Raw genomic sequence first — 53839 nt, 5'->3', positions numbered from 1 at the left:
TATTCCCGCGAGGAGTCGATGCTTCTGGCATCGAACACCATAACAGTAATAAGGTGTTTAGAAAGTTTGGAGCGGGAAACGAGACTCGAACTCGCGACCCCAACCTTGGCAAGGTTGTGCTCTACCAACTGAGCTATTCCCGCAATGGTACTGCTTTTTTTCATCCAGCCGCACGGCGGCCTTCTAAATTTGGAGCGGGAAACGAGACTCGAACTCGCGACCCCAACCTTGGCAAGGTTGTGCTCTACCAACTGAGCTATTCCCGCGTCGCATAGCGGACGGTGTGCGTTTGAAAAACCTCACAATTCCGTCTCGGTACGGGGAGCGCATTATACGGAGATTTTCGCCCCCCGCAAGTCCCTTTCGCGAAAAAATCGTATAAATCGCCTGACTGACGATAAAAACGCCCGGATGCGCAGATTATCGACGCCCGGGCGCATCGCGGCACTATGGCTGGATAAAATGCGTACGGTAATACGTCAGCTCAGCCACCGATTCACGAATATCGTCCAGCGCCTGATGGGTATTCCTCTTCTTGAATCCCTCCAGGATCTCCGGCTTCCAACGACGCGCCAGCTCTTTCAGGGTACTGACATCCAGATAGCGGTAGTGGAAATAGCGCTCCAGCTCCGGCATATAGCGGAACAGGAAGCGACGATCCTGGCCGACGCTGTTGCCACAGATCGGAGAAACGCCGGCGGGTACCCACTGACGCAAAAAGTCGAGGGTCGCCTGTTCGGCGGCCGCATCATCGTACTGACTGGCCTTCACCCGCGCCACCAGCCCGCTGGCGGTATGGGTACGTACATTCCACTCGTCCATCAGCGCCAGCTGGGCGTCATCCTGATGCAGCGCAATCACCGGCCCCTCCGCCAGCACGTTCAGATCGGCATCCGTCACCAGCGTGGCGATCTCGATGATCCGGTCGCGCTGCGGATCCAACCCGGTCATTTCCAGATCGATCCAAATCAAACGCGTTTCACTTGCACTCATAGCTCCCCCGGCAAATAGTATTCAATGGCACAGCGTGTCCGCGCGATCGCGATGACGCTCAATTGCGGGACACAGCCCAGCGTGTATCATAGACACTTTACGCGCTGCGGGCGATCGCCGCAGTGCATCAAAAACAGAGTGAGACGCAGTTGAGTAAGAAAAAACTATCGCACGGCCAGCAGCGACGGGTGCATACCAATCACCAGCGTCGTCTGCAGCAGACGGACAATAGCGCAGAGATGGACGACAGCCTGTTCGGTGACGCCCAGGACGGGATTGTCGTCAGCCGTTTCGGCAAACATGCCGACGTTGAGGCCGCCGATGGCACTCAGCAGCGCTGCAACATCCGCCGTACCCTGCCATCGCTGGTGACCGGCGATCGGGTGGTCTGGCGCGCCGCGCTGCAGGCTGGCAGCAAAGGGATCATCGAGGCCGTTCATCCGCGCAGCTCCGTCCTGACGCGTCCGGACTACTACGATGGAGTGAAACCCATCGCCGCCAATATCGACCAGATCGTCATCGTCTCGGCTATCCTGCCGGAGCTGTCGCTGAACATCATCGATCGCTATCTGGTCGCCTGTGAAACCCTCTGCGTCGAGCCGCTGATCGTGCTGAACAAGGTCGATCTGCTGGATGAAGAGGGGCGCGAGTTTGTCGAACAGGCGATGGAGATCTATCGTCACATTGGCTACCGGGTAGTGCTGGTCTCCAGCCACAACGGCGAAGGCATAGTGCAGCTGCAGGATCGGCTAACCCAGCGCATCAGCATCTTCGCCGGTCAGTCCGGCGTGGGTAAATCCAGCCTGCTCAACGCGTTGCTGCCGACGCTGGAGAGTCAGATCGAGGTCGGCGCCGTCTCCGATAACTCCGGTCTGGGCCAGCACACCACCACCGCGGCCCGGCTGTATCACTTTCCGCACGGCGGTGACGTGATCGACTCGCCCGGCGTCCGTGAATTTGGCCTGTGGCATCTGGACGCAGAGCAGATAACCCAAGGATTCATTGAGTTTCGTGACTACCTGGGCGGCTGCAAGTTCCGCGACTGTAAACACGGCAACGATCCGGGCTGCGCCCTGCGAGAGGCGGTAGAGCGCGGCGATATCGCAGAAACGCGTTTTGACAACTATCATCGTATTCTTGAGGGGATGGCGCAGGTTAAACTGCGCAAGAACTTCGGCAACGGCGATAGCTAACGCCGCTGCCCGGCCCGCGTTGGGCATTATCAATGTATTATCCGGCTATACTGCGTGTAGCCGGTAGATTATTCTGTTGGATAAAGAGGCTAACGTGCTCGATAGCATTAAAATCAGACTGCAATATCTACTGCCGAAACAGGGGCTGACGCGCCTGGCTGGCTGGGCCGCTGATAAACCGGCCGGCTGGCTGACCCAGAGCGCCATCAAGGGCTTTGCCCGCTATTACGGCATCAATATGCAGGAAGCGCTTTACCCCGATCCGGCGCACTACAAGACCTTTAACGACTTCTTCGTCCGCCCACTGCGCGATGGGGTACGCCCCCTCGCCGAGTTTGACGATGGCGTGGTGCTGCCCGCCGACGGAGCCATCAGCCAGCTCGGCCCCATTGACGAGGATCGCATCCTGCAGGCCAAGGGCCACGACTATACGCTGGAGGCGCTGCTGGCTGGACAGTATCCGCTGGCGGAAACCTTCCGCGGTGGTCAGTTCGTCACCACCTACCTGTCGCCGCGCGATTATCACCGGGTGCATATGCCCTGCGATGGCCAGCTGCGCGAAATGATTTATGTCCCGGGCGATCTGTTCTCCGTCAACCCGCTAACCGCCGCCAATGTGCCCAATCTGTTTGCCCGCAACGAGCGACTGATCTGTATCTTTGATACTGCCTTCGGCCCTCTGGCGCAGATCCTGGTCGGCGCCACCATCGTCGGCAGCATCGAAACCGTTTGGGACGGCTGCGTAAACAGCGAGCGTGCCGGAATTATCCGCCGCTGGACCTACCCAGCCGAAGGCGAGCGCGCCGTCGCGCTGAAAAAAGGCCAGGAGATGGGTCGCTTTAAGCTGGGCTCCACGGTGATCAACCTGTTCGCCCCCGGCCGCATCCAGTTTGACTGCGCCCTGAGCGCCGGCTGCATCACCCGGATGGGCCGGGAGCTGGGCCACGCGCCTGCCGCAGCGCAGGAATCCGCAGCCAACGCAGAACCCACATAATCCCCCGGTGCGGCGTATATCGCCGCGCCCGTCCTCAGCAATGGCGAGGGCCGACCATGCGCCACATCCTCCAACGTATTCTGCTGAGCGACCTGCGGCGGCGACTGCTGCCGGGGCTGGCACAGCCGCCGCTGAATAAACGCCAGCTGACGTTGGCTCTCAAGCAGGCCGAGGCGGCCAAAAGCGCGCCGCACAGGACAAAACCGTCGATGCCTTGCAAAGCACCCCGGGGTGGATAGAAGAGGCCAACACCTCCGCCCAACGTACCCAGCAATACCGCAAAACCATCAGTGATTTTCCACGCCTGATCCACGAACTGCGCCAGCAGCTCACAGTAGCGCCTACAGCCCCCAGTGGGCGAAATCTCAACTCCCTGCTGTATGGCTGTGATAGCCCAATTCTGGAACTGGCCAAACTCAAGGGCGCCATCGAAACCCTGACAGAAGCCCGCGAGGCGATCCACCGTTACCTGTTCTGGGCGGCAGATATCGATCCTGTCGGGCTTAGGCTACCGGCTGACCACCCTGCGGGCGCTGGAGCGCCTGCTGTCGCTGGATACCCTGCACCGGCTCAGCCAGGCTGTCATAATGATGCTGACCTATCGCACCACCCTGCGTCTAGTCACGCCGCTACCACAGCGCGTTTCTGGTACGCGTTGACAAGGTCAACCAAGATCACATCTCGCTGACCCTGCATACCCTGCTATGGTCGACTCTGGTCGCGTTACCGGCGCTGTGGGCCTTGATGATCAGCGCCGCCCTCCCATAACAGCGGGCTATTCATTGTCCACCTCGCTCGGCTGGGGCGAACGTCAGGTACGTCGCGCCATGCGCTATTACCGCACGTCTATCTGGCTTATCGCTCCGCTGCTGATGGCCGTGGTGATCTTCAACAATCTGGCCAATCGCAGCTTTACCTCTACCCTTGGGTGCGCCTGCTTCATCATGATGTGCCCGACCCTGCTGTTGCTGGCCACCAGCCTGCGCCGCGCCGGTACTCCGCTATATCTCAATCGCGCTGACTCCGGTGAAAATCAGCTTAACCACCTGCTGTGGGGAGGGCTGCTGTACGCTCTGCTGACGGAGTATGCCGGGCATAAAAAACCCGCGCCGGGCGCGGGTCTGGGAGGTAATCGTTAAGGTCAGGCGCGATCGACGGAGAAGGCGATCACCTCGCTGAGACGCTCGGCTGACAGCGCCAACATGATCAGACGATCGACGCCCAGTGCGACCCCGGAGCTGTCCGGCATTCCGTGCTCCAGCGCCGCCAGCAGATGCTCGTCGATCGGCTGCTGCGGCAGTCCCGCCGCCGCCCGCTTGCGATTATCCTGTTCAAAGCGCTGGCGCTGCTCCGCTGCATCAGTCAGCTCATGGAAACCGTTGGCCAGCTCTACGCCGCGGTAGTACACCTCAAAGCGCTCCGCGACGCGGTGGTCCTCAGTACTGATCTGCGCCAGCGATGCCTGACTGGCCGGAAAATGGTAGACAAATACCGGACGTTCTTTACCGATATGGGGCTCAACGCCAAAGGCAAATAACAGCTGCAGCAGCGTATCGCGATCCTCCTCATTATCAGCAACATTACTTAAATCCAGTTTTGCCGCCACTTCACGCAGCTGAGTTTTATCGGCAGAGAGCGGATCAACGTCCAGATGACGAATAAAAGCCTGCTGATAAGAGAGCGTTTCGGCACTTTCGCATTCAAGCACCTGTTGCAACAAATCGTCCACTTCATTCATCAGACGATACATATCATAATGCGGGCGATACCATTCCAGCATGGTAAATTCCGGATTGTGATAGCGCCCAGACTCTTCATTGCGGAAACTGCGACACAGCTGATAGATGGGGCCGCTGCCGGCGGCCAGCAGCCGCTTCATATGATACTCCGGGCTGGTCATCAGATATAGCATCATCCCCTGTGCTACCCCGGGACCGACAAAGTGGGTCTGAAAGGGAACCAGGTGAACATCCGTTACCGTGGCCTGGCTCATCGACGGGGTGTCGACCTCCAGCACGCCGCGGTCTGAGAAAAACCGCCGGATGGTGGACAGGATGCTGGCACGTTTCAACAAATTAGCCACAGGTGCACTGGGCTGCCAGCTTGCCATATCGCTCATGATGATAACTCCGAAATAAAACAGGGTGGGCAGTCTACCCGCTTCTCTCCGCAGATGACAGTTTTCCTCACCGGGCCTCACCGGGCTCCCGCTATCCCGTATCACCGCGCAAAGCGTACCTTAAACGGCACTGGATACTGACGAGCTACCTAATAGATGAATCTGAAAACTATTTACACTATTCTAAAAAGCAAACAAAACATATTAAAAATAGAATATAACGGCAGAAACATCCTTAAGATCACATTTTACTATTTTTTCCCGCTCTAAAAAGGATAAAACACCCAACCACGTCAATTTTCTACCACTTCAACATGAGTATAATTTTTGGGATTCAAACTTATAAAGCATAACCATTCCCATGCGTAATAAAGACAGCAGTTACATTTATGCTACCTTTCTTTAATACGCATTCTGGAATGGTTATTCGTTTTTAAACGTTACTTTACCATTGAACACCCGGAGGAATGCAGTGCAAACCTTTAACGCAGACCTTGCCATCGTCGGGGCTGGGGGTGCTGGCTTACGAGCAGCGATTGCCGCCGCCGAGGCCAACCCTCAACTGAAGATTGCCTTAATCTCAAAAGTGTACCCGATGCGCAGCCACACCGTGGCGGCGGAAGGCGGTTCCGCGGCCGTCACTCAGGCTCATGACTCTTTCGATTTCCACTTCCACGATACCGTTGCCGGTGGTGACTGGCTGTGTGAGCAAGACGTCGTCGATCACTTCGTACATAACTGTCCGCGCGAAATGACCCAACTGGAGCTGTGGGGTTGCCCGTGGAGCCGTAAACCTGACGGTTCGGTCAACGTACGTCGTTTCGGTGGCATGAAGATTGAGCGTACCTGGTTTGCCGCAGACAAGACCGGCTTCCACATGTTGCACACCCTATTCCAGACCTCACTGAAGTATCCGCAGATCCAGCGTTTCGATGAGCACTTCGTGCTGGATATCCTGGTGGATGACGGTCAGGCCCGCGGCGTCGTCGCCATCAATATGATGGAAGGCACCATGGTGCAGATCCGCGCCAACGCCGTTATCCTGGCAACCGGCGGCGCAGGCCGTGTATACCGTTACAATACCAACGGCGGCATCGTCACCGGCGACGGGATGGGCATGGCCTTCAAACACGGTATTCCGCTGCGTGACATGGAGTTCGTTCAATATCACCCGACCGGTCTGCCGGGCTCAGGCATCCTGATGACTGAAGGCTGCCGCGGCGAAGGCGGGATTCTGGTCAACAAGGACGGCTACCGTTACCTGCAGGATTATGGCCTCGGGCCGGAAACGCCGCTGGGCGAGCCGAAGAACAAATACATGGAGCTGGGGCCGCGTGACAAAGTGTCCCAGGCTTTCTGGCACGAATGGCGCGCAGGCCGCACTATTTCCACACCGCGCGGCGACGTCGTGTATCTGGACCTGCGTCATCTCGGCGCCAAGAAGCTGCACGAGCGCCTGCCGTTCATCTGTGAACTGGCCAAGGCCTACGTCGGTGTCGATCCGGTCAATGAGCCGATCCCGGTACGACCGACCGCACACTACACCATGGGCGGTATCGAAACCGATCAGAACTGTGAAACCCGCATTAAGGGTCTGTTTGCCGTCGGCGAATGCTCCTCTGTCGGCCTGCACGGCGCCAACCGCCTGGGCTCCAACTCCCTGGCTGAACTGGTGGTCTTTGGCCGCGTCGCTGGCGAAAGCGCCCTGCAGCATCTGCAGAATGTCACCCCGACGAACGGCACGGCGCTGGACGCGCAGGTGAAAGACATCGAGGGCAACCTCAAAGCGCTGGTTAACCAGGAAGGCAACGAAAACTGGGCGACCCTGCGCGATGAAATGGGCACCTCCATGGAAGAGGGCTGCGGTATCTACCGTACCACCGATCTGATGCAGAAGACGGTCGACAAACTGGCTGAGCTGAAAGAGCGCTTCAAGCACGTCAAGATCACCGATACCTCCAGCGTATTCAACACCGAGCTGCTGTATGCCATCGAGCTGGAGCACGGTCTGAACGTTGCCGAGTGTATGGCACATTCCGCCATTAACCGTCGTGAATCCCGCGGTGCTCACCAGCGCCTGGATGAAGGCTGCACCGAGCGTGATGACGTAAACTTCCTGAAGCATACGCTGACCTACTTCAATGAAAGCGGCGCACCGCGCATTGAGTACAGCGATGTGAAGATCACCAAGCTGCCGCCGGCCAAACGTGTATACGGTGCCGAAGCAGAAGCTCAGGAAGCCAAGAAGAAAGAGGAAAAAGCGAATGGCTGAGATGAAAAACCTGAAAATGGAAGTCATGCGCTACAACCCGGAACAGGATGCCGAGCCGCGCTTTGTGACTTACGAGGTTCCGTATGATGACGCAACCTCCCTGCTGGATGCCCTGCTGTATGTGAAGGACAATCTGGCGCCGGACCTCTCCTTCCGCTGGTCCTGCCGCATGGCTATCTGCGGCTCCTGCGGGATGATGGTCGATAACGTACCGAAACTGGCCTGTAAGACCTTCCTGCGCGACTACCCGAACGGGATGCGCGTTGAGGCGCTGGCCAACTTCCCGGTTGAGCGCGATCTGGTGGTCGATATGACCCACTTTATCGAGAGCCTGGAAGCGATCAAACCGTACGTCATCGGCAACGATCGCAAACCGGAAGAGGGTACCAATAAGCAGACCCCGGCGGAGATGGAGAAATACCATCAGTTCTCCGGCTGCATCAACTGTGGCCTGTGCTATGCCGCCTGCCCGCAGTTTGGTCTGAATCCGGAGTTCATCGGCCCGGCCGCGATCACCCTGGCTCACCGCTACAACCTGGACAACCGCGACCACGGTAAGAAAGAGCGTATGCCGGTACTGAACACCCAAAACGGTGTTTGGAGCTGTACCTTCGTCGGTTATTGCTCTGAAGTCTGCCCGAAACACGTGGATCCGGCTGCGGCCATCCAGCAGGGCAAGGTAGAAAGTGCCAAAGATTTCATGATCGCAATGCTGAAACCGCAATAAGGGAGACTCGATTGCAATGACGACTTCAACCAAACGCAAACCCTATGTGCGGGGTATGTCATCCAACTGGTGGCACAAGCTGGGTTTCTATAAGTTCTACATGCTGCGCGAAAGTTCAGCGCTGGAAAACGTCTGGTTCAGCATTGTGCTGATCTATGGCGTATTCTCGCTGAAAGACGGTGCCGCAGGCTGGGAAAGCTTTGTTGCGTTCCTGCAAAACCCGCTGGTACTGGTCCTCAATATCATCTCCCTGCTGCTGGCCGTGCTGCATACCAAGACCTGGTTTGAGCTGGCGCCAAAAGCGGCCAACATCGTGGTAAACGATGAGAAGATGGGCCCGGCACCGATTATCAAGGCGCTGTGGGTTGTCACTATCGTCGTTACCGTGGTGGTTCTGGGCCTGGCCCTGCTGTAACCGAGGAGAAAGCATGATGAACAATAAAGTTTACAAACGTTCTGACGAGCCGGTTTTTTGGGGTCTGTTTGGCGCAGGCGGTATGTGGGGAGCTATCTTCGCGCCGGCCGTGATCCTGATCGTTGGCATTCTGCTGCCGCTGGGGATGTTCCCGGATGCGCTGACCTTTGAGCGCGCCCTGAGCTTCAGCCAGAGCATCATCGGCCGTATCTTCTGGCTGCTGATGATCATTCTGCCGCTGTGGTGTGGTCTGCACCGTCTGCACCACATGATGCACGATCTGAAGATCCACGTGCCGGCAAGCAGCTGGGTATTCTATGGTCTGGCGGCCATTCTGAGCGTTGTGGCGCTGATCGGGATCTTTACCCTGTAATCCGCCCGGGATGAAAAAGCCTCCCCCTTCGGGAGGCTTTTTTTATGGGACTCGCATCAAGGCAGCGATGCTAGGCGTTGCTAAACTTAAGTCCCAGTATCCCGCAGATAATAAGCCCCAGGCTCAGCAGACGCAGGGGGCTGGCCGACTCACCCTGCAGCACAATTCCCATGATGGCGGCGCCGACGGCACCGATGCCGGTCCAGACAGCATAGGCGGTACCGGCAGGCAAGGTTTTCATCGCATGGGCCAGCAGCAGTACGCTAGCGACCATCGCCAGCAGCGTAACGACACTGGGCCACAGGCGAGTAAATCCGTGGGAATACTTTAAACTGATGGCCCAGACCACTTCGAGCAGGCCGGCTATCAGCAATACTATCCAAGGCATGATGGTGTCCAGCGACAGGCAGGGGCGTCCCTGAAAAAAGCAGCATGTACGGGTCGTCCCGCACAAGGGGAACCATAGGTGGTATCCCGGTAGTCTCTCTACCATCCCCCTCCCGGCAGAGGATGGGAACGGCATGCGCCGCGGCGAGCAAAAAAAACCGCGCCTGGCGCGGTTCTCTTCGACCAAGGGGTTACTTCACGCGGGAGACATATTCGCCGGAGCGGGTATCCACCTTGATGACTTCGCCAATCTGAACGAACAGCGGAACCTTAACCACAGCGCCGGTGGTCAGGGTTGCCGGCTTACCGCCGGTACCGGCGGTATCCCCTTTCAGGCCCGGATCGGTCTCAACAATTTCCAGCTCAACGAAGTTCGGCGGAGTAACCGCGATAGGCTGGCCATTCCACAGGGTAACCACACACTCAGCCTGATCCAGCAGCCACTTGGCGTTGTCACCAACGGCTTTGGCATCGGCAGCCAGCTGCTCAAAGGTATCATTGTTCATGAAGTGCCAGAACTCACCGTCGTTGTACAGGTAAGTCAGGTTCACATCCATCACATCGGCGCCTTCGGCGCTATCGGTAGACTTGAAGGTCTTTTCGATCAGCTTGCCGGTCAGAAGACGGCGCAGCTTAACGCGGGCAAAGGCCTGACCCTTACCCGGTTTGACGAATTCACTGGATTCAACGGCGTAAGGTTCGCCGTCCATCATGATTTTAAGACCGGAGCGGAAATCGTTGCTAGAATACGTTGCCATAAAGGCCCTCTGAATAATTTACTTTACTTGGTAGCTTAGCCAAAAAAATGGCACATATTATAACCCAAAAAGGGCAGCCGAGAGAAGATTGGCTGCAACAACTTGCCGACGTTGTCACCGACCCCGCCGACTTACTGGCCCAGCTGGGCCTTTCTGACCATCCACAGTGGCTGGCAGGCTGCGAGGCCCGTCGCCTGTTTCCTCTGCGGGTACCACACGCCTTCATCAGCCGGATCCGCCGTGGCGATCCTAACGATCCCCTGCTGCGCCAGGTGATGAGTGACGCCGCCGAGTTTATTGAAACGCCCGGTTTCTCCACCGATCCGCTGGCAGAGCAGCACAGCGTCGTTCCCGGTCTGCTGCACAAATACCAAAACCGCGCGCTGCTGTTGGTCAAGGGCAGCTGCGCCGTCAACTGCCGCTACTGCTTCCGCCGCCACTTTCCCTATCAAGAAAATCAGGGAACCCGCGCCAACTGGCAACGGGCGGTGGCGTATCTGTGCGAACACCCAGAGCTGGATGAGATCATTTTCTCCGGCGGCGATCCTCTGATGGCCAAAGATCACGAGCTGGACTGGCTGTTCACCCAGCTGGAGCAGCTGCCGCACCTCCGGCGGCTGCGTATCCATAGCCGCCTGCCGGTGGTGATCCCGGCGCGCGTGACCGATGCGCTGTGCCAACGCATGGCGGACTCCCGTCTGCAGATGATACTGGTCACCCATATTAACCACGCCAACGAAATTGATGAAGCACTGAGCGAGGCCATGGAGCGACTGAAGCAGGCCGGCGTGACTCTGCTGAATCAGAGCGTGCTGCTGCGTGGCATCAACGATAACGCCGATACGCTGGCGGCCCTGAGCAACGCGCTGTTTGAGGCCGGTATTCTCCCCTACTATCTGCATGTTCTGGATAAGGTGCAGGGTGGTGCCCACTTTATGGTGCCGGATGATGAGGCACGTCGCCTGATGAACGGGCTGCTGTCCCGGGTCTCCGGTTATCTGGTACCGCGTCTAACCCGCGAAATCGGCGGTGAACCGAGCAAAACCCCGCTGGATCTGCATCTGCGCCAGCAGTAGCTCCCACCAAACGCTGTATCGGCCTGTGCCCTCAGCGGACAGGCCGCCTCCCCTGAGCTACGTAAGCGACAATAAATATCACACTTCATAAACAAAATGGTTCCAATCACCATAAACTTTAACCATTTGTTAAACTGAAGCGATCCAGTCATATGCTTTAACCGACCATTTACGTTATAAATACACCGCGATAATTCATCATACCAATAATATTAATCTGCGTTCGTTAGGGAAATTTATGCCTGCATACTTACCATTTTTTCTGGGTATCCTGCCGATTGCTGTCATGATCATCCTAATCCTGAAACTGAAAACCCCGATCCATCTCGCCGTACTGATCACACTGGCGCTGACACTGACGGTCACCGGCCTGTATTGGCATACACCGCTACAAACCCTAGGATCAGCGCTGATCTACGGTGCCTTAAAAGGGCTGTGGCCGATCGTCATCGTGATCCTTGGCGCTATCTACAGCTATAACCTGATGCTGAAGACCGGCAGCATGGACATCCTGCGCGACGTACTGGCCGCCGTCAGCGATGATAAGCGTATTCAGGTTCTGCTGATCGCCTGGTGCTTCGGTGGCTTCCTGGAGGCGGCCGCCGGCTACGGTACCGCGGTGGCGATTCCCATCGGGATCCTGATCGCGCTGGGCTTTAACCCGCTCAAGGCCGCCATCGCCTCACTGGTTGCCAATACCGTACCGACCGCCTTTGGCGCCGTCGGCATCCCGGTCTCTATTCTGGCTGAGCAGGTCAATCTGCCGGTCACCGCGCTGAGCGGAACCATCATCTCCCAGCTGGCCCTGTTTAATATTCTGCTGCCGTTTGTCATCGTCACCATCATCGGCGGCGGCGTCAAAGCCCTGCGCGACGTCTTCACGCTGACCCTGCTGTGCGGCATCTCGACCCTGATCCCACAGTATCTGGTCGCCATCAAGCTGGGCGCCGAGCTGCCCGCCTTTGCCGGTAGCCTGGTCAGCCTGATCGTCGTCACCCTGATGGCCAAGGCGCGGCGCGGCGAGACCGCCGCCGAATACCGTATTGACGGCACCCATCTCAAGGGCAACGTCCGCTATTCCGCCCCGCAGCTGCTGCGCGCCTGCGCAATCTATCTGCTGATCTTTATTTTCATTCTGCTGTGCTCACCGCTGTTTCCGGCGATCCGCTCGACCGTTGCCCAGGTCGCCAGCGTTCTGCCCTTCCCGCTGGCCAACGGCCAGGTGCTGAAGCTGAAGATCGACTGGATAGCGACGCCTGGCGTTCTGATCATCATCGCCACCCTGATCGGCGGAGTGATTCAGGGCGCGGCCCTGCGCCAGATGCTGCAGGTTTTCGTCGCCACGGTAAAGCAGCTGAAAAACTCCATCATCGCCATCAGCGCCATCGTTGCCATGGCGACGGTCATGGACGTCAGCGGGCTGATCGCCACCTTGGCACAGACGCTGGTTAACGTCACCGGTGGCGGCTATCTGTTCATTGCCCCGATCATCGGTGCGTTGGGAACCTTTGTCACCGGCAGCGACACCAACTCCAACGTGCTGTTTGGCAAGCTGCAGACCATGGCGGCGGAAAAGCTGCACGTCGATCCGCTGTGGCTGGCGGCCGCCAATACCTCCGGGGCCACCGGCGGCAAGATGATTTCGCCACAGAGCATCGCCATTGCCGTCTCAGCCACCCGCATGGATGGCCAGGGCAGCGCCATCATGTCTGGAACCCTGAAGTACTGCTGCGCCTATATCGTTATTCTGGGGTTGAAGGTCGGTCTGGTCTATTACCTATTTATTCCTTAATTGATTGAATTAAATAATATTTTACTTTCTGCAATGGAGATTTTTTGTCGTGAACGTCAACTTTTTCGTCACCTGTCTTGGAGACGCCCTGAAGTCGCGCATGGCGCGCGATAGCGTACTGCTGCTGGAGCAGCTGGGCTGTACGGTCCACTTTCCGGAAAAGCAAGGCTGCTGCAGCCAGCCTGCCATCAACGGCGGCTACGTTGAGGATGCCATTCCGGGCATGAAGACCCTGATCCGCGCGCTGGAGGAAAACGACGACCCGATCATCTCGCCGGCGGGCTCCTGCACCTATGCGGTCAAGAGCTATCCCAGCTACCTGAGCGACGAGCCCGGGTGGGCGCTACGCGCCGAGCGCGTCGCCAACCGGATGGTCGACCTCACCTCCTTTATCGTCAACTCCCTCGGCGTTCAGGACGTGGGCGCCCACCTGCCAGGGCGGGCGGTCTACCACCCCTCCTGCAGCCTGCTGCGCAAAATGAAGGTCCGCGATGAGCCCCTGACGCTGCTGAGCCATGTCCGGGGGCTGGAGCTGCTGCCGTTCCCCGCCGCCGAGACCTGCTGCGGCTTTGGCGGCACCTTCTCCATAAAAATGGCCGAGATCTCCGGAGAGATGGTGAAAGAGAAGGTCAGTCATATGATGGAGGCCCAGCCGGAGTATCTGATCGGTGCCGATATCAGCTGCCTGATCAACATTGGCGGCCGCCTGCAGCGCGAAGGGCTACCGGTCAAGGTGATGCACATCGCCGAAGTGCTGATGAGCCGTTAAGGGGGATGCCATGTCATTGAAAACCAGCGATGTAAAATTTAAGGATCGCATTCGGCTCCAGCTGGATGATGCAGTCATGCGCAAGGCGGTAGCCAATGCCCAGGAGCGCATCAGCGCCAACCGGCAAAAAATGGTGGATGAGCTGGGGCACTGGGATGAGTGGCGCGAGCGTGCCGAACAGATCCGCGATCACGTGCTAGATAACCTGGACGCCTACCTGTACCAGCTGGCGGAGAAGGTGACGGAGAACGGCGGAAAGGTCTACTTTGCCAAGACCAAAGAGGACGCAACCCGCTATATTCTACAGGTTGCCCAGGGCAAAAACGCCAAAAAGGTGGTGAAAGCCAAGTCGATGGTCACCGAAGAGATCGGCATGAACCACGCTCTGCAGCAAGCGGGAATCCAGGTGGTGGAGACCGATCTGGGCGAATACATTCTGCAGCTGGATCAAGATCCGCCCTCCCACGTGGTGGTACCCGCGATCCACAAGGATCGCACCCAGATCCGCCGGGTGCTTCATGAGACCCTGGGCTATGATGGTCCGGAGACGCCGGAGGCGATGACCCTGTTTATCCGCCAGAAGATCCGCCAGGACTTCCTCAGCGCCGATATCGGCGTCACTGGCTGTAACTTTGCCGTCGCCGAAACCGGCTCGGTCTGTCTAGTCACCAACGAAGGTAACGCCAGGATGTGCACAACCCTGCCGCCGACCCATATCGCCGTGATGGGGATGGAGCGCATTGCCCCCACCTTCGAAGAGGTGGATGTGCTGATCACCATGCTGGCGCGCAGTGCGGTCGGCGCCAGGCTGACCGGCTACAACACTTGGCTGACCGGCCCGCGTGAGGCGGACAACCTTGACGGTCCGCAGGAGTTCCACCTGGTGATCGTCGATAATGGCCGCTCCAGCATTCTCGGCTCACCGTTCCGGGCAGTACTGCGCTGTATCCGCTGTGGCGCCTGCATGAACACCTGCCCGGCCTATCGTCACATTGGCGGCCACGGCTACGGCTCCATCTATCCGGGCCCGATTGGGGCGGTGATCTCGCCGCTGCTGGGCGGCTATGCGAATTTTAAGGATCTTCCCTACGCCTGTTCGCTGTGTACTGCCTGCGACAGCGTCTGTCCGGTCAATATCCCGCTCTCCAAGCTGATCCTGCGCCATCGTCGGGCAATGGTCGAAGCCGGCCTGCCGCCGAAGGCGGAGCAGCGCGCGACCCGGCTATTTGCCTATGCCAACAGCCACCCGACGCTGTGGAAGGTCGGCATGATCGCCGGTGCCAGGGTCGCCAGCTGGTTAATTAAAGGCGGCAAGGCTCCTATCAACGCAGGAGCGCTGGCGGAGTGGACCGCAGCGCGCGATCTGCCGCAGGCCGATGGCGAGAGCTTCCGCAGTTGGTTTAAACAGCACAAGGAGCAGGGGAATAAATAATGAACAATCGCGATGAATTTCTGGCCACAATCGCCCGCCAGCTGGGGCGCGAAGTTCGCCATATCCCACAGCCTCGCCCCCAGCCCATCAATGACTATGCCCAAACCCGCCTGACCGGGCTCAGCGTACAGCAGCGCTGCGACGCCTTTATCGACGTCGCCAGCAATGTGATGCTGGCGCACTGTGAGCGCTGCAGCGAAGCCGATGCGGCCCAAGCGGCGCTGCATCTATGTCAGCGCTATGGCCAGACGCCGACCATCGTCAGCGGGGATGGCCGTCTGGCGCAGTTGGGGATCACCGAAACACTGGTGAGGGAGTGCCCGGCGACGGTATGGGATCCGGCGCTCGGCGCAGAGAATCTGCGCATGGCAGAGCAGGCCAAGGTTGGCGTAGTCTACGCCGAATATGGACTGGCCGAATCCGGCGGCGTGGTGCTGTTCTCCTCGGCGTTGCACGGGCGCGCTCTGAGCCTGCTGCCGGAGTCCTCCATCTTTGTGCTGCGTAAGAGCACCATTCTACCGCGGGTGGCACAGCTGGCCAGCCTGCTGCACCAGCGCGCGCAGCGGGGAGGGCGGATGCCATCCTGCATCAACCTGATCGGGGGGCCCAGTTCGACCGCGGATATCGAGCTGATTAAGGTCATCGGGGTGCACGGACCGGTAAACGCCGCCTATCTGATCGTTGAGGACTGCTAAACGTCGGCCTCTGCGCCTGCACTAAAAAAGCCGCAGCCCTCAGGCCGCGGCTTTTTTGAACCGATGCTTCCTGTCCCAACCGCTCAGTTCGGGCATTTATAAACCTGTCCGCTCATCTTGCTGTCCAACGGAGCAAAGCTGGACCAGAAGCTTTCACTCGGGCTGACAGCGCCATAGACCACGTTACCACCCATTGCGGCAGCCTTATTGCGCAGATCGTTAGCGGCAGCGCGCATAGAGCTGGTTTCACCGCCCTGACCTGACAGCCAGTTGCTCTGGGTCCCCACCGCTTCGCCCAGCAGTTGACATTCGGTGCCCGGCTTCGCATCGGTAAACTTCACCTGCTGGCCGGAGGAAGACAGCTGAGTCATGGTACTGCACCCTGCCAGCAGCATGATGGCTGCCAGCCCCAGTAACCCTTTAATTCGCATCTTATTCCCCATTTGATGTGTAAATGTTATCCGAATCATACCAGAATCCGTTGGTAACACTGAATAAATGTACCGAACAGGCACGCAACGGCTCGCGGGCCCCCGGCCAACCCCGGTATATCACCGCATACTAGTGTATCCGAAACCCGTGATGCCACAATGATATGACAAATCTTCGCACGCCATCATATGCCGGGCATAAAAAACCCCCGCAAAGCGGGGGTTTAGTAGAGCGCAGATGCTGGCAGATTACATCATGCCACCCATACCGCCCATACCGCCCATACCGGCAGCACCCAGGTCAGCTTTCTCTTCCTTCGGCAGATCGGTCACCATGCACTCGGTGGTGATCATCAGACCTGCAACGGAGGAGGCGTACTGCAGCGCAGAACGGGTTACCTTGGTCGGATCCAGGATACCCATCTCGATCATGTCACCGTACTGCTCGGTCGCCGCGTTATAGCCGTAGTTACCTTCACCGGCCTTCACATTGTTGGTAACCACTGACGGCTCTTCACCGGCATTGGCCACGATCTGACGCAGCGGTGATTCCATCGCACGCAGCGCAACCTTGATACCGACGTTCTGCTCTTCGTTGATGCCTTTCAGGTCAACCAGCTTGGCCGCCACGCGAACCAGCGCCACGCCACCACCGGCAACCACACCTTCTTCCACCGCAGCACGGGTTGCGTGCAGGGCGTCTTCTACGCGTGCTTTCTTCTCTTTCATTTCAACTTCAGTTGCCGCGCCCACTTTGATAACGGCTACGCCGCCAGCCAGTTTAGCCACGCGCTCCTGCAGCTTTTCACGATCGTAGTCAGAGGTCGCTTCTTCGATCTGCTGACGGATTTGAGCCACGCGGCCCTGAATGGCGGACTCTTCGCCCACACCATCGATGATGATGGTAGTGTCTTTGTTGATAACCACGCGTTTAGCCTGACCCAGATCTTCCAGGGTCGCTTTTTCCAGCTCCATACCGATCTCTTCAGAGATAACGGTACCGGCGGTCAGGGTAGCGATATCCTGCAGCATCGCCTTACGGCGATCGCCGAAGCCCGGCGCTTTCACCGCCGCCACTTTCACGATACCACGCATATTGTTGACCACCAGGGTCGCCAGCGCTTCGCCTTCAACGTCTTCGGCGATGATCAGCAGCGGCTTACCGGCTTTGGCAACGGCTTCCAGCACCGGCAGCATTTCGCGGATGTTGGAGATCTTCTTGTCAGCCAGCAGAATGAACGGGCTTTCCAGCTCAACGGCGCCGGTTTCCGGCTTGTTGATGAAGTACGGGGACAGATAGCCGCGATCGAACTGCATACCTTCAACCACGTCCAGCTCGTCCTGCAGGCCGGTGCCTTCCTCAACGGTGATAACGCCTTCTTTACCGACTTTTTCCATTGCTTCAGCGATCAGCTGGCCCACGGTGTCGTCTGCGTTGGCGGAGATGGTACCCACCTGTGCAATCGCTTTAGAATCGGAGCACGGCACAGACAGCGCCTTCAGCTCTTCAACGGCAGCGCTCACGGCTTTATCGATACCGCGCTTCAGATCCATCGGGTTCATCCCGGCAGCAACGGCTTTCAGGCCTTCGTTAACGATAGCCTGCGCCAGAACGGTTGCCGTAGTGGTACCGTCACCGGCGGCGTCATTCGCCTTGGAGGCGACTTCTTTCACCATCTGTGCGCCCATGTTCTCGAACTTATCTTCCAGTTCAATCTCACGCGCAACGGATACACCGTCTTTGGTGATAGCCGGAGACCCGAAGGATTTATCCAGGACCACGTTACGACCTTTCGGGCCCAGAGTCACTTTCACTGCGTCTGCCAGAACGTTCACGCCGCGCAGCATTTTTACGCGGGCGTCATTACCAAATTTTACGTCTTTAGCTGCCATTATTTTTGTCCCTTAAATTCGTTCAATTGGATAGTACGGGCGCTATACGGATGCGGCGATTACGCCTCAACGATGGCCAGAATGTCGCTTTCGGACATGATCAACACTTCTTCATTGTCGATCTTCTCGGCTTTCACGCCATAACCATCGTTGAAAATCACGGTGTCACCGACTTTCACGTCCAGCGGTTTCACGTCGCCATTCTCCAGAATGCGACCATGACCCACGGCGACAACTTCACCACGCGTGGATTTGCCCGCTGCGGAACCGGTCAGAACAATGCCGCCAGCAGACTTGGACTCAACTTCTTTACGCTTGACGATCACACGGTCATGCAATGGACGAATTTTCATTGATAGCTCTCCTTTGAGAAAGTCCATATCGTTTAGGGTTGAAAGCCAGACGTGGGCAATAACGCCACGCTCCGGACTCATGTTTTGCTAGATTGGGGCGTCGTTTCCCTCCTTCAAGGGGGGCACGACAAAAAAATTCGCTTTTTTTTAACCTGCAACAGCCGAAGATGCAACCCAGAAATGACAGCGGCCCACCGGAAAGGCGGGCCGAAGGGATTCATTTATTATCCAGACGCTGACGATCGTCATCCTTGCGCTCAAACTCACCGTCAAAGGTATGACCGCCGCCGCCAGGCCCACCACCGAAGCCACCGCCGTCGCCCGGGCCACTGCTGCGGTAAATACGGAAGTAAGGAAGCAGTTTCAGCGCCAGGCGCTTCTGTACCAACGGCAGCATCAGCAACAGACCGAGGAGATCCGTACAGAACCCCGGCAGCAGCAGCAGCAGACCCGCCATCACCAGCGATACGCTTTTAATCATCTCTGCGGCAGGACTCTCCCCCATCGCCAGCTTCTGCTGCATCTGCATCAACGTCTTCATTCCCTGATTACGCACCAGCGATGCGCCGAGACAGGAGGTCAAGATCACCAGCAGCAGCGTCAACGCAACGCCTAAAACGGCAGCGACTTTGATAAAAATCGATATTTCAATATAGACATAAAAAAATATCAGGATAAAGGGCAACCAGCGCAAATGGTGTCTCCTAATTAAACGACTGTTTCAGTATTCACATGAATGTAAATAAAAACCAAGTACTTTAAAAATAAAATTATATTGGAGTCAAAAAAAACGTCCATATAATTCGTGTGGTGTTATTTTAATCGCTGCTTTTTCGCTACCCATTGTTAGTTATTTACATTATCTGTGAGTATTATCACAGATATGATAATCAAAGGGATAAGATACTCCATATAGTGATCTAGGTTCATACTTTTCCCTCCCGGCAGCATATGATCGTGCCCATAAAAGAGAGAACGGTGAATTCTCTCTGTTGTTCCTTAAAGAAAATTAATTTGTTAGCTAATTTACTATTCGGCATCAATGAAAGAAGGTTCCCATGTCAAATAACATCCGTATTGAAGAAGATCTATTAGGCACCCGTGAAGTTCCCGCAGACGCTTATTATGGCGTTCACACCCTGCGTGCGATGGAAAACTTCTACATCAGCAACAACAAAATCAGCGATATTCCTGAATTTGTTCGCGGCATGGTGATGGTTAAAAAAGCAGCAGCACTGGCTAACCGTGAACTGCAGACTATCCCGCGTAAAATTGCTGATACCATCATCCTGGCCTGTGACGAAGTCCTGAACAACGGCAAATGCATGGACCAGTTCCCGGTAGATGTTTTCCAGGGCGGCGCCGGTACCTCTGTTAACATGAACACCAACGAAGTGCTGGCCAACATTGGTCTGGAGCTGCTGGGTCACAAGAAAGGTGAATATCAGTACCTGAACCCGAACGACCACCTGAACAAATGCCAGTCTACCAACGACGCTTACCCGACCGGTTTCCGTATCGCCGTTTACGCTTCTATCATGAAGCTGATCGAAGCGGTCAAAAACCTACGCGAAGGCGTTGACCGTAAAGCTGATGAATTCAAAAACATCCTGAAGATGGGTCGTACCCAGCTGCAGGACGCCGTACCGATGACTCTGGGCCAGGAGTTCCACGCATTCAGCGTACTGCTGAACGAAGAAGTGAAAAACCTGCAACGCACCGCTGAACTGCTGCTGGAAATCAACCTGGGCGCTACCGCTATCGGTACCGGTCTGAATACACCGGAAGGCTATCAGAAACTGGCCGTGCAGAAGCTGGCTGAAGTCAGCGGTCTGCCATGCGTACCGGCTGAAGACCTGATTGAAGCCACCTCTGACTGTGGTTCTTACGTCATGGTTCACAGCGCGCTGAAACGTACCGCGGTCAAACTGTCCAAAATCTGTAATGATCTGCGTTTGCTCTCCTCTGGTCCGCGCGCTGGCCTGAACGAAATCAACCTGCCGGAGCTGCAGGCGGGTTCCTCCATCATGCCGGCTAAAGTTAACCCGGTTGTACCGGAGGTTGTTAACCAGCTGTGCTTTAAAGTCATCGGTAACGACACCTGCGTCACCATGGCGGCTGAAGCCGGTCAGTTGCAGCTGAACGTCATGGAGCCGGTTATCGGCCAGGCCATGTTCGAATCCATCTCTCTGCTGACCAACGGTTGCTACAACCTGCGTGAGAAATGCATCGACGGCATCACTGCCAACAAAGAAATCTGCGAAAAATTCGTCTTCAACTCTATCGGTATCGTTACCTACCTGAACCCGTTCATCGGTCACCACAACGGTGATATCGTGGGTAAAATCTGTGCTGAAACCGGTAAGAGCGTACGCGAGGTTGTGCTGGAACGCGGTCTGCTGACTGAAGCGCAGCTGGACGATATTTTCTCTGTTGAAAACCTGATGCACCCGGCTTACAAAGCTAAACGCTATACCGATGAAAGCGAAAAATAATTAACGCATCGGATTGTTATAGGCACGTCTGGTCCCATGGTCAGCCGTGCCTTTTTCTTGACAGAACCAATAGTAAAACAAGAATTATTATCATTATATTTTAAGGAGAAACACTATGCTAGTTCTAGAACTGGTAATTGTTCTGCTGGCGATTTTCTTGGGTGCCAGACTGGGCGGGATCGGGATCGGCTTCGCCGGTGGTCTCGGGGTATTGGTGCTGGCCGCCATCGGCGTTGCACCAGGTAAGATTCCGTTCGACGTAATCTCTATCATCATGGCCGTTATTGCCGCTATCTCTGCGATGCAGGTTGCCGGCGGTATGGACTACTTGGTTCACCAGACTGAAAAAGTTCTGCGTAAGAACCCGAAATACATCACCATTCTGGCGCCGGTCGTCACCTACCTCCTGACCATCTTCGCCGGTACCGGCAACATTTCCCTCTCTGCGTTGCCGGTTATTGCCGAAGTCGCCAAAGAGCAGGGTATCAAACCATGCCGTCCGCTCTCCACCGCCGTGGTATCCGCGCAGATCGCTATTACCGCATCACCGATCTCTGCTGCCGTGGTTTATATGTCTTCCGTCATGGAGGGCCACGGTATCAGCTACCTGCATCTGCTGATGGTTGTACTGCCATCCACCTTCCTGGCAGTTTTGGTGATGTCTCTGATCGTCTCCTGGTGCTTTGACTCCAAACTGTCCAACGATCCGGTATACCGCAAGCGTCTGGAAGAGGGTCTGATCACGCTGCGCGGCGACAAGCAGATTGAAATCAAAAAAGGGGCCCAGACCTCTGTATGGCTGTTCCTGCTGGGCGTTATCGCCGTGGTGGCCTACGCCATCATCAACAGCCCGAGCCTGGGCCTGGTTGCCAAACCGCTGATGAACACCACCAACGCCATCCTGATCATCATGCTGAGCGTGGCCACCCTGACCACAATCATCTGTCGTGTCGATACCGATAACGTGCTGAATTCCAGCACGTTCAAAGCCGGTATGAGCGCCTGTATCTGTATCCTGGGCGTGGCCTGGCTGGGCGATACCTTCGTCTCTTCCAACATCGACTGGATCAAAGAAACCGCCGGTACCGTTATCCAGAACCATCCGTGGCTGCTGGCAGTCATCTTCTTCTTTGCCTCTGCCCTGTTGTACTCTCAGGCTGCAACCGCCAAGGCGCTGATGCCGATGGCCCTGGCCCTGAACGTCTCTCCGCTGACCGCCGTTGCCTCCTTTGCCGCGGTGTCTGGCCTGTTCATCCTGCCAACCTACCCGACGCTGGTTGCCGCAGTACAGATGGATGACACCGGTACAACCCGCATCGGTAAACTGGTCTTTAACCACCCGTTCTTCATCCCGGGTACCCTGGGTGTGGCTCTGTCAGTTTGCTTCGGCTTCCTGCTGGGCAGCGTTATGCTGTAATCCCGCACACATCACGTTAACGGGGCGCGCTGCGCCCCGTTGTCATTTTTGCGCCCGTTTGCGCCTGACAAGCCCGCCCCCCTCACGGTATAGTGTCGAAATCATCATCAACACTGGCAATGCCGCAAGGTCCACTATGTCCCAAACCGTGACTCCCTTTACCGCCGCTGCGGCGGTTCCAGCTGACCACAGCGATGCTGTCGTTATTCTGTGCACCGCGCCAGACGAGGCCTGCGCTCAGGAGCTTGCCGCTGCTCTGCTCGGCGAAAGGCTGGCAGCCTGTGTGACCCTTATTCCCGGCGCCACCTCCCTCTACTGCTGGGAAGGGAAGATTGAGCAGGAGTATGAGGTGCAGATGATCATCAAAAGCGAACGGCGCCATCAGCAGGCGCTGCTCGCCTATCTAAAACATCAGCATCCTTATCAGACGCCAGAGCTACTGGTCATTCCGGTGCAGGCAGGAGATCAAGACTACCTATCATGGCTCAACGCATCTTTGCGCTGATTGCGCTGTTTATTACTACCCTGCTGCCCGCCCAGGCCTCCCTGTTCGGCGGGCAGCCTCGCTTTGTACCGGTCAATCAGGCCTTTGCCTTTGACTTTCAGCAACGGGGGGAGAGTCTGACGCTGCGCTGGCAGATCCAGCCTGGCTATTACCTCTATCGTCAACAGATCCGGATTACGCCCCATCAGGCTCAGTTAGGTCATTGGCAGCTGCCGCCGGGGATCCCTCATCACGACGAGTTTCAGGGGGAAACCGCCATCTTCCGCGATGGACTGAGCCTGACACTGCCTCTGCTCAGCGCCGCGGCGGGGGGCGAGGTCAGCGTCACCTACCAGGGCTGCGCCGCCGCGGGCTTCTGCTATCCGCCGGAGACGCGGCGCATTCCCCTCAAGGCGATCACCGCGGCCGTCGGGGTCTTACCGCCGCCCGGCACGGCGGCTATGGCGACAGCGAACACAGAGCACGCGCCAACGCTGCCCTTTCCTGCCCTGTGGGCACTGCTGATCGGTATCGGCATTGCCTTTACCCCCTGTGTCCTGCCGATGTACCCACTGATATCGGCCCTGATTCTGGGCCAGAAGCAACGTCACGGCTGGGGACATACCGCCCTGCTGGCGTTGGTCTATGTACAGGGGATGGCCATTACCTACACCGTGCTGGGCATGGTGGTGGCCGCTGCCGGGCTGCGCTTCCAGGCCGCTTTTCAGCACCCCTACGTACTGATCGGCCTCTCGCTGCTGTTTATCCTGCTGGCGCTCTCCATGTTCGGGGCGTTCACCCTGCAGCTGCCCGCTTCGCTGCAAACCCGGCTGACGCTATGGAGCAACCGCCAGCGCAGCGGTTCGCTGCTGGGCGTCTTCGTAATGGGCGCCCTCGCAGGCCTGATCTGCTCTCCCTGCACCACCGCACCCCTCAGCGCCATTCTGCTGTATATCGCTCAGAACGGTAACCTGTGGGTCGGAGGAGGGACACTCTATCTCTACGCGCTGGGGATGGGGATCCCGCTGATCGCGGTCACGCTGTTTGGTAACCGGCTGCTACCGCGCAGCGGACCGTGGATGCAGCATGTAAAAGAGGGATTTGGCTTTGTGATCCTGGCGCTGCCGGTATTTCTGCTGGAGCGTATACTGGGCGACGCCTGGGGCGCACGGCTGTGGAGTCTTCTTGGCATCACCTTCTTCCTGTGGGGATTCAGCCTCTCCCTGCACGCACGCCGCCGCGGTACCCGCCTTTGGCAGATCCTGCTGCTGGGTGCCGCGCTGATCTGCGCCCGCCCACTACAGGATTGGATCTTCGACGAAACGCCACGCGCCAGCATCGGCGTCAGTGCCCCCCTGGCGTTCCAGCCTATCGACTCCCCACAGCAGCTAACTCAGGCGCTGGCGCAGGCCAAGGCCCGCAGGCAGCCTGTGATGCTGGACTTCTATGCCGACTGGTGCACTGCCTGCAAAGAATTTGAGAAATACACCTTCAGCAATGATGCTGTGCGTAGCCAGCTGGCGGGCACCCTGCTATTACAGGCAAACGTGACCGCCAATACAGAGCAGCACGCCCAGCTACTGCAGCAGCTTAACGTACTGGGGCTGCCATCGATCCTGTTTTTCACTCCCGATGGACAGCCGTTAGACGACGCTCGCGTCACCGGTTTTATGGACGCCAAACGTTTTCTGGCGCACCTGCAACAGCTGCCATATGCACAGTGACGGGCAAGCCCTTTATCATGAGGAGAATAGAATGCAACGGGAGCAGATCCTGACACAGGCGCTGCAGCGCCTGGAGCGACATGGCCTGGCCGGCGCCACGCTGCCCGCCCTGATCGACAGCGAAATGCTGTCCCTCGATCAGGCACGCCGCTACTGGCCAGACAGCGAGGCCCTGCTGTACGACTGCCTGCGTTTTCACAGCCAGCAGATCGATACCTGGCGCCGACAGCTCCTGCTGAATGATACCCTGAGCCACGATGACAAAATTCTGGCCCGCTATTCGGTGCTGGCCGAACATGTCGAGCAGGGGCGCTTTCCCGGCTGCCTGTTTATTTCGGCCTGTATCCAGTACCCTGTTACCGACCACCCGATCCATCAGCTGGCGTCCCGACAAAAGCAGGCTTCGTTTGATTTTACACTGCAGCTGCTGCAGGAGAGTGAGATTGACGATGCCTCACTGGTTGCACATCAGATGGAGCTGGTACAGGAAGGATGTCTGAACCGACTGCTGGTCAGCCGCCGCCGTGAAGATGTCGATATCGCACTGCATCTGGCGCAAGATATCCTGCATATCGCCCACTGCCGACGGCACGACGCCTTGAGCTAACGCACGTAAAAAGGCCACCCCCAAGGGTGGCCATACACAACACACTACGAAAACGGCGGACGATTATTTGCCTCCGGCCAGCGTTACACTGTCGGTAATAATCCCCTCTTCAGCGCCCTTCAGTGCCAGGTTAGCCTCATAGTACTTGCCAGCTTTCAGCAGGCTCTGTGCATGAGCGACAGCCTGACGGGTCTGCTTCAGCGGCATCAGATACTGCGTTTCGGTAATACCCACGCCAGCTAAGCGCAGCTCTTCCAGCGCGCCCTTACGATCGCCCTTGCTCAGTTTTTCATTGGCCCTGGCAATGGCTTTCTGTTTTTCCGGGGTTGCAACGAAATCTTCGGACAACGCAATGGATGCGTTAATAATCACATAATTATCGCCGGCCAACGGCGCTTTTTTATCGGATTTGATAAACGCCTTCCAGTCGGTGCTGTCATCGGCCAACAGACCGGCGGCCTGATCGGTCAGTTTGGTCGCCACCTCCGGAGAGCCCCGGAACAGGGCAACACGGGCGAATTGCATGTCACGCATTGCCGTAAAGCCCTGCTGGGCAACTTTGGCAACATCCTGCACCTGTTGGGCAGACATCCCCGCAGCAGCAGTCGTGGCAGCCGATGCTGCCGGCGCTGCATCGGCAGCCCAGGTAAAGGTAGAAAACATCGCCAGAGAAAGCGCTGTTGCTGTCAGAATACGTTTCATAATCTTGGCCCGTTTATCCCATACTGGTTAAATCGTTAACTCACTCGTTACAGCGGAGGCACCATATACTTTCCTCCCGCAGACCCATTTAGTTATAAACGTCGACCAAGTCATGTCAATTGCACATCATCCTCCGTCGTTCGACGGCAAAAAAAGTGCACACTCCCAAGCCGGTACTGTGTACAGCGCAGACCAAAAATTTAATCTTTATTACACAGCAAAATAACACCATGTTTTAAAACATATTATTTGTTTCCACCGTTGACAGAATAGCGTACTTAGCCACCTAAACAGCACCAACACAGCGCTCAGCATCATCGGTAATACCACCATTAGCCTGAAAAACAACGCATCGAGACACCCCAGAGACAAAAGCTGACAAAACGCCGACGAGAAAAATATGCAATACCACGTAGAGAAGCTCCCGATAAGGCTCTGACAATGATACTCAGCGAACGACGCCACAACTATCGACTACCGCTGCCACACAGCACTCCAGAGCACAGGGAAACGCTGATTTTATCTCCAGATGAACCGCCTGACCGATAAAATCGTTGACGCGCCGGACGCAATACGGTTTAATGCGCCCCGTTGCCCGGATAGCTCAGTCGGTAGAGCAGGGGATTGAAAATCCCCGTGTCCTTGGTTCGATTCCGAGTCCGGGCACCACTAATCTGCATCAAAGCACGCTGGTTAAGAGATGAGAACCTTAACGGGCGGTAAATGCAGGGGCCGGTCATGCGGAATGTCCTCCGGTGTTTCCAAGAGCGTTTGCACTGGTTGATATATCCAGAACTTGTCCCTCAAGATAGGGAGCTTGTCCTATCAAGCTCCCTTTTCTCGATCACCGTTAATCATCCCAGTCAACTACGCTTGTGTCAACAGGTGTAAATTTCTTTCGCCTGTAACATCTGTGTGAAGTGACAGCTCAGCTTCGAGTGTTTTTCCCACGATATCCATCTTCAGCTCCACATACTCCATAGTTGTACTGACGCTCCGGTGCCCCAAAAGGTCCTTTACCAGCTGAAGATTTCGTTCAGGTGATTTCATCAGTTCCGTCGCCAGCGTATGACGAAAGCGATGCGGTGAAACCGCAAAGCCACATTCTTTCGACAGTCGCCGAAAAAATGATCGGATCTTCTGATAGACCTTAGCTGCATCCCATGCCATATGACGCTTAAGGTGAATTCTGTTCACATCAAACAGATAATCTTCATTCCCCGCTCCCAGCTCTGTTGATTTTTCTGTCAGGTGATGCAGGCGGGGCTTTAACGCACTTACAATGGGAACCCGCCACTCACGGTGTGTCTTACTGCCCTCAAGGCAGAGATCCAGATACCCCTCACTGAGATTGATGTCGCCCAGCCGGATATGCAGCAGCTGATTTAACCGCATCCCTGTATATCTGAACGAATCCAGAACCGTCAGCCAGTACCACGCCGGCCAGAGTGCATTACGCCCACCCCTGATGCCGTGCCCTGCCCGCTCAGCCTCTTCGAACTGCTGCATGACCAGGTAAACGCGAATCAGCTGTGATCGCGTAAGCGTTTTTTTCTTCCTGGTATCTCGCTGAACATTGCTTTTATTGAACGGATTTTTCCCCGGGGGAAGGATTTCATACTCCATCCCGTAATTATACAGCGCCCGCAGATGCGCGATTTTGTTATTCCACGTCTGTGCCGATTGTTGTTTATCCTGAAGCAGATAACGCCGCCACTCCAGCACCTGACGGTGCGTAATTTGCGCTGGAAGGGTATCGCAAGAATAACGCCTGAACCCTCTGACAACCTTGCTGTAGCTCCATTCAGTCGCGGGTCTTAGCCGGTGAGCAAAAAAATATTCTTCAAGCAGTTCATCCCAGGTTATTTCATTACGCATCTTATTCTTCTCCCAAAAAACCAGAACAGATCCCTGTAGAGATCCCTGTGTGTATATTCCCTATGGAAAGAAAAGGAGTTTGCTGTCCTCCTGAGGTCTCACGCCTTTCAGGCGGACAGCCTTGATAAGATAACCATTAACCCTGCTGAACCGCCCCTGTTTGTTTTCTGAGCAGTACAGTTTCGCCCGGATAAAACGTTCCCCTCTGCGAACACGGTGGAGCTGGAGTTTCTCAAACGAGGTCTGAATCTCCTCCCTGTGGCTGTCACTTCCGGTATCTTTCAGAAAAAGAAAGAAAATATCCGGCACCAGAAGGTAAATAAAGCCGGCAACGGAATGCACCCGTGAATCATGCTGGTTGACGGTGATCCTGCCGGATGCCACGCCGTCAGACAGCCAGGCGAGAAACACCTCACCCGACCGTCGGGCATCAGCACCGACATTAATCGGGTGGCTCTGCTCTTCATGCGTGCCAGGCAACCGACCACCGGAATCGGTATCGCGATGCCGGAAGGACTCTTCCGTCTCAGCAGACTCTTCAGGAGCGTCTTTCCCGATGACCACCACAGTTTCATCCGGCGCTACCGTGGCTAGCGTATTCACACTGGCGTCATCTGCAACCTCCGAGACTTCTGCATCCGCCACTGCGGAAAAAAGACTGAGCAGCATATCGGCATCCCCCAGGCCCGGGCTGGCGTTATCCGGTTCTTCCGGCGACTCCACTGTACTTACCCCGTTCTGCGGTGGCTGTCTGTCCCCACCACCAGTATCGTTGAGTGGCGTCATCAGCTCCGAAGCGGCCAGCTCTACCGCAGAAGAGGATAAGTTATCGTCCGTCTGAACAACCAACGCCCCCTCCTGTGACGTTACCGAATCTGGCGGCGCAATTACCACAGAAGATCCACCTGTCTCTTTCCGGAGTACTGGCGAATCAACCTTCTCTGCCGCCTGGTCGAGCAACGTCCTGATGAGGGGCATATCAGGAGAACCATTGCGAAATGCACAGGCAAGACTGAACAATGCTGCCGGGGTACCTGAAAGCCAGTTTATCGCTTCAGTGGGGAGCAACTGACCGGCGGCCAGCGCCGCCAGAGCAGAAGCATCATGCGCGTTCGGAGGAGAATGACGAAACCGGAAGCGATAAGGCGCATCCGGCACAGATATGCCCGGCTGCCAGTTAACGCCGCCGGTGGTTTCGCCTTCAATACTGGCCAGTAACGGCAGGTGATAACACAACGCAGCCCAGAAAATAACGGCCTGCCAGATAACGCCCTGGGCGGCCTGCTCTTCTGGTGCCGCACCAGGCGGAAACATATATCCCCGAGCAAGCCTGACAGCATAAGCGGTAAAGCGCAGGCTTAAATCACCAAATCCCCCTGCATACGCCCATCGGCCGTCAGGTGCCGCCGGTACATTTTGAGTCCGTTCAAGCAGGAGGAGCACTGGGGCCAGATAAAATCGCTGGTATACCTCTGCTGATAGTGCGTTATTTTCCCGAATTTTCTGCAGGGCATCCTGACGTAATGCAGTGATGACCAACTCTTCAGCCTTAGCCGGAGAGAAATACCCCGTCGGCACCGAAACGGGGAGTTTGTTGGATGGCTCTGTGACAGCTGGCGTACGGGATAATAACGTTTTGATTTTATTTAACATGGAAAAATCACTTCTCCCTCATCGTTCTCCGCATCACCCGTTACAGGTTGCTCGCAATCTTTCTGCTTCAAGAACAGCATCAGCTCGTTCAACACCAGGGTTTTGCGGGCACGGGTCACGGCCACATACAGCAGATTGGTTTCGTCCTGTCGCTCTTCTGCGGAGAGCAGCGGATCGGAGATGTCACAAAAATCCTCATTCAGTACGACGACATCCCATTCCAACCCCTTACTGCGATGTGCAGTAGAAACGGTGACCTGCGCATCCTTTTCATGCGTCACAACCTGACGGCGCATGATGGCCAGCTTTTGTGGCAGAGGGAAATACTCATCCAGCAACCGGATGGCCTGATTCATCTCCACATCCTGCGTCGCCTTTGCAATAGCGCAATATTCATCAAAATCTTGGTAATCCTGACCAAGGCGAGGTGATTGCATCCGTTCAGGCATATCGGCAGAGAACCAGTACAGGTCCTCCAATTCTTCCGTTTTGTACCCTTCAATACCGCCCACCCAGAAGACCTTTTTCTCCTGTAGGCTGGCAGAGAGCGCGGCACCAATCACACCAGATACTGTCCGGCTGAGAACGGAGCAATGAGGAACGTCAGCAGGCAGATGCGTAACCACTTCATCATCCTCACCACTGTCGGTGACTTTAATCTCCTCCCCGGACATGGCCAGCAGCATATTCGCCATTTGTGCAACCGCCGGGCCAAACCGAAAACTGGTCGTCAGCCACAACCGATCGGCCTGTTCCAGCCGGGGAGAACTGAGCGCATTATCCGCACCACGGAAGCGATAAATCTGCTGGTAACGATCCCCAACCAGCACGATCCGGCAGGGCTGACTGAGGACAAAGGCACTGGTGACCGGATTGGCGTCCTGAGCCTCATCAAAAAGAAGGGTGTCCCACTTACGGGCAAGATTCGGACCGGAAAGCTGAAAGAGCTTCAGGTAGACGTCATGCGTGATCGGAAAGTCAGATTCAGTACGACTCACCTCATACCAGAGAGCCTGTACAGCCCCCAGAATTTTGTCCGCAGAGAGGCCATGACGCTCATCTTCTGTCGGCAGATGGATAATGCCAGGTTCCGACTCAGCACTACCTAGAAACGCATTCAGCCCCGTCAGCGCCAGACGCGCCAGCGGCCAGTGCCGGGTATTCAGCTTCCGGGCCACATCGGTAATACGCAGATTTGCCGTCAGCCGGTGCCTGAAATGTCGGCCGAAATGCGACCAGGCCAGTTGATGGGAGGTTTTACACTCAACGTTGAAAGGGAATTTTTGTTCGGCTTCGTCGCGGATGGCTCTGTTGTAGGCAAGGTACAGCATTTTACTCTCAGGGTTCGCCTGCGCAAACTGTACCAGCGTGGTGGTTTTACCGGTGCCGGCAAACGCGTTGACCACGAGCTGATTGCCCCGCCATTCGATGATGGCGTTTTGTTCCGGTGTGGTTTTCCAGGTCATAGGGTTCTCCGGGAGAGACAGTTGAAACTCTCACACTGTCACCCGGGGGAGCTTGCGGCGATAAAAAACCAGATACCCACTTTCAGAAATAAAAAACGCTCCCGGGCAGGAGCATGATGACCCAATCATGCAGCATGATTTCGTCGCTGATAAGAATAGCGTTGCATCGACCCGTTGTTGACACTCACAGCCAATAGCGGGCATCTACTGGGTCTAAAAGTTCTCATGCCGAGGCCAAATTTTGTCGACCACTACATTCTTATGCTAATTTCTTATGCTAATACATCTGTCGTTAAGTATTCCGATCACATTTGATAAACATCTACTTTAACCTGACCTCTTCCCTTTGTTATGTTACAGTCGAACGTCTTATTTAGGGGTAAGTCAGTGTCTCTCGCATTCGGCGAGGACTATGGGGGCGTACCCCACTGATGAACTCTACGATAATATGAAATTTCTCACAGTTGGTCTTATAGGCCATTATTATGCTGCGCTCATGCCGAAGTCTAACATCATGCATGGCACTACACTGTTTCCAACCTCCCTTGCCTTATACGCCTCTGTTTGCTCAAAACCGGAGGCAATTCAATGAAAATACATATCGCAGCAACGCAAGGGTTACACCAAAACGAGCACGATGCCATTATTGCCATGGAGAAAGCCCTGCCCGCACATTGGGTTGGATATGCGGGTATCTTGCTGGTTGACAAAAATCGCAAAAGTCTAGAATTTGATGTATTGATCTTCGCCGAAGATCGCATCTTGATGGTAGAACTTAAGAACTTCCATGGTCAGATTCATATGGAAGACGATCAGTGGATCCAGACCACGCCAGGTGGGCGTAAAATCAAGCACGGATCTCCAATTGACCGCAAGCGCGAGCACGCTCAACGAATCAAATCCATGTTTGATGAAGAATTGCGCGCGCTGTGGGGGAATACTTTCTACGAAATCCAAGCGTTGGTGGTTCTCACTGGCGAAGCCAAGGTCACACAGCAATCGCCAAAAGACAAAGGTTTTGTGCTAGCGCTTGATGAATTTTTGACCATTGCAAATCTAGATACCTACTTTGACAAGATGCCCGAGACCAGGGCTGAAGGGTATTTTCGCCGCCATCCTGAAAAGCGCCCTTGCGCGCCCGGACAAATTGCCATCTTTGAGAAATGGAAGCGTGGAGGGAGTTATGTCCAGATCCGCCAGAGGCTCGAAGCAGGCTATGTGCTCAGTGAGAAGATCCCACGTCTAAAAGGCCCCAAGGGCTTCTACAATGAATTCGACGGTGAACATGAGCGTGATTTGGAAGATAAAAGCCAGATACGCATGTGGGACTTCTCTAAGATGGCCCATGTCGGCACAGATATGTCTGTGCGCGTCTTTTTTGGCCTACGCGAGGACCGTACGCAGCGGCATATACGTCGAACCGATAGTCAACTGGGCAAAGACTATCTGCTGGAGCCCAAGCATAACCTTCAGGAAGATACCCTTACCATTGACATGGCTGAAGTCTACCAACTTCCTCGACTAGCTGAGCGTTTGGACGAATTCCTAGTATCCTCACCATTATCGATTGAAAAACGCACCTTATTATTAAGAGCTTTGCTAACTCCACTGGCCGGTATGCATGCCATGGGGGTATACCACCGCGATTTGAGTTCTAAACGCTTGTGGTGGGACCGGGAACGAAATGCCATCATAATAAGTGGACTGACCAGTGCGAAGTTTCCGGATTTGGGACACAAAAGCATCAGCGATATGCGTCAGGATATGGATACTACCGGTATCTTACTGCCAGAAGATGCCTTTGGTGAGACCGAGGTGCTGGGGCAAGCGGTCGATGTGTTCCAACTGGGGGTACTATGCTACCAAATTGCCTATGGAGAGCAACTGACCTTACCCCGAGATGAGCCGCCCCAATGGAAGCAGCCCCTAAATGACCCATTCGAGGGTAAACTTGATGGATTTATCCAGCAGAGCCTAGAGCTCGATGCGTCAAAACGCCACACCGATGCGGGTGCAATGCTGGAGACGCTTACGCGAACCCTCAATTTTCAAAACCTCGACTCTAACGAAGATAAGGCCCGGGTACTCGACGCTTTAGCTGCATTCAACACTGATGCTATGCCAATAACGGAATATCCTCAGGTGGAAACGCCGAGTACGGATCCCCAGCGCCAACGCATGACTTTCCGCTCCAAAACAATTGATGGGCAACCCTGTACTGTTCGTATCTATTTAAATGCACGGCCCAACAAGGACAATCATGGTCAGTCCCAGCGGCTGCTGCACTTCCTTGAGCGCTGTGCAATCGCCTCCAATAATGTTTTGTCGCTCCCGCCATTAATTGAATTCGGCTGCGGCATGATGGGAACCCATGTTGTTCAGTCTTATGCCCTAGGGGAAAGCTTAGAACAATGGATGACGCGGCCCAACCGTAGTTATGAGGAGCGATACCAGTTGGCTGATGCGCTGATCCGTGCAGTTCATAACCTACATGATTTGGATCTTAGCCATGGTGATCTGAAGCCTGAAAACTTGTTGGTGCAAGCGGAAGGCGGCAAGCTGAGCATTCTGCTCCTAGATATGTTTGACTTGGATCTAGACGGTCTCGCTCCAGCCAATTCTGAGTACGCCCCAACGACTGATGTCAGCGCCACTGCACGTGATCGCTATGCTGTATACATGATTGTAGATGAGATATTTGCGGCCTGCATTCACCATGGTGCCAATAAGATTCGTGGGGAGATTCGTAATGCGTTAGGGGATAAAAACGCAGTGCCTCGTAGCCTCGACATGTTACGGCGCACGATGATACATGCAAACGAACCCGAGTTGGTCGAGGCTACGCCACTGGTGATCGAAAGTTTGTATTTCCCCAACGAGCAGGGCGAATTATTCGAGATGGACTCTGGCATCTACCATCTGACAGCCAGTTATACCCCTAAGAGTAATGTTCTAAAATTATTCTTCTTGGGTGTCTCACATAAATTGACGCTTAATCTCAAAGTTGATGGGCAGAGTCTCACCGTGCACCGTATGTTCTATGACCGACTGGGTACGGGAGAAATAGTGTATGACACCCGTAACAACCGCAAGAATGGTAACCGTGCCATGTCGGTGGGACAGCCTTTTATAATTAAAAAAGGGCCATTTGTCGCGGAAAATACTGAATTATTGGGCTTTATCAGAACATTACATGTGGTACAGCATGCTCTGGACATCAAACCAGAGTCAGAAGAACACCCGACGGTAGTTGCCGGTGACCAAGAGGGATACCTAAAGCGTCTCTGGCTGCGCCTAGTAGAAGTAGAGCGCGAAACCCTGCCAACCGTCAAAGTGATAGCGAGCCCTAAGGAGCTCGATGGTATCGTTCATGTCCAAATTAATGAGAACATTGACTCTTTAGAGTTTGCCGAAGATGACGTGATTAACGTAACAATGGATGATCATGAAACTCACTTCGGCCAACTGGATGTTGCTAAGTCTGGAAACGGTGTGCTGGTGTTCTCAGATGACAACCGCGGTAATAACTTCCGCCTGCAAAACATTAGAGAAGACACAATCCTGACTCTTTCTAATTCGGGAAGTGACGTTAGCTGGGAGCGGCGAGACCGGGCATTATCACGTATTGTTGCTAGCGATGCAGTGATGGGGGATCTAACTGATCGCTTCATGAATGGCCCTCGAGGTTTCCAGCCGCCTGCATTGCCGATACCTACCGACGAACAAATCAACCGCTATGGACTGGATGAGTCTAAACGCGCCGCATTCCTGTATTTACTGCAGAATCCACTCAGCGTATTGATGGGGCCTCCGGGTACGGGAAAAACTACACTACTTAGCGCGGCTCTAGACTATCTGCTAAATGATGCGAACGTAAGGCGTGTACTGGTTGTGAGTCAATCGCATACTGCGGTCGATGAAGTGGCCAACCGTGTGCGCGAGTTAAGCTTTAAGCGCCAAGAACAATCCCCAGATTTCAAGCTGCCAAGCATTGTGCGCTTGGGTGAGCGCCGCCGGGTCAGTGAAGGTATGCTGGATGTCCATACTAATGCCCTACAGGCTCAAGCTCGAACCGCGTTTCACCGCGATCTTGAAGTCCGGCTGCTGGCACTGTCTGCACGCCTGAAACTTCCTGAGGCATTTGTGCTGGAATCTGCCGCGCTGTATCGAGCCTGCGGTCGTGAATTGTTCGAGTTCACCCCTGCCCGAAATGAAGTCAGGGAGGCTCAACAAGATGGTGTCGATGTGGATAACCTGCCAAATGACAAACGAATGATTCGCCTGACAACTGAACGTCGCCTAGATAATCTCAAGAACGCTTTAATTGGCCGGTTGTCAGCTTTTACCGATATGCCCAACCAAGTGTTGCTTCACAATAAGCCGCTACTCGCGGTACTCAATATGATTGCAGAGCGACACCAGATTAACAATCCGCAGCGTATTGAACGGATGGCTGAGGTGATTAAGGTGGCCCACCACTGGTATCAGAGATTAGCCACAGACGAGACCGGCTACGCCGCCTTTGCAGCTCGCACCCGTCAACTAGTTGTTGGCACATTGGTTGGCATCGGGCATGGCGGATACCAATTGGACAAAAATGCATTTGACTTGGTGGTAATTGATGAGGCTGCGCGCGCTACGTTCTCCGAGCTGGCCATAGCAATGCAGAGTGCGAAACGAGTGTTGTTAGTAGGGGACTACAAGCAATTGGCACCCAGCTACGATGTGAGTCATGTACGTCAGGTCGCGCGCGATCTAGGTCTTAACGAGGCCGATGTGAAACGAACAGACTTTGAGCGCGCTTACGCCTTGAATGATGGTCACATGCTATCGAAGCAATATCGAATGGCACCAGCGATTGGTGACATCATTAGTCACTGTTTCTATGACGGCACTCTTGCGACTGGGCGGCCTCCAGCTCCCGAGTGGATGTCCTCCCTCCCCACCCCGTGGGATCGCACCGTGTCATGGATCGATACCTCTGATAGTAAGGTCCTAGAAACGAATATCAGCAAAGGGATTGCCAATGAAGTTGAAGTTAACCTGTTGTGTAGCCTGCTGCGACAATTGGTCGACGATGAACAGGCGATGTTGCAGTTGCGTCAGTGGAATGACGCAGATACTACTCCAGCTATCGGGATTATTACTGGCTATCGCAAGCAGGTGGAGCTCTTGCAGAAGCGGCTGGAATCTGAATCCTGGGCCGCCCCGATTCGCTCAATGATGAAGGTTGATACCATTGACTCCTATCAAGGATCTGAAAATCGCATCATCTTATTGAGTTTAGTGCGACATAACGCTGAGCAAAAGGGCGGATTTATGACCGATAATGCCCGGGTCAATGTTGCCCTCTCTCGGGCGAAAGAACGCTTGTTGATCATCGGTGCTGGGAGTATGTGGCAGCAGGCGGATGCCTGTCAGCCACTGGCCCGTGTATTCGACTATATCCATCAGCAGCTCCCATGCCAAGATAGCGAATATCAGATCATTCGGTCGGCTGACCTGACTCACAACGCTTGCACCGAGCTGCAGGAGAATGACTATGTGTAACAAGACCCTTACCTTGAAAAAAAAATCGCTGCAAACCGTGGAACTGCCGACTGATTATGACCGCTTGCTGCAAAGTATTACCCTGCTGGCACCAGTACAGAAGGTTAGTCTAGACATTGACGTGACACATAAAGCCGCGCTACCAGCGGTTATTGAGTCGGCTCTCCTACTGGTGGCGCAACTCGAGACAGTGTCTCCTTTAGAGCTAGGGGGCTTTTTCGGACTGGCCGACCATGAACGTCAGGTTCTAGTTGATGAAATGATCGACACTGGCCTCGTGAGATACAATGATGAGGGCGATATCGCGACCACGATCCGTTTGACTATGCAACGTAGAGAAGGCGCAGCGGATGAGGGCATTGCGATTGAAGATGTGGAAAATCACCGTGGCTTTACTTTCATCGACCTTTGTACTGGGCACATTCAGCCCAAGTGTAATGCAGACCTACAGAAAGGGCTGCCCGAGTTGGCACGTAAGATCAATAGCAGTGATTTCACTGATTTGATCGCCGATCAATTTCGTCGCTTTCAGGTTTGCTTACCCGATACCAAGAGCATGCGCGCACTGCGTAGCTCCAAAGCCCGACTTTACCGGGTGAATCGGGCCTCTGTCGGCCAATCGGGGTTGAAACAGCAAATATCACTCGATGTTCATGCCCATTCCGATCCTCTGAACGGGATACGTCTCGAGGCACGGTTGATGGACTATAGCTCAGAACATACGCGCTTGATGGAAAGCTCAGGACTCAAAACAGAGGCTATTAACTGGCTGCACGAGCGCAAGCTAGAGGCCGCCACTACCACACTTGAAGACTATTGTGACCTGGCAAAAGACACGGTGATCCGTCGATATATAGGACGCGGTGGTAAACTGGACCTAGGGCGTTTACTTCATGATCGACAACGCAGAAAAACCGGCTATGGTGACAGTGCCACTCAACGTATGATTATTGGGCCAGTCTATGCTGCCTCCAACCGTGACACCTTGATCAAGTGGGCTAAATGGTTGCCACTTAACCAGCGGACGCATCAAGGGGTCTGGCTGGGAGCTACCAACGAGTTATTTGGCGCTAGCTTAGGTTTTGGGTCGTTCATCAAGCAAATGAATACTGAGCTCGGCAGTGGAGAGCGAAACAGTCGCCTCAATTTGGCATTTCAGTGCGATGAGGAGTATCGAGCACAGCGCTTAATTACCAATTTGTTTAACAGCCGTACCGACGGCAGCCTACGTATTTTCCAAAAAGGCCGTTCTGAGTCGCACTTGGAAATGCTGGTGTTTCCTGGCGAGCAAGGCATGGCCGTGGTCCAATACCATGCAGCCCTTGATCCGTCACTCGGCTACGCCGGCCTCACGTTGCCAATCGGCTACTTCACGACGGACCCAGAGCGGGTAGCTCTGTTGTGGGCGCAGGTGCAACAGAGAATCCAGTCGCCGCTTCGGTCAGCCAACCAGCCCGAGGTAGTACTAGACGATCTTGATCAGCTACTGGGTTGTACTTCTGCTGAACTGACACAACTACTGGTCGACAATTCCGAGGAAAAACTGAAAAAACTGGTGGAAAAATTCAATCAACACTAGCGCCTCTCGCTCTGGTGGTTCACGGGCGTCGGGCATCAGGGTGACAACCGATGGATGGTCTTTCCAATATAATAACCTTTGAAAGGCCACTTTTGCTCTTTGAGCAATGAAGTTAGCTCCACTTGGCAATGGTGCCTTCTCGCTCTTAGCCGACTATTCTCTGCCGCACATCCACCAACTATGCTGAACAAAAAAACGCTCCCAGACGGGAGCGCTATGGTGTAATTATGCGACTTTTTTTCGCCGTGAATGCAGACGAAGCGACCAACTACCGAGATAATGGCCCGGCGTCAGCAGTACCCGCCGCCGTTCGTCACATAATGCGTTGCCAATGACGACCTCACCGGCCACGCCGCAGAGTGATAACTGGATGTAGGCCATGCCAGCGGCCAGTGGATCAATATCCGTCGCGGAAACCCACAGATAGAGGTGCGACGCGTAGCCTGCCTGATTAAGAGCATCGGCAAAAGCTAGCACCATGCAACCCGCACCGCAGGCGGGCTCATGGAGAGTGATGAAAGGTTTTTCATCAAACATTGCCTTCACATCCCCCAGTTGCAGTTGCGCCATCATTCTGGCCACATCCCAGGGGGTGAAGAACTGGCCGCGATACTTATCGCCCAGTTCCAGCTGCATAAACACGTTACCCAGAAAATTACATAACCCATTCTGCAGCCCGTTAACCACGTGGGCCAGCAATTGTGCCATACGGATAACATCCGGCTTTTCATAACCACCAATTATTCGCAGATATTTACCTTCCCGCTTTTCGCTAAAACAGAGACGGTTCTCCAGTGCAATAACGCTGCAGCTGACAAAATCTTCGAATACCTTATGGCGGTGATGATATCGTGCGGTCTGATTAAACAGTGAGATAAATGCTTTTTCATGGTCAATAAAACCGGCCATACGCATTCTCCATAAAAAAGAAGAACACGTATCCCGGGCAGGAGAACAGTGTTCCCCTGAGGGTAAAAAAAGCTGCAGCCGGTGAAGGCTGCAGCGCGGTTAAATGGTCAGAAACCGATTATCCACGGACTTCGCTGTAACCAGCCATCTCTGGTCCAGGATGCGGTTGTTCACTACTGACCAGATAAAGTGCCGGAGCGGGCGGTAGCGTTTCCACCGGCACCCCCTGATGGCCATCCACATGCGCCCCAAGGTCATAACAGTCATAACCACTGAGACCGCTGACCGGTTCGCTGTACGTGTGCCGCACTTCGCACTCAAAGAGAGCGGAAATACCGGCCACCACCTCACCTGACGGTGGATACCAGGGTGAATCCAGCCGCAGCGTGAGCCCGTTAGCGGCATGACGATGCAGGTTTACATTATGCCCGGCTGGCCACTCCATACCGTAAATATGGCTGTAGAAGCTGACCGTTGTGGATATTCCCGCCAGCAGCCCACCGGAGCCGTTAAGCTCTGTGGCCAACCGCGTCGGGATAACCATCAGCATATCGCAGGGCTGTGACCGTTCCGGGTATTCCCGCAGACGCTCCCAGCAAGCTGCTGCATCAGGCTCGTCGTTCATGCCGGCCAGACCGAACCAGTCCGCATACTGCCTTTTCATCAGCGTCGCCATGATGTCCCGAGACGCCAGGGGGATATTTTCCCACTTCAGCGCCCCCAGGCCGGACTGGTGATACAGCCGGTCAATCCGGCGTATTGTCTCCGTATCCAGCGCCACGTCTTTCTGCAGCAGCTCCAGCCACTGCTCAAACGCAAGGTTAGCGGCCGTCGACTGCCCGATACCATGACGAACCAGTCCCTGAAAGGGGATGTACGAGACTGTTCGCACCGGTTTCAGTATCCCCGCACACCCTGCCAGGAACAGCTGTATACTCTGCAGTATTGCGTGGCGATAACGCGGCGTGTCTGCACCGTTTATCCACTGCAACAACACATCGATACAGACAGATTTACCGGTAATTTCAAAACGGTTCTGGCACCATTCAGACATAAGTTGATACTCCTATTTTTCAGTAAAAAAGAGGGCATCGTCCCGTGAGGAACAATGCCCTCACGGGAGAGTGACGGTTGTATTACTGCCGTCACCCGGTAGATTAATTACGCCGTTTCAGCCTGACGGTTCAGTGGTGCGAGCAAATATTCCGACGCTTCCCGGGCCTGCCGGCAGGCACTGAACAGCGCCTTTTTGTCGGATTTCAGTTTTGACAGCCATCCGTCAACATAACTTTCATGCTGCAAATCACCGGTTATCCCGAGATGTGCGCACAGAAAGGCACTGCCAATTTCGGCTATCAACTCCTCGAAGGCATACACCGGGTCGCCAAATTTCTTTGACGCCCGAGTTATCCCTTCACGGTTCAGTCGCTTCGCATGGCCACTGGCATGCACCAGCTCGTGAAGCACCGTTGACCAGTAGTCACCCTCAGCATCAAACTGCGATGTCAGGGGCAGCACTATCTGGTCTGTGGCGACACGGTAATACGCCCGGTTCTGCGGCCGGGGTGAAAACTGCACGCCGGTGGCATTCACCACCGACAGGACCTGCTGCAGTTGTACCGGACTGACATCAGCGAAATCCTCCTGCGGTCGGGTGACGGTGGCAGTGCCACGCACCTGGTCAGGAAGATCAGCACACTGTTCGGCATTGAACAGCGGAAACTGGCGCAACATCGGCACCGTTTCCATCTGCGGCTTACCGTCAGCATCAAACAACTTGTTGCCATTGCTGTCTTCAGCCTGCTTTGTCCAGTCGCGGTATATCACCGCAAGTGTGGCGGTTTCGCCCTTGCGGACCTGGCCACCGGCCTCCTGTGCCTGGTTGTATGTCAGCCAGCGGTCGCTGGTAAAACCACGCTCTTCAGCCGCCAGCCACAGCAGCAAAACATTCACGCCGCTGTAGCCCCGGCCAGTAAATGCGTTGGCCGGCATCAGGGTGTTTATCCCCTGCTGCGCATTTCGCCACGGCCGTCGCCAGGGGGGTATACCGTTTTCCAGGGCGATAATTATCCGATCAGTGACCAGACGGTAAATATCGCCGCTGCCAGTAAGCGTCGCGGCCATTCCTGCCTGGCGACGTTTACCTGAGGAAGCAGTTTTGCGTGCTGTCGGCTTTTTACAGACCTTGGCGGTGGTTTTACGATTATCAGTTTTCATGGAGCACTCCTTAAAACAGGCGTGCCCCTCCCCTGCGGGCGTGAGGCACGCCGCAGGCGGGTGGAATTTAAATCAGGCGCTCAGCAGCAGCGCCCCGTCAGGTGAAACACATTCTGTCCGGCGTTGCAGATGATGGGCAGCCACCAAAAACCGGTGATGATCCGCAGGCCTTGCATGACGGCACACGACGGGATGAACATCCTGAAGCAGCCGTAGTGCAGTCATACGCCAGTACTTCAGCTCGCTGCAACTGCTGCAGGCACCTAAATGCCCGGTGCCCGTTACATGCAGCCAAGAATGATATCCACCGGATGAATTTCCGGATCGTCAGAAAGCGGCTCCAGGGGTTCATACAATCTGAACTCCAGAGCGGCATATTCTCCCTAGGGTGGTTGTTGCGGTCTGATATCAGTAAATATCAGTGTGAGCGTATGCGAAGTGATGAACAATCGTTATGACTGAAAGCGATAACGGAAGTGAGCAAGATGCTCGGCCTGCCGGCACGCAAGCCGGTAAGCTTTGCGCCATCCGGCATTTTCAGGAACCGGTACAGCTAAACGGGAATATACATATTCACCGCTGTGCCAGCCTCTGCGTAATGTGAGCCACACCCGCAGGCCCTTCTCTGTCGACGCAACATGAGCGCGAACGGCAAAATTACCGGATGCGTTGGTAAACCAGTTACTGTCATAGGATAACGCTCTCCCCCGAATGATTCGCTGAATGATCGTTGTTAAACGATAACACCAGTGAATAATATGGGAAAAAGATAAGTCAGATACTTCGGACATCGTGTTTCTCCTGTAAAAAGCGGGAAACACCGGCCCAATCGGGAAGATATTTCCCGTCGGGGAGTCAGAAACGGCATTATTCTGACTGTCTGGTAAGTTTAAGAAACCTTCATCGTCGCGTCATAGTGCGCTTGTATTGACGATATCTGCTTCCAAAGGTGCGCAGATGTACCACATCGATATGCTCTCCCTTTCAGGCTGAGGGAGATTTCTTTGCAGTCACCCGAAGGCGTTTCTCACAGACTGCTGAAACATTGGTGGTCACCCGAAGGTAACAGATTAGCCTGTACATTTTCAGACCACTAAAGTTGGGTGTCAAGACGATTTATCAACTATTTAAACAATAAAAAAGCCGCAGCCCTGAGTGAGCTGCGGCAGTTACGTTTGAGTATGCTGACACACTGTCATTTGTTAATAATCAGGTTACCTTTCTTATTAAACAGATCCCCAATCCAGTTATCAACCATTCCGTTTACATTCTCCTCACTCCTGGCATTATACTCCTGAGACATAAGCTGATGAGTCAACCTTGTGGTAATTGGGATGATAACTTCCCCTTTATTGAGGTGAACCGTTTTTTCTGAGGGTGGGACTCTGATTACTCCCGTCATCTCGAAAATATCACCTTTTTGCGTAAAAGTATCGTGTTCGTTATCTTCAAAATACACGTTATCAAAATACCTTGCCAACATCGCACAGGTATCAGATTCACTTAACGGTGTTTCACAATTAAAAGCAATGACAATTTCACTGCATTGATTGCCCTCCAGAATAATTTCATAAACAGGTTTAACCGAAGTGGCTTTCATTAATATATCGTAGCGCATAAGGACCTCTGTATGTAAGTTTAACCATTATCATCAGGCAATTCTTTGAAATAGACTTGTCTGACATATTTACCTCTCCCGTCACCATGTCCCAGGTCCATGGAAACCTGCGCGAAAATTTCTCTTTCGGTATAACCCTGTCGCTCATAAAAGGATTTTGCTTCCTGAGAGAAATGATACCGCATACTGTGAGGAGCTTTTTTCCCGGTCAGACCGATCTGACGAACCTGGTAGCGATAAGTATCTATCGCTTTTCTTATATCAGGTCGGTCAACAAGTTTTCCATTCTGTTTTTCCATTACTTTTTCGGCATAGTTAATTGCTGCTCTGACCGAATCGCGGTCAAGAATAACGGTATCCCGGGGGCGTCCGCCTTTTGTTCCGAATACAACACGTACGGAGTTTTGCCCTGATTCCAGTGCACGTTTCCAGCTCGGAACAGATTTACACGCCTCAACAGCTTCTTTTGTTCTTAATCCCAGAGCATAGGAAAGTTGCATTGCAGCTGCCACGCCAGGGTTCTTTTTTTCCACAGCCTGGAACGCCTTATAAAACTCATCCGGTGCTAAAGGCAACTTTGTTCCATCACGACTTGCGGGTTCAAGACCAAGAGCTTTATTACTTAATAACGGATTGTCCGGATCAGCAAGTTTGTAGCGACCACCCCGGAATAAAATCCCTCGTATAGCAGAGCGTTCATTTTGAATAGTTCTGACAGAGACACCCTGCTCTTTTCTGCTTTGCAAGTAGCCCACAAAATGACGCGTCTTAATACTGTCGGCATGGCGTAATTGGATCCCGTTTTCCCGTAGATAATTCAAAAAGTATTTTGCGATCCTCATTCTATCGGCTGTGCTGGCGTATCCGCCAGACGCCTCACGAGCCTGCGTGATGAAATCGCGTCTGAATTGCTCAACCTTCGATCGTGCCGTTTTCCTGTTCAAAGATTACCTCCACCTGAATGACAGATATAGCTGTTCTTCTGTTCATACGGGTGAATTGCCTGCAACTCACCCGTATGAACGGGCAATGCGACCAAATTGTTAGTTTTGCGTCATTACAGACGTTCCCTGCGTGTCGGTTCGTTCGCCATCCTGGCTCGTTTGATATTGTGTAGCAGGGTAATGCCATGTTGAGTTTTTACAGGTGATCAACCAGTACTCGGTACTGGCGAATTAAACACCCCATCAGCGTTTTGCTGACGCCTCAATATCAGAACGATTTTCCTCCATTTATCATAAAGTTAATGGATATCAATTTGAGTCATTAACAATGGTTGAGATGAGTTTCCGGCACGTTCGTCCGTGAAAACGGACGTGACGGGAATGCCGGGATTGCGTCTTCATTGCGTACGTCACGAGGTAATACAACTTGTAAACCCGCGTCGTACGTGGTGTTGACGTAGTACGCCTGGCGGCGTCACTTGGTGTTCGCTTCGCTTGCACACAAGTGACGCCGCGCAGTTTCGTGCTCATAATGCAACGCCGTAAGCGGCCAAATGTACCAAATGGCCTTATCCGGTCGATGCAAAAATCGTACGAAACTCAGGACGTATCACTGGAGAAACGAAATGTTGATGCGACTTCCACAGACGACGTCCGTCTGACTGGAAGTGGCCAGCCCGTTATACAACACCCGAACTGGTGTGCTGCTGAGCAAAGAGAAAGAAACCCTCATCGCCGCGTCATAGTGCGCTTGTATTGACGATATCTGCTTCCAAAGGTGTGCAGATGTACCGCATTCAATATGCTCTCCCTTTCAGGCTGCGGGAGAATTCTTTTGCAGTCACCCGAAGGCGTTCCTCACAGACTGCGCGGAACATTGGTGGTCGCTTTCGCGACAGTAGCCACCCGAAGGCGCTCCTCACAGGCTACAGGAGCATTGGTGGTCGTCATTGACGACATCTACAACACTTAAAGCCTAGCAATAGAGGCGGGCTTTCGTCAATATTTTCATGTCAGGATGTTTTACTTTATTTTGATCTTCATATCAGCATTCATTTTTTTAATTTCCTGATGATACCCTTCCCACTTAACATCCGGAAAAACATTAGGCTCGCCCCTCAGCCATTTTTTAAAAAGCAAAGGCCTATCCAGAGCCATATATAAAGACTTACTCACCTCATGACTATCGATAAATAGGTCATTGTTATGTGCCGCAAGAGCCATATAAGCAGAAAGAATCCCAGTTGAATAAAACACAGCACCATCCTGAAGTGGTGAACCATTACTTTCAATGCAATCTTTTTCATCATTAGTAAAGAAACGCCTGCACGCCTCCGGACGATATTTATAGATAATACACTGCCCAGAAGTTTTTCCGAGAAAAACACACTCCATTCTATAGCTATCATCGATGTATTCCTCAACCTTATCAGCTCGAATTTTCAATCTTTTTTTAATAAAAAACAACTTTGAGTCACTAAAATCCTTTGTTAAATTTTCAGCTATAAAAAATACGTCAGGTGTGAGTAATGACACATGTAATGAACAGCAACGCGAGCATCCTTTTTGGCATATCGATTTTAAACTTTTTCCGTTTTTTATTCTATCCACCACCCCCTCAGAACATTTATGCCAACTTTCTACCACTAAGATAACTTGCCTCTTGCTTTTAACTTTAAATGAGTTATAACATGATGAATAAAACCTATCATGAAAAGATTTCATTTTCTTCCCCTTTTAAAAATAAATATAAGCAGCCACTCTATTATTATTCATGATGTCAACCTCCAGTTATAAGCTCGAAAATAAAATAAGAAGGATTCTATCCTTCTTATTTTACATATATTATCGAACCTTGCCCTCTGCAACGTCTTTCACCTGTGCAAATAAATTACCTAAATAGGCTTCTGTTAAATGCTGAGGGTTTGAAGAAAAGAACTGAATATAAACATGGCTTCCGGCACCATTCTTTTCAACCTCCAATGTAATATGATCCTTTCCCTCTCCCCAGTTTCGCCCCATTTTATAATAGCTCCCTACCGATGCCGACCATTCTGGCCTCTGTTCCTCAATCGCAGCAGCAGTCAAACGGGCAGAAGTACTTTCTCTATTTTTAATACTATTTAACTCATCTGTCGTCATAAATTTATAATAACGACGCAAACGAGCAGCAGCAGTATCGACATCAACTGGAACAGATAAATCTTTTGACGTGGAATCCTGATCGGCTTCAACTTTAGGTGCTAACTTAGGCATACCTGATTCATTCTGTGATGACTGTTTTCCTGCTATTGATACCCCAAAATCACTAATTTTCTTATTGACGGAAGATAACTCATCCATAGAACAAGCTGTTACCAACATAGATACAATACAAACAACTAATACTTTCTTCCTGAACATCTTTTCCTCCATAATAATTTTTTACAACCCAATTAAACCGAGAAAATCCCCCCTATTACCAACGCAGCTGAAGTTGCACATTTCTTCAACAATCCTTATGATACAATGATGATTCGAACAAAAAAACAGCGCTTGGTCAAACTGGAGAAAACTGGGATATGAATATTTTCGTGAAAAAGCTGTTAAACGCGGTGCTGCCTGACCCTAAGCCGAACAATCACACTGACGATGGCTCTTTACTGACATGCTTCAACGATGAAGCAGAAACGCTTTTCAATGATGATCCTCTTGTTGAAAGAACCTACGAGGGGTTAAACGCTATTGATGATGGTGCCCCTTATGGGGAGTCGTATGGAACATGGTCTGATAGCGACTGAACGTTGGAAAGCCGCTATCAGACTCATGATACTCGCCTAATTAACTTATTTACCTTTCATCATGCCACCCGCGAAAGATGAAACAGCTTGCTCTGCAACTTTTCCTCCTTTTTCACTTGATTGCGTAGCTTTGTCCGTTCCGGTTTTCATACTGTTGCTAATAGCCCCTCCCAAATGAACACCCGCCCAACTCAATGCCCCTATCCACACAGCCGGCAACATGAGAAACATCGTCCCCATAACCAGATTCATAATCAGATCATCCGATGTATTCTGGAATCCCATCATATTAAAGCGTGAGTGGGTATCAGAACTGTATAGCGCCGTCAGCAACCAACTGTCGAGCCAGCGGGCCAGTTCCCACCAGAACGTCAAGAAGTTCACAGCAAAAATGACAAGCGTCAGGGTGATCACCGTTTTGAATTCATAAGCCGCAAAGGTCAGGATTAATGGCACCATAATATAAATGGCCATCAGTATAACGGCCTGCACCATCGGCAATGCCTGACGCATCGCGTCCAGAGCCGGGAACGCGCCCAGTGAGGCCACCGAAGCGCCTGCCGTTCCGGCAACACGGGAAATCGCATTCATTGCCGTCATACCCGCATTACCACCATAGCCGTTATATACTTCACCTCCATGCGATACCGTCAGGTTCGCCGGGCTGACAAGCCGGCGGATCACCTCTTCCTGATAATCAGTCTGGCTGCTGCCAATCATCTTCATCGCCGCAGATAACCGCAGCCAGTAGCTGTCATCAACCTGCTTCATCACCCTGGCCTTCAGGCCAGTATCTGCTGCCGACCACCACTCAGAACAGTAAGGGTATCCCCCATTACCGGTATTCGGCCGACCACTGTCACGGGCGTCACTCCAGGAGAACATCCCGCGCGGCAATTTCGACTGCAGGGTGGTATAGTCTCCTTTAAGAAAGGTACTGCTACCTATCCAACTGAGGTCTGACAAAGTCGCCTTATCTGTTGTCTGCCCCTGGTCACGCCGTTTCCACTGGTAAAGCGCCAGCGAATAGCAGTCGTTGGTAAAATCCTGCAACTCATCAGCCAGAGCACGATTCTCAATGAACGTCCGTTGAACCTCAAACCGCAGTTGCCTGAGATCTGGCCGACAAGGAATACTGGCCACAGCTGCCTGTGTCACGCCTTTGGAGAGCTTATGGACCAGCACCCACCAAACTGGTGCTGCGGCGCTTTCTCCATCCATGCTAGATATAATGCCGCTGTAGCCAGTTTCATTCGGCGCTTTTGGGGTCCAGGTCCCGCATGTTTTCCCCCGGCTTTTATCAAACTCCAGTGTACTCAGACTTACCTGAATCAGCGGCACGCAACAGGCAATCATCACAAAGAACGCACCATAAAGCGCATTCTCGATACGGGGCAGTGACAGCATGCCCTTGTTACCTTCATCCTCGCCTTCTTCACGAACCTTCAGCCAGATACTCGCGACCTTAAAGGCCAGTGGCAGCGCAAAGAGTCCGGTACTGACAAGGACATCCCAGAGACCATTATTGACCAGCCAACCCAGCAGGGTCAGGAAATACTCCAGATAGCTGTTCGTTGTCATAGTGAATCAGCCTCCCACGCCGGAAAAAATGGAGTACTCACAGACCAGAAAGAATAATGTGCTGGCGCCGGCGATACGCAACAGTGACCGACGATATTCCGGACGAAAGCCCGGCGCATGCCAGATTTTCCACAGCCCCCATCCGACAGCACTGTAAATAACCAACCGCCATACCAACCAACCGTAACGCGTTGCATGCATCCATCGTTTCAGGGATGCCACGCTCTCCGGATGACGCATACCTGTATCGGCCAGCCAAAGTCCTACTGCCATCATCAGCGCTAGAATCAGTAGATAAAGCAGCCCAGCTTTTAAACCTTTTCCCGTTTTACACAGCAGGTCGCGGTGACTGTTTTTCATAATCACAATCTCCTTACTCTGCATCAGGGGTATCGAGCTTCTGGAACCGGCTGTCGGCATTGTCCGTCTGCTGAATCATTGGGTTTGTACCGACACGTTCGTTGTCCCGTTCAATGATGGTCAGTACCGAGTTCCTCGCCAGCTCACGCTTCAGGTCCATTTCATTCTTCAATGCCATAATTTCGCGATCGAGAGCATCGATCCGGTGAACACCATCTTCCAGCGCGAGCGGTTGATCCTGGGCATTTGGCTCACTCATACCTGTTGTCAGCATCCGACGCATCAATAGTGCAGTTTCGACCGCATCAGACATGGCAAGCTCACTGGCAAGACGAACGGTCAGCGCAGTATTATCCGGATCTCGTTGCAGAGCCCTAATGACATTGGCCGTTACCGGCAACCCACCCGTTTTCAGTTTCGCCAGTTCAGTAGCTGTGGGTTTTACGGTACCATTGACCAGTTTCACCAGTTGCTCCGTATTGTTCTTTGTGGCTTCTTCCAGCATCGGCGCAAATCCGGTGCCAGCGACGGACAGGCCGGGCTGATCGTCGGTATCGCCACTGGTACACTGCAACGCATTGCTACAGGTGCGCATTGAGCGATCACCAAGAACTCTCACCACAGCTTGTGCAGCTTCTTCAGCATTACTGAACTTACTGCAGGCACCACCGTTACAACTGGCACCACTCACAGTTTCTGAACTTAGTACGTTAAGACTATTCATCATGTTGTAACCTGCAGATACTAAATCATATGTCGGCCGGATCGCTTTCTGCCCTTTTCCTCCTCTAATCTGACCACCAATCCATTTTTTCCCGGAGGTTCCGTCAGCATCCTGATATTTTTGATCCGCACGTATTGCGTCTGTTTCTCCATTGTTGACCAGCGATTTATACTCTTCCGCCATAGCTGCCTGGGTCCACTTGCTGGTATCACTGAAATCCATCATTTTCTTCGCCATGTTCTGACAGTTCAGTTGCGCCTTGTCGAAGGACACATTTGCCTGCAGCACCCCATTGGTCAGCATGTCATACAGGCCCGGATTGGCCCGCTGAATAAGCATCGCCGGCAGGCTGGCGACCGCACCGGTAGCCCCCTGGATAACGTCGCCCATAAGATTCTTAAATCCGTCTGTCACCCCATTCAGCTGATTGCCAACAGTGGTTTTAAGGTCGAAGTTGCCGCACATCAGGTCACTGCTCCACCCAATATCCATTCCCAGTTTTTTCATATTGCTGCGCGTCGCCGGCTGCGATATCACCGACCCACCGCCCAAGGTATAAAACAACTTGTCGGAGACAGCGCCATCCACAGATTTACCATAGCCAAAAGCACTATCATTCACTTGAGGAAGAGAAATCTCAGCCTGAGCCGACAATGCGGCGCCCAATGTCCCTACAAGCAATAATGTGGTGCTGGCTGTTAACTTAATTGCATCTATTGTCATGGCTTACCTCGTCAAAAATCAGTACTGCCCAAGAATTTCTGTCCCATGCGCTTGCAACAACTGTAGGGTTGCCACAACGCAAAAGCCGCGTTGTTATCACTGGCCGCGCTGTGACTCCCGTCCGGAAATACCGCGCAACTTCGTGTCATACTTGGAGCCAGGCGTTGCCATTTATGATTTTTGGAACCGGTATTTTCCGTGACTTCTCCCGGCGGCCAGTATCCATCGCGGCGGGGCCCTTTCAGCTCGTGATAAACATGTGGTTGCCCTGTGCGAGTAATGATGTCTGCAACACGTTGCGCTACTACCGCCGATGCTTTGTCATCATCGCTCTGGCTAACAAACCCGGAGCGTGGATAAACATTGCCCCACATGTTGCCAGATGCCTGACTGCCAATTTCTCGTCGGCCAATGACCAGCGCTTCGGGATACAACGATTCCGGTACGCCCGTTCGCCAGGCAATGGAATCCAACGTACTGAGGAAATACGGCATCAGAGGTGTAGCTGCGCTATCACAGGAATACCCTGGGATACGGCCCCCGATAAGCGATGTGGCCGGATGACCAATAGCATCCGCATATTTGAAACGAATATTGGATTTACGCTGCCCCGGATTCTTCATGTCTGCCGGATTGGCGCCACCGGCCGTCACTCCAGACAACGCGCCAGTAACAGCATTCTCTAACCCGCCCGCTGTCTGACTGACAGCAGCCATCTCTGTCCAAGGATTTCCTCCAGGCGCGACATAAGTCGAAACCACCGTCTGAGGAATAAAGTGAGTCACTTTCACAGAGGTACGTACCGTACAACCATACCAGGAACAGAACAGCCAGTAGCAGATACCGCTTACCCGCCAGCTGATGCAATCCTGCGTCACCGCACTAGCCACGATTTGCGCGGTATTCAGTGCAGCGAGCGCGGTAGGTATTGACGCAGTACCCAAAACGGTGGCGACAGCGGCAGAGCAAAGCGTTCTCCTGAACCAAGAGGGAGGCTGATTCACTGATCACCTCCAGCTTGCAGCCGCAGTGCCTGCGCTACATCGGTTGTGCCATAGACCACATCCCTATCGTCAAAAACGACAGCGGGCACTTTGCGGATCCCAAGCTCCCAGGCATGTACCACCTGGCGATATGCTGCAACCAACTGTTGCTGTTTTTGCTGCCACTGAGGGGATGACATCGCCAGCCTTACCTGTGCAGCAGCTTGCTCTGGGTCTGTCGAAAGCTGACCAAACATTTTCGCCTGCAGACGTTCAGGTGCATCCAGCAACACAGCTACAACACCCGGAGAAAGATTTTCAGGTAAGTGCTGGCTGTCGGTATAGACCACCGTGCCGGCCAGAACGGACACCGGCAACAATGCCGGCAGAAGGATAAAATCACGTAATTTCATTAGAGAGGCTCCGTCAGACTGAATCGTCTGACAGCGTGCCTACTGATATTCAGAAAATCTGCGAAAAACTAAAAATCCAGAAATAAAGTTTTTTGTGTAGAATATTGTTGTCAGTACTACTTTTATCGCTCAGTCGTTCCGATGTTCTACAGCCATTACCTTTTGCTTAGGAGGCACTTTGCTCCAGATTAATGATCTGACAGACCTACAAACTCTGACAGAATCCGTTGAACTTGAATGTAAGCTCGCTCAAGGGAAAGATGGCCGGGGAAAATTGCCCGATGATTTTTGGCCTACATATAGTGCCATGGCCAACTGTCGGGGGGGATGCGTCATACTTGGAATCAAGGAAAAGAAAGGAAAATTTTCTGTTGCTGGGATTCAGGATATCAGCGTTGTCAGAAAGCAACTCTTCGACATCCTCAGCAACAAAAACAAAATAAACATCAACCTTCTGACTGACAAGCACATTTCTGAGTCTATAATTGAAGGGAAAAACATTCTAGTCATTAATATTCCACCCGCCCGCCGCGAACAAAAACCTATTTATCTTAATAATCAACCCATGACAGAAAGTTGGTTACGGGCGCATGATGGCGATCATCGCTGTACCGAAGAACAGGTTCGGCGAATGATGGCTGAGCAAGTGGAAGAGAGTAGGGATAATCGGATCCTACAAAATTTTGATATGAATGATATCTCTCAGGAGAGCCTTCAAGCATATCGGCAACTACTATCCACATCAAGCCCGACACACCCTGCTCTTGAATTAGATAACTTCAACTTTCTGAGAAGCATCGGTGGCTGGCGTAAAGATCGACAAACAGGAAACGAAGGGATGACACTCGCGGGAATACTGATGTTTGGTACCTGGGAGTCCATCCAAGACGCAGCGCCTAATTACTTCGTCGATTATCAGGAGAGACCAGAAGCCAAAACTGAACGCCGATGGATTGACCGACTTTGTCCTGATGGAACCTGGTCAGGGAATGTATTTGATTTTTACCGCAGAACATACCGTAAACTGATCGCAGATTTAAAAATCCCGTTTGAACTGAAAGATGGTATCCGCCAGGATGACACTCAGATCCACACAGCATTGAGGGAAGCGCTAGTCAATACGTTAGTTCATGCTGATTATACAGGCCGCTTATCTATAATGGTGGTCAAACGCCCCGATCTGTTTGGCTTCCGGAATCCTGGAATGATGCGTATCCCTCCAGAACAGGCTATAAGAGGTTACGAAAGTGACTGTCGTAATCGCCTTATACATCAAATGTTTTTGATGATTGGTGCGGGCGAGCGTTCAGGTTCAGGCATACCAAAAATATTTAGTGGTTGGAGATGGGCAAACTGGCGAGTTCCGAGATTATATGAAAAAGCAGAACCAGAGCAAACTCTGCTTGAGTTGTCTATTGGCAATCTGGTTTCAGAAAAAACGGCAGCACTGCTATATCGTATATTTGGAGAACAAGTAAATAAACTGAATGAACTAGAGCGCGGTATTGTGATTACAACAGCCGTAGAAGGGTGGATAGATCATGAACGAGCCTGTCAGTTAACAACTCAGCACTCCCGTGAAGTGACCCTAACGCTTCCAAGGCTAGTCTGCAACGGATTTCTTATAGCCCATGGCGAAAAAAGGAACAAATCATACACACTGCCAGGACATGACCTACCTTCACCAGAAGAGCTTTTTACGTTAAATCCGTTATCATCCCTGACGTCAAAAACGGCCGAATTCATCACGGATAAAGGTGAAATGATCACGGATAACGATAGCTTGATCACGGATAACAATGATGTAACAACATCTGACAGCCATAAACGGGATCATGTCGGACGCTTTATCACAGATAAGCTTCCAGCAGCTTACATTGACGACTTTAATTTTCTGAGCTCATCGCTACAGAGACAGCTTATTGACACAGCATCACCAGCCAGAGAGAAACGGCGATTACCCAATGATATTATGGATAAAATCATCCTTTCTCTGTGCCAAGGGCATTTTATGCCTTTAAGTGTTATCGCAATGTTAACCAAGAGAACACCGCAAAACATACGCGAAAAACAGCTCATACCACTGGTAAAACAAGGAAAGCTCAGGCTTGCTTTTCCCCATGTAAGACGACATAAAAAACAAGGTTATATGACAGTTCAGACACCAACGACATAGTGTAATATCACGATAGTGCCGATCACCAGATCTGAGGTGATACGCTCACCTCATCAACACGACAAAAGAGGTCGCTGCGGGATTCGATTTGCGCAGCGGTCTTTTCAACATAACGAGTCGTACACTATGCGAAGTCAGGCCTGTAGGTAGAACAAAGGGGCCAGCGGCCCGTGGTAGCAGACCC

General features: G+C 53.4%; 48 protein-coding genes and 3 tRNA genes. 24 read left to right on the top strand and 27 right to left on the bottom strand.

Translation table 11 applies throughout. The annotated features are described in order from the left end of the window. Positions 1 to 67: 67 nt before the first annotated feature. From EIEH_RS03335 to orn, 3 genes are all read right to left on the bottom strand, one after another. Positions 68 to 143, bottom strand: a tRNA-Gly gene (locus EIEH_RS03335). A 47-nt stretch (positions 144 to 190) separates the two neighbouring features. Then, positions 191 to 266, bottom strand: a tRNA-Gly gene (locus EIEH_RS03330). A 181-nt stretch (positions 267 to 447) separates the two neighbouring features. Beyond that, entirely contained in the window at positions 448 to 993 is a 546-nt protein-coding gene (gene orn / locus EIEH_RS03325) for an oligoribonuclease (protein ID WP_015869846.1), read from the bottom strand. 149 nt (positions 994 to 1142) lie between these two features. Between orn and rsgA the strand changes: the two genes are divergently transcribed. The 5 genes from rsgA to EIEH_RS19585 all read left to right on the top strand — a co-directional run bounded on the left by rsgA (position 1143) and on the right by EIEH_RS19585 (position 4319). Continuing rightward, on the top strand, positions 1143 to 2186 hold the full coding sequence (rsgA, locus tag EIEH_RS03320) for a small ribosomal subunit biogenesis GTPase RsgA (RefSeq protein ID WP_015869845.1): 1044 nt from the start codon (positions 1143 to 1145) through the stop codon (positions 2184 to 2186). Between the two features lie 94 nt (positions 2187 to 2280). Then, the gene (gene asd, locus EIEH_RS03315) at positions 2281 to 3180 is read left to right on the top strand and encodes an archaetidylserine decarboxylase (RefSeq protein ID WP_015869844.1); all 900 of its coding nucleotides are present in this window, start codon (positions 2281 to 2283) and stop codon (positions 3178 to 3180) included. A gap of 56 nt (positions 3181 to 3236) precedes the next feature. Next, on the top strand, positions 3237 to 3419 hold the full coding sequence (locus EIEH_RS19595) for a hypothetical protein (protein ID WP_015869843.1): 183 nt from the start codon (positions 3237 to 3239) through the stop codon (positions 3417 to 3419). After that, positions 3395 to 3868: a hypothetical protein gene (locus EIEH_RS19590; protein ID WP_071525682.1), complete on the top strand. Its 474-nt coding sequence runs from the start codon at positions 3395 to 3397 to the stop codon at positions 3866 to 3868. The genes EIEH_RS19595 and EIEH_RS19590 overlap by 25 nt, the downstream gene beginning before the upstream one ends. Positions 3869 to 3962: 94 nt before the next feature. Next, positions 3963 to 4319 carry a hypothetical protein gene (locus EIEH_RS19585; protein WP_035608647.1) on the top strand — a complete coding sequence of 119 codons (357 nt, stop codon included), beginning with the start codon at positions 3963 to 3965 and terminating at the stop codon, positions 4317 to 4319. Between the two features lie 2 nt (positions 4320 to 4321). Here EIEH_RS19585 and epmA read toward each other — a convergent pair whose 3' ends face one another. Beyond that, positions 4322 to 5299, bottom strand: coding sequence for an elongation factor P--(R)-beta-lysine ligase (gene epmA, locus EIEH_RS03300; protein ID WP_015869841.1), 978 nt, complete (start codon positions 5297 to 5299; stop codon positions 4322 to 4324). A 472-nt stretch (positions 5300 to 5771) separates the two neighbouring features. Here epmA and frdA point away from each other — a divergent pair, with 472 nt between their 5' ends. Genes frdA through frdD form a run of 4 tightly spaced genes read left to right on the top strand, consistent with a single transcriptional unit; the run spans position 5772 to position 9086 of the window. Beyond that, positions 5772 to 7571, top strand: a complete 1800-nt coding sequence (gene frdA / locus EIEH_RS03295) for a fumarate reductase (quinol) flavoprotein subunit (protein ID WP_015869839.1) — start codon at positions 5772 to 5774, stop codon at positions 7569 to 7571. Then, on the top strand, positions 7564 to 8298 hold the full coding sequence (locus EIEH_RS03290) for a succinate dehydrogenase/fumarate reductase iron-sulfur subunit (protein WP_015869838.1): 735 nt from the start codon (positions 7564 to 7566) through the stop codon (positions 8296 to 8298). The genes frdA and EIEH_RS03290 overlap by 8 nt, the downstream gene beginning before the upstream one ends. Positions 8299 to 8314: 16 nt before the next feature. Then, positions 8315 to 8713, top strand: a complete 399-nt coding sequence (gene frdC, locus EIEH_RS03285) for a fumarate reductase subunit FrdC (protein WP_015869837.1) — start codon at positions 8315 to 8317, stop codon at positions 8711 to 8713. Positions 8714 to 8729: 16 nt separating this feature from the next. Then, on the top strand, positions 8730 to 9086 hold the full coding sequence (frdD, locus tag EIEH_RS03280) for a fumarate reductase subunit FrdD (RefSeq protein WP_035608668.1): 357 nt from the start codon (positions 8730 to 8732) through the stop codon (positions 9084 to 9086). Positions 9087 to 9156: 70 nt separating this feature from the next. Here the strand turns inward: frdD and sugE are convergent, their stop codons facing one another. Both sugE and efp read right to left on the bottom strand, forming a co-directional pair. After that, positions 9157 to 9474 carry a quaternary ammonium compound efflux SMR transporter SugE gene (gene sugE, locus EIEH_RS03275; protein ID WP_035608643.1) on the bottom strand — a complete coding sequence of 106 codons (318 nt, stop codon included), beginning with the start codon at positions 9472 to 9474 and terminating at the stop codon, positions 9157 to 9159. A gap of 190 nt (positions 9475 to 9664) precedes the next feature. Next, a complete protein-coding gene (efp, locus tag EIEH_RS03270; protein WP_015869834.1) occupies positions 9665 to 10231 on the bottom strand; it encodes an elongation factor P in 567 nt (188 codons plus the stop codon). 47 nt (positions 10232 to 10278) lie between these two features. Here efp and epmB point away from each other — a divergent pair, with 47 nt between their 5' ends. From epmB to EIEH_RS03245, 5 genes are all read left to right on the top strand, one after another. Further along, positions 10279 to 11307: an EF-P beta-lysylation protein EpmB gene (gene epmB, locus EIEH_RS03265; protein WP_015869833.1), complete on the top strand. Its 1029-nt coding sequence runs from the start codon at positions 10279 to 10281 to the stop codon at positions 11305 to 11307. Positions 11308 to 11545: 238 nt separating this feature from the next. Continuing rightward, complete coding sequence (locus EIEH_RS03260) at positions 11546 to 13099, top strand: L-lactate permease (protein ID WP_015869832.1); 1554 nt, start codon at positions 11546 to 11548, stop codon at positions 13097 to 13099. A 49-nt stretch (positions 13100 to 13148) separates the two neighbouring features. After that, positions 13149 to 13868 (top strand): (Fe-S)-binding protein, encoded by a 720-nt coding sequence (locus EIEH_RS03255; protein ID WP_015869831.1) that lies wholly within the window; start codon positions 13149 to 13151, stop codon positions 13866 to 13868. Between the two features lie 10 nt (positions 13869 to 13878). Then, on the top strand, positions 13879 to 15300 hold the full coding sequence (locus tag EIEH_RS03250; protein ID WP_015869830.1) for a LutB/LldF family L-lactate oxidation iron-sulfur protein: 1422 nt from the start codon (positions 13879 to 13881) through the stop codon (positions 15298 to 15300). After that, positions 15300 to 15995 carry a LutC/YkgG family protein gene (locus tag EIEH_RS03245; RefSeq protein ID WP_015869829.1) on the top strand — a complete coding sequence of 232 codons (696 nt, stop codon included), beginning with the start codon at positions 15300 to 15302 and terminating at the stop codon, positions 15993 to 15995. The genes EIEH_RS03250 and EIEH_RS03245 overlap by 1 nt, the downstream gene beginning before the upstream one ends. An 83-nt stretch (positions 15996 to 16078) precedes the next feature. Here the strand turns inward: EIEH_RS03245 and EIEH_RS03240 are convergent, their stop codons facing one another. The 4 genes from EIEH_RS03240 to EIEH_RS03225 all read right to left on the bottom strand — a co-directional run bounded on the left by EIEH_RS03240 (position 16079) and on the right by EIEH_RS03225 (position 19366). Beyond that, positions 16079 to 16426, bottom strand: a complete 348-nt coding sequence (locus tag EIEH_RS03240; protein WP_015869828.1) for a DUF4156 domain-containing protein — start codon at positions 16424 to 16426, stop codon at positions 16079 to 16081. Between the two features lie 249 nt (positions 16427 to 16675). Continuing rightward, a complete protein-coding gene (gene groL / locus EIEH_RS03235; RefSeq protein WP_015869827.1) occupies positions 16676 to 18319 on the bottom strand; it encodes a chaperonin GroEL in 1644 nt (547 codons plus the stop codon). 59 nt (positions 18320 to 18378) lie between these two features. Beyond that, the gene (locus EIEH_RS03230) at positions 18379 to 18672 is read right to left on the bottom strand and encodes a co-chaperone GroES (RefSeq protein WP_015869826.1); all 294 of its coding nucleotides are present in this window, start codon (positions 18670 to 18672) and stop codon (positions 18379 to 18381) included. Between the two features lie 217 nt (positions 18673 to 18889). Next, positions 18890 to 19366, bottom strand: a complete 477-nt coding sequence (locus EIEH_RS03225; protein WP_015869825.1) for an FxsA family protein — start codon at positions 19364 to 19366, stop codon at positions 18890 to 18892. 364 nt (positions 19367 to 19730) lie between these two features. Here EIEH_RS03225 and aspA point away from each other — a divergent pair, with 364 nt between their 5' ends. The 5 genes from aspA (at position 19731) to dicD (ending at position 25399) form a co-directional block, all read left to right on the top strand. Beyond that, positions 19731 to 21167, top strand: a complete 1437-nt coding sequence (gene aspA, locus EIEH_RS03220) for an aspartate ammonia-lyase (protein ID WP_015869824.1) — start codon at positions 19731 to 19733, stop codon at positions 21165 to 21167. Positions 21168 to 21282: 115 nt separating this feature from the next. Next, positions 21283 to 22584 carry an anaerobic C4-dicarboxylate transporter gene (locus EIEH_RS03215; protein WP_015869823.1) on the top strand — a complete coding sequence of 434 codons (1302 nt, stop codon included), beginning with the start codon at positions 21283 to 21285 and terminating at the stop codon, positions 22582 to 22584. Positions 22585 to 22720: 136 nt separating this feature from the next. After that, positions 22721 to 23089, top strand: coding sequence for a divalent cation tolerance protein CutA (cutA, locus tag EIEH_RS03210; RefSeq protein WP_049640710.1), 369 nt, complete (start codon positions 22721 to 22723; stop codon positions 23087 to 23089). Next, a complete protein-coding gene (locus tag EIEH_RS03205) occupies positions 23065 to 24792 on the top strand; it encodes a protein-disulfide reductase DsbD (protein WP_015869821.1) in 1728 nt (575 codons plus the stop codon). Before cutA ends, EIEH_RS03205 begins: the two co-directional genes overlap by 25 nt. Before the next feature lie 31 nt (positions 24793 to 24823). Continuing rightward, complete coding sequence (dicD, locus tag EIEH_RS03200) at positions 24824 to 25399, top strand: division control transcriptional repressor DicD (protein ID WP_015869820.1); 576 nt, start codon at positions 24824 to 24826, stop codon at positions 25397 to 25399. A gap of 63 nt (positions 25400 to 25462) precedes the next feature. Here dicD and EIEH_RS03195 read toward each other — a convergent pair whose 3' ends face one another. Continuing rightward, positions 25463 to 26101, bottom strand: a complete 639-nt coding sequence (locus tag EIEH_RS03195) for a YfdX family protein (RefSeq protein WP_015869819.1) — start codon at positions 26099 to 26101, stop codon at positions 25463 to 25465. 593 nt (positions 26102 to 26694) lie between these two features. Between EIEH_RS03195 and EIEH_RS03190 the strand changes: the two genes are divergently transcribed. Next, positions 26695 to 26770, top strand: a tRNA-Phe gene (locus tag EIEH_RS03190). A 198-nt stretch (positions 26771 to 26968) separates the two neighbouring features. Here the strand turns inward: EIEH_RS03190 and EIEH_RS03185 are convergent. From EIEH_RS03185 to EIEH_RS03175, 3 genes are read right to left on the bottom strand one after another with little or no spacing between them, the layout of a single operon-like run. Beyond that, positions 26969 to 27979, bottom strand: a complete 1011-nt coding sequence (locus EIEH_RS03185) for a tyrosine-type recombinase/integrase (protein WP_015869818.1) — start codon at positions 27977 to 27979, stop codon at positions 26969 to 26971. A 60-nt stretch (positions 27980 to 28039) separates the two neighbouring features. Beyond that, positions 28040 to 29632 carry a TraI domain-containing protein gene (locus EIEH_RS03180; protein ID WP_015869817.1) on the bottom strand — a complete coding sequence of 531 codons (1593 nt, stop codon included), beginning with the start codon at positions 29630 to 29632 and terminating at the stop codon, positions 28040 to 28042. Continuing rightward, on the bottom strand, positions 29626 to 31098 hold the full coding sequence (locus EIEH_RS03175; protein ID WP_015869816.1) for a UvrD-helicase domain-containing protein: 1473 nt from the start codon (positions 31096 to 31098) through the stop codon (positions 29626 to 29628). The genes EIEH_RS03180 and EIEH_RS03175 overlap by 7 nt, the downstream gene beginning before the upstream one ends. Positions 31099 to 31686: 588 nt before the next feature. Between EIEH_RS03175 and EIEH_RS03165 the strand changes: the two genes are divergently transcribed. Together EIEH_RS03165 and EIEH_RS03160 are read left to right on the top strand one after the other, a co-directional pair. Then, complete coding sequence (locus tag EIEH_RS03165) at positions 31687 to 36648, top strand: AAA domain-containing protein (RefSeq protein WP_015869815.1); 4962 nt, start codon at positions 31687 to 31689, stop codon at positions 36646 to 36648. After that, the gene (locus tag EIEH_RS03160; protein WP_015869814.1) at positions 36641 to 38227 is read left to right on the top strand and encodes a hypothetical protein; all 1587 of its coding nucleotides are present in this window, start codon (positions 36641 to 36643) and stop codon (positions 38225 to 38227) included. Before EIEH_RS03165 ends, EIEH_RS03160 begins: the two co-directional genes overlap by 8 nt. A 225-nt stretch (positions 38228 to 38452) precedes the next feature. On the opposite strand, the gene EIEH_RS03155 is transcribed toward EIEH_RS03160, so the two are convergent. From EIEH_RS03155 to EIEH_RS17225, 8 genes are all read right to left on the bottom strand, one after another. Then, positions 38453 to 39136 carry an N-6 DNA methylase gene (locus EIEH_RS03155; RefSeq protein ID WP_015869813.1) on the bottom strand — a complete coding sequence of 228 codons (684 nt, stop codon included), beginning with the start codon at positions 39134 to 39136 and terminating at the stop codon, positions 38453 to 38455. Positions 39137 to 39254: 118 nt separating this feature from the next. After that, positions 39255 to 40190, bottom strand: a complete 936-nt coding sequence (locus EIEH_RS03150; RefSeq protein WP_015869812.1) for a DUF1281 domain-containing protein — start codon at positions 40188 to 40190, stop codon at positions 39255 to 39257. Between the two features lie 107 nt (positions 40191 to 40297). Then, the gene (locus EIEH_RS03145; RefSeq protein WP_015869811.1) at positions 40298 to 41353 is read right to left on the bottom strand and encodes an ArdC family protein; all 1056 of its coding nucleotides are present in this window, start codon (positions 41351 to 41353) and stop codon (positions 40298 to 40300) included. Positions 41354 to 41805: 452 nt separating this feature from the next. Next, positions 41806 to 42144 (bottom strand): hypothetical protein, encoded by a 339-nt coding sequence (locus EIEH_RS18785; protein WP_071525680.1) that lies wholly within the window; start codon positions 42142 to 42144, stop codon positions 41806 to 41808. A 404-nt stretch (positions 42145 to 42548) separates the two neighbouring features. After that, complete coding sequence (locus EIEH_RS03140; protein ID WP_015869809.1) at positions 42549 to 42971, bottom strand: hypothetical protein; 423 nt, start codon at positions 42969 to 42971, stop codon at positions 42549 to 42551. A 20-nt stretch (positions 42972 to 42991) separates the two neighbouring features. Further along, positions 42992 to 43915, bottom strand: a complete 924-nt coding sequence (locus tag EIEH_RS03135; protein WP_035608635.1) for an integrase domain-containing protein — start codon at positions 43913 to 43915, stop codon at positions 42992 to 42994. 1023 nt (positions 43916 to 44938) lie between these two features. Next, on the bottom strand, positions 44939 to 45640 hold the full coding sequence (locus tag EIEH_RS03130) for a YkgJ family cysteine cluster protein (RefSeq protein WP_071525679.1): 702 nt from the start codon (positions 45638 to 45640) through the stop codon (positions 44939 to 44941). Positions 45641 to 45760: 120 nt separating this feature from the next. Beyond that, complete coding sequence (locus tag EIEH_RS17225; protein WP_041730623.1) at positions 45761 to 46318, bottom strand: hypothetical protein; 558 nt, start codon at positions 46316 to 46318, stop codon at positions 45761 to 45763. 158 nt (positions 46319 to 46476) lie between these two features. On the opposite strand from EIEH_RS17225, the gene EIEH_RS03125 reads away from it, so the two are divergent. Then, the gene (locus tag EIEH_RS03125; protein ID WP_015869805.1) at positions 46477 to 46695 is read left to right on the top strand and encodes a hypothetical protein; all 219 of its coding nucleotides are present in this window, start codon (positions 46477 to 46479) and stop codon (positions 46693 to 46695) included. Positions 46696 to 46740: 45 nt separating this feature from the next. On the opposite strand, the gene EIEH_RS03120 is transcribed toward EIEH_RS03125, so the two are convergent. From EIEH_RS03120 to EIEH_RS03105, 5 genes are read right to left on the bottom strand one after another with little or no spacing between them, the layout of a single operon-like run. Continuing rightward, positions 46741 to 48276, bottom strand: a complete 1536-nt coding sequence (locus tag EIEH_RS03120; protein ID WP_015869804.1) for a conjugal transfer protein TraG N-terminal domain-containing protein — start codon at positions 48274 to 48276, stop codon at positions 46741 to 46743. Between the two features lie 6 nt (positions 48277 to 48282). Further along, complete coding sequence (locus EIEH_RS03115) at positions 48283 to 48636, bottom strand: hypothetical protein (RefSeq protein ID WP_015869803.1); 354 nt, start codon at positions 48634 to 48636, stop codon at positions 48283 to 48285. 13 nt (positions 48637 to 48649) lie between these two features. Further along, a complete protein-coding gene (locus EIEH_RS03110; RefSeq protein ID WP_050977389.1) occupies positions 48650 to 50083 on the bottom strand; it encodes an integrating conjugative element protein in 1434 nt (477 codons plus the stop codon). Positions 50084 to 50094: 11 nt separating this feature from the next. Next, positions 50095 to 51087, bottom strand: a complete 993-nt coding sequence (locus tag EIEH_RS17220) for a TIGR03756 family integrating conjugative element protein (protein WP_015869801.1) — start codon at positions 51085 to 51087, stop codon at positions 50095 to 50097. Then, on the bottom strand, positions 51084 to 51479 hold the full coding sequence (locus EIEH_RS03105) for a TIGR03757 family integrating conjugative element protein (RefSeq protein WP_015869800.1): 396 nt from the start codon (positions 51477 to 51479) through the stop codon (positions 51084 to 51086). The genes EIEH_RS17220 and EIEH_RS03105 overlap by 4 nt, the downstream gene beginning before the upstream one ends. Positions 51480 to 51657: 178 nt before the next feature. On the opposite strand from EIEH_RS03105, the gene EIEH_RS03100 reads away from it, so the two are divergent. Then, positions 51658 to 53655 carry an RNA-binding domain-containing protein gene (locus tag EIEH_RS03100; RefSeq protein WP_015869799.1) on the top strand — a complete coding sequence of 666 codons (1998 nt, stop codon included), beginning with the start codon at positions 51658 to 51660 and terminating at the stop codon, positions 53653 to 53655. Positions 53656 to 53839 lie beyond the last annotated feature (184 nt).

Origin of the sequence: Edwardsiella ictaluri ATCC 33202, from assembly GCF_000264785.1 — a bacterium.
GTDB classification, from domain to species: Bacteria; Pseudomonadota; Gammaproteobacteria; order Enterobacterales; family Enterobacteriaceae; genus Edwardsiella; species Edwardsiella ictaluri.
The sequence above is the reverse complement of the archived record's forward strand: the minus strand, read 5'-3'. Positions and strand labels throughout refer to the sequence as shown.

Bases quoted from the DNA above. Each gene is read 5' to 3' on its own strand.
- aspA (WP_015869824.1), top strand. From the start codon at position 19,731: ATGTCAAATAACATCCGTATTGAAGAAGATCTATTAGGCACCCGTGAA.
- EIEH_RS03185 (WP_015869818.1), bottom strand. From the start codon at position 27,979: ATGCGTAATGAAATAACCTGGGATGAACTGCTTGAAGAATATTTTTTT.
- epmA (WP_015869841.1), bottom strand. From the start codon at position 5,299: ATGAGCGATATGGCAAGCTGGCAGCCCAGTGCACCTGTGGCTAATTTG.
- EIEH_RS03150 (WP_015869812.1), bottom strand. From the start codon at position 40,190: ATGTCTGAATGGTGCCAGAACCGTTTTGAAATTACCGGTAAATCTGTC.
- EIEH_RS03245 (WP_015869829.1), top strand. From the start codon at position 15,300: ATGAACAATCGCGATGAATTTCTGGCCACAATCGCCCGCCAGCTGGGG.
- EIEH_RS03160 (WP_015869814.1), top strand. From the start codon at position 36,641: ATGTGTAACAAGACCCTTACCTTGAAAAAAAAATCGCTGCAAACCGTG.
- EIEH_RS03175 (WP_015869816.1), bottom strand. From the start codon at position 31,098: ATGACCTGGAAAACCACACCGGAACAAAACGCCATCATCGAATGGCGG.
- EIEH_RS03230 (WP_015869826.1), bottom strand. From the start codon at position 18,672: ATGAAAATTCGTCCATTGCATGACCGTGTGATCGTCAAGCGTAAAGAA.
- EIEH_RS03240 (WP_015869828.1), bottom strand. From the start codon at position 16,426: ATGCGAATTAAAGGGTTACTGGGGCTGGCAGCCATCATGCTGCTGGCA.
- EIEH_RS19595 (WP_015869843.1), top strand. From the start codon at position 3,237: ATGCGCCACATCCTCCAACGTATTCTGCTGAGCGACCTGCGGCGGCGA.
- groL (WP_015869827.1), bottom strand. From the start codon at position 18,319: ATGGCAGCTAAAGACGTAAAATTTGGTAATGACGCCCGCGTAAAAATG.
- EIEH_RS03250 (WP_015869830.1), top strand. From the start codon at position 13,879: ATGTCATTGAAAACCAGCGATGTAAAATTTAAGGATCGCATTCGGCTC.
- EIEH_RS18785 (WP_071525680.1), bottom strand. From the start codon at position 42,144: ATGTCCGAAGTATCTGACTTATCTTTTTCCCATATTATTCACTGGTGT.
- frdC (WP_015869837.1), top strand. From the start codon at position 8,315: ATGACGACTTCAACCAAACGCAAACCCTATGTGCGGGGTATGTCATCC.
- EIEH_RS03290 (WP_015869838.1), top strand. From the start codon at position 7,564: ATGGCTGAGATGAAAAACCTGAAAATGGAAGTCATGCGCTACAACCCG.
- EIEH_RS03125 (WP_015869805.1), top strand. From the start codon at position 46,477: ATGAATATTTTCGTGAAAAAGCTGTTAAACGCGGTGCTGCCTGACCCT.
- EIEH_RS03120 (WP_015869804.1), bottom strand. From the start codon at position 48,276: ATGACAACGAACAGCTATCTGGAGTATTTCCTGACCCTGCTGGGTTGG.
- EIEH_RS03140 (WP_015869809.1), bottom strand. From the start codon at position 42,971: ATGCGCTACGATATATTAATGAAAGCCACTTCGGTTAAACCTGTTTAT.
- EIEH_RS03145 (WP_015869811.1), bottom strand. From the start codon at position 41,353: ATGAAAACTGATAATCGTAAAACCACCGCCAAGGTCTGTAAAAAGCCG.
- EIEH_RS03155 (WP_015869813.1), bottom strand. From the start codon at position 39,136: ATGGCCGGTTTTATTGACCATGAAAAAGCATTTATCTCACTGTTTAAT.
- EIEH_RS03165 (WP_015869815.1), top strand. From the start codon at position 31,687: ATGAAAATACATATCGCAGCAACGCAAGGGTTACACCAAAACGAGCAC.
- EIEH_RS03215 (WP_015869823.1), top strand. From the start codon at position 21,283: ATGCTAGTTCTAGAACTGGTAATTGTTCTGCTGGCGATTTTCTTGGGT.
- frdD (WP_035608668.1), top strand. From the start codon at position 8,730: ATGAACAATAAAGTTTACAAACGTTCTGACGAGCCGGTTTTTTGGGGT.
- efp (WP_015869834.1), bottom strand. From the start codon at position 10,231: ATGGCAACGTATTCTAGCAACGATTTCCGCTCCGGTCTTAAAATCATG.
- EIEH_RS03110 (WP_050977389.1), bottom strand. From the start codon at position 50,083: ATGACAATAGATGCAATTAAGTTAACAGCCAGCACCACATTATTGCTT.
- epmB (WP_015869833.1), top strand. From the start codon at position 10,279: ATGGCACATATTATAACCCAAAAAGGGCAGCCGAGAGAAGATTGGCTG.
- EIEH_RS03180 (WP_015869817.1), bottom strand. From the start codon at position 29,632: ATGTTAAATAAAATCAAAACGTTATTATCCCGTACGCCAGCTGTCACA.
- dicD (WP_015869820.1), top strand. From the start codon at position 24,824: ATGCAACGGGAGCAGATCCTGACACAGGCGCTGCAGCGCCTGGAGCGA.
- EIEH_RS03115 (WP_015869803.1), bottom strand. From the start codon at position 48,636: ATGAAAAACAGTCACCGCGACCTGCTGTGTAAAACGGGAAAAGGTTTA.
- orn (WP_015869846.1), bottom strand. From the start codon at position 993: ATGAGTGCAAGTGAAACGCGTTTGATTTGGATCGATCTGGAAATGACC.
- EIEH_RS17225 (WP_041730623.1), bottom strand. From the start codon at position 46,318: ATGTTCAGGAAGAAAGTATTAGTTGTTTGTATTGTATCTATGTTGGTA.
- EIEH_RS03130 (WP_071525679.1), bottom strand. From the start codon at position 45,640: ATGAAATCTTTTCATGATAGGTTTTATTCATCATGTTATAACTCATTT.
- EIEH_RS03105 (WP_015869800.1), bottom strand. From the start codon at position 51,479: ATGAAATTACGTGATTTTATCCTTCTGCCGGCATTGTTGCCGGTGTCC.
- sugE (WP_035608643.1), bottom strand. From the start codon at position 9,474: ATGCCTTGGATAGTATTGCTGATAGCCGGCCTGCTCGAAGTGGTCTGG.
- EIEH_RS03205 (WP_015869821.1), top strand. From the start codon at position 23,065: ATGGCTCAACGCATCTTTGCGCTGATTGCGCTGTTTATTACTACCCTG.
- EIEH_RS03195 (WP_015869819.1), bottom strand. From the start codon at position 26,101: ATGAAACGTATTCTGACAGCAACAGCGCTTTCTCTGGCGATGTTTTCT.
- EIEH_RS03260 (WP_015869832.1), top strand. From the start codon at position 11,546: ATGCCTGCATACTTACCATTTTTTCTGGGTATCCTGCCGATTGCTGTC.
- cutA (WP_049640710.1), top strand. From the start codon at position 22,721: ATGTCCCAAACCGTGACTCCCTTTACCGCCGCTGCGGCGGTTCCAGCT.